Raw genomic sequence first — 53,817 nt, 5'->3', positions numbered from 1 at the left:
CCGATCTTCAGGTCGTGCATCACAACAAAAGCGCGGACGCGTTGCTGAACGTTGCGAGCGGAGGCCTGTTGTGGCGGCGGATCGGCGAGGGCGGCACGCTGCTGGCCTTGCCCGAGGTGATGGAATTCCTGTTTAAGGCCGTTTTGAGCGGCCGCGGCGAGCAGCTCGAGATCGAGAGCGAGGGACGCTACCTCAGGCTCAGCGCCACCGCCTTCGCCGACGTGGTTTCGCTGACGATCTCCGATGTCACCGCGCTGAAGCGGCGCGATGCCTCGTTCCGCCTGCTGTTCGACAATAACCCGATGCCGATGTGGGTGTTCGACGCGCAGACCAAGGCGTTCCTCAACGTCAACGACGCCGCTGTCCAGCATTACGGCTACAGCCGCGCCACCTTCCTGCGCATGAAGCTGCACGAGATCTGGCCGGAGGACGAGTGGGACAGCCACGCCGAGGCGCTGGAGCGCGTCGGCGACGCCTATCACTCCTCGCGCAACTGGCGGCATCTGCGCGCCGACGGCAGCGAGATCGAGGTACTCACCTTCGGCCGCCGCGTCGCCTTCGACGATCGCGACGGCTACCTGGTGGCGGTGGTCGACATCACCGAGCGGCGCAAGGCCGAGGCCCGCATCGCCCATATGGCGCACCATGACGGGCTGACCGACCTGCCGAACCGCGAACACTTCCAGGAGCGCCTGAAGCAGGCGCTGGCGCAGGCCGATGGAAAACGGGTCGGCGTGCTCTATATGGATCTCGACCTGTTCAAGAACATCAACGATTCCTTCGGTCATCCGGTGGGCGACCGCCTGCTGAAGCAGGTCGCCGAGCGCCTGACCACCGCCGTCCGCGGCGCCAATCTCGCGGCGCGGCTCGGCGGTGACGAGTTCGCCGTCATTCTGGCCGCCGACGTCTCGCCGAACGAGGCCAGCGCCTGCGCGTCCCTGCTGATCGACATGGTGAAGGCTCCTTATGATCTCGACGGACAGGAGATGGTGATCGGCGCCAGCATCGGCATCGCGCTGTCGCCGGGCGACGGCACGACGCCGGAAGAGTTGATGCGCAATGCCGACATGGCGCTGTACCGGGCGAAATCCGAAGGCGGTGGCGTGCACCACTTCTTCGAGCGTGAGATGGACCTCCAGGCGCAGAGGCGCCGCGACATGGAGCTCGACCTTCGTCGAGCGTTCGCCAATGGCGAGTTCGAGCTGCACTATCAGCCGCTGGTGTCGATCGCCTCCGACCGCATCTCCGGCTTCGAGTCGCTGCTGCGGTGGCGCCACCCGGACAAAGGCATGATCTCTCCGACGGAGTTCATCCCCGTTGCCGAGGATATCGGCCTCATCATCCAGCTCGGCGAGTGGGTGCTGCGCGAAGCCTGTGCCGAGGCCGTCAAATGGCCCGCCGAGGTCAAGGTCGCGGTCAATCTGTCGCCGGCGCAGTTCCGCAGCCGCAACCTGGTTCAGATCGTGATCTCGGCCTTGGCGCAGTCCGGCCTATCGCCGACGCGGCTCGAGCTCGAGATCACGGAGTCGATCTTTCTGGCCGAGACCGATGCCAATCTCGCGATCCTGCATCAGTTGCGCGAGCTCGGCGTCGGCATTTCCATGGACGATTTCGGCACCGGCTATTCCAGCCTGAGCTATCTCCGCAGCTTTCCATTCGACAAGATCAAGATCGACCGCTCCTTCGTCAAGGATCTGGCGCAGCGGCCCGACTGCGGCGCGATCGTGCGCGCGATCTCCGGGCTCGGCCGCAGCCTCAACATCACCACGACCGCGGAGGGCGTGGAGACCGAAGATCAGCTCGACTGGCTGCGCGCCGAAGGCTGCAACGAGGTGCAGGGATTTCTGTTCAGCGCCGCGCGGCCCGCGGCCGAGATCGGAAAGCTCCTCGCCGATTTCGGCGAGCGCACCTCACGGGCGGCGTAGTGCGGGCGGGTAGCAGTCGTAGACAAGCGCCTTGAACGCGGGCGTGATGCGGCTGCGTTCGTTCTGGGTCTGTTGCATCATGAGGTAGACCATGTCGAGCTTGGGATCGACGCCGAAATAGGTGCCGCTGCCGGAGTCCCATTTCAATTCGCCGAGCGAGCCCGGCGGCGGCGGCTTCGCGTTGCCGGGATCGGTCCGCACCGCAAGGCCGTAGCCATAGCCGAAGCCGTCGCCCGGGAAATAGAAATAGTCGCGTGCGACGCCGGAGCCCGGCCCGATGTGATCGGTCGTCATGGCCTTGAACGCGGCCGGGCTGAGGTAGCGCCTGCCCGCGAGCTCGCCGCCGTTGAGCAGCATTTGCGAGAAGCGTTGATAGTCGGTGATGGTCGAGAGCAGGCCTCCGCCGCCGGATTGCCATTCGGGATGGTCGAGGCGCTCGCGTTCGCCGGCAAGCAGGATGAAATCGTTCGGCAGCGGCCGCGCCATCCGCGCAAGCTCGTCCTCGGTCGCGAGCACGAATTTGGTGCTGTTCATGCCGAGCGGGTCGAAGATGCGCTGCTTCAGGAATTGATACAGCGTCTGGCCCGAGACGATCTCGATGACGCTGCCGAGCACGTCGGTGGAATGGCCGTAGCGCCACAGCGTTCCAGGCTGTCGTGCCAGCGGCAGCCTGGCAATCCGGTCGGCGAATTCCCTGTTGTTGAAGTGACCTTCGAAGATGTCGGCCTTCTTGTAGGCCTGCTCGACCCATTCGGCTCCGATATAGTCGTAGCTGATGCCGGAGGTTTGCCGCAGCAGATCCTCGATGTTGACGGGACGGACCGACGGCACGAGGTCAAGTTCCAGCTTGCCGTCTGGCTCGGTGACCTGAAGGCCCACCTTGGTCTTGGCAAAGAGGGGGACGTATTTGGATACGGGGTCGGTGAGCGCAAGCTTGCCCTCGTCGATCAGCATCATCGCGCCAAGGCACGTGATCGGCTTGGTCATGGAGTGGATGGCGAAGATCGTGTCCGGCGTCATGGCGAGGCCGGTCCTGGTGTCCCGCACGCCGAAGGTCTTCAGATAGACCGGCTTGCCGTGCTGCTGGATGAGGATCACCGCGCCCGGCAGTCGGCCGCTCGTCACCTCGTTGTCGAAATACGCCGTGATGCGGTCGAGCCCCTCGGACGAGGGAGCGGGAATATCGCCGGCCCGGCTTCGCACCATCGAGCCGGCGAGCATTGCGGCCCCGACAAGAAATTCACGCCGTCGCATCCGGGCTTCCTCCCTCGCCGGGATCAAAGCCGCACTACGTTTGGGGCGTCAACAAGCCTTCGATTAGAAGCGCGTCACAATTTCCGAAAGGCACGGTCGCGGACGGTCCTCGCTCGGCTTGGTCGGCATGCCGATATGGACGAGGCCGGCGAGCTTCTCGTCTGGCTTGAGGCCGAGCCCATCAAGCACGTCGCGATCGAAGGCGAACCAGCCGGTCAGCCAGCAGGCGCCGTAGCCGAGCGCGGTGGCGGCCGTGACGATGTTCATGGCGCTGGCACCTGCCGACAATTCCTGCTCGAACGCCGGCACCTTCGGATGCGGCTTGGTGAAGCTGACGATGCCGATCACCAATGGCGCATCGGTGAGGCGGTTGCGCTCGATCTCGACGTCGGCCGCTGGCGCGCCCGGATTCTTCCGGGCGAAGACCTTCGCGATCACCTCGCCGGCGCGCTGGCGGGCATCGCCCTCGAAGATGATGAAGCGCCAGGGGGCGAGCTTGCCGTGATCGGGCACGCGCGCGCCGATGGTGAGGATCGTCTCGAGCTCGGCCGGCGAAGGGCCGGGCCCGGTCATTTCGCGCGGCTTGACAGAGCGGCGGGTCTTCAGAAGTTCGATGGCGTCGGGCACTGCGATATCCTCTTCGGCTGGTCGTCGGGCGTGCCATGCCGAGATAGGCATGCACGCCCGCAACCGGAAGCGAATTTAGATCGATTTCAGGGATCAGACGCCGCCGCGCGCCCTCCGGACATCCGGCGGGGTCGCCTCGTCGACCAGCGCGGCGATGGCCTCGGCCGTCGTCATCACCTTCTGGCCGTCGCTGCCGAGCCGGCGGACCGAGACCGAATGCGTCTCGGCTTCCTTCTTGCCGACGACGAGCAGCGCCGGGACCTTGGCCAGCGAGTGCTCGCGGACCTTGTAGTTGATCTTCTCGTTGCGCAGGTCGATCTCGACGCGAAGCCCTGCGCGGCGCGCCTGCTCCAGCACCTGCTTGGCGTACTCGTCGCCTTCCGAGGTGATGGTCGTGACCACCGCCTGCACCGGCGAGAGCCAGAGCGGGAAATTGCCGGCATAGTGCTCGATCAGGATGCCGATATAGCGCTCCATCGAGCCGCAGATCGCGCGGTGCACCATCACCGGCGGCTTCTTGCCGCCGTCATGGTCGATGTAGAACGCGCCGAACCGCTCCGGCAGGTTGAAGTCCACCTGCGTGGTGCCGCACTGCCAGTCGCGGCCGATGGCATCGCGCAGAACATATTCGAACTTCGGCCCGTAGAAGGCGCCTTCGCCGGGATTGATCTCGGTCTTGATGTGATTGTTCTGCGACTGGATCTCGCGCAGCACGGTGGCCATCACGCGCTCGGCGTGATCCCACATCTCATCGGTGCCGACACGTTTCTCCGGCCGGGTCGAGAGCTTCACCGTGAGATCGCCGGTGAAGCCGAAGTCCGCATAGGTCGACAGGATGAGATCGTTGATCTTCAGGCACTCGTCGGCGAGCTGGTCCTCGGTGCAGAAGACGTGCGCGTCGTCCTGGGTGAAGCCTCGCACGCGCATCAGGCCGTGCATGGCACCGGACGGTTCATAGCGATGCACCACGCCGAACTCGGCAAGCCGCAAGGGCAGGTCGCGGTAGCTCTTCAAGCCATGCTTGAAGATCTGCACGTGACCCGGGCAGTTCATCGGCTTCAGCGCAAACCAGCGCTTGTCCTCGGCCTCGTCGCCGGCCGACTGCGCCGCGAACATGTTCTCGCGATACCAGCCCCAATGGCCCGAGGTCTCCCACAGCACCTTGTCGAGGATCTGCGGCGCGTTGACCTCGTTGTAGTCGCCGGTCAGACGGCGGCGCATGTAGGCGATCAGCTGCTGGAAGATGGTCCAGCCCTTCGGGTGCCAGAACACGACGCCCGGCCCCTCCTCCTGGAAGTGGAAGAGGTCGAGCTCGCGCCCGAGCTTGCGATGGTCGCGCTTCTCGGCTTCCTCGATCTGCTTGAGGTAAGCGTCCAGATCCTCCTGCTTGGCGAACGCCGTGCCGTAGATGCGGGTCAGCATCGGGTTGTTGCTGTCGCCGCGCCAATAGGCGCCGGCGACCTTCATCAATTTGAAGGCATTGCCGACCTTGCCGGTCGAGGTCATGTGCGGGCCGCGGCAGAGATCGAACCAGTCGCCCTGGTAGTAGATCTTGATCGGCTCGTTGCCGGGAATGGCGTCGACCAGTTCGACCTTGAATGCCTCGCCCTTGTCGCGGAACACCTGCTTGGTCTTCTCGCGATCCCAAACCTCTTTCGTGAACGGTTTGTCGCGCGCGATGATCTCGCGCATCTTCTTCTCGATCGCGGCAAAGTCTTCCGGCGTGAACGGCTCGTTGCGGAAGAAGTCGTAGTAAAAGCCGTTCTCGATCACGGGACCGATGGTGACCTGGGTGCCCGGCCACAGCGTCTGCACGGCTTCGGCCAGCACGTGTGCGCAGTCGTGGCGGATCAATTCGAGCGCGCGCGGATCGTCGCGATTGACGAACTCGATCTTTGCGTCATCCTCGATCGGGTCGTTGAGATCGGCGACCACGCCATCGAGCGCCATCGCAACCGTGCGCTTGGCCAGCGACGGCGAGATGCCCTTGACGATCTCGAGGCCGGTGATGCTCTTCTCGAATTGGCGCTGGGCGCCGTCGGGGAAGGTGAGGGTGACTTTGGCGGCAGGGGTCACGGGCTTCAGATTGGACAGGCTGTACTGGAAGCCGGACTCGGATTTTGGCTGGTCGGTCATGCTTTTCTCCTGAGGCTCACTCCTGCGAACGAACGCAGGTAAGCGGGAACGAGCGATATATCAGGCGATTCGGCCTGCGCAATCCGGCAAATCCAAGAAAGTGACGCGCAAAAGCCGGGACATTGCACCAACTATTTCGAGCAACGCCCTTCAACTGGCCGCAAGCCTGCTCTACATGCACTTGCATGGAAAAAAGCCCCGCCGCCGGCCGTTTCGCGCCCACCGCCCTGATGCTCGGCAATCTCGTCACCGGCTGCTCGGTGCTCGCGCCGGCGGGCATGCTGCCGGAATTGGCGACGGGACTTGAGGTCAGCATCTATGCGGCCGGGCTCCTGATCACGTTCGGCGCGGTCACGCTGTGCATCGGCTCGCCGCTGACGGCCTGGCTCACCAGCCGCATCGAACGGAGGATGCTGCTCGCGACGACGCTTGCGGTGCTCGCCTTCGGCAATCTCGCGTCAGCCTTTGCGCCCGACTACGCGAGCCTCCTTGTCATTCGCCTCGTGATGCTCGCGGTCGGCGCGCTCTACACGCCGCAGGCAGCCGGCACGGCGGCGCTGATCGTGCCGGCGGAACGGCGCGGCAGCACCATTGCGTACATTTTCCTTGGCTGGTCGCTGGCAGCCGCCGTCGGCCTGCCGCTGATCACCATCATCGCCAGCCGCTATGGCTGGCGCGCGGCCTATGGCGGGATCGGCGTGCTCGGCTGCATCAGCTTGCTGCTGTTGCTGCTGCGTCTTCCGGCGGGCCTGAAGGGCGCACCGGTGGATCTGAAGACATGGGCCGCAGTCGGCCGGAGCAGGACGATCCTGCTGCTGCTTGCGATCACGATGTTGCAGATGTCGGGGCAGTTCGTCGTGTTCACCTACATGGGGCCGCTGCTCAACAAGCTCCCCGGCGCCGGTGCCGATGCGATCGGCATGGTGTTCGCGCTTTACGGCGTCTGCGGTTTGCTTGGCGTTGTCATCGCGACCCGCATCGTCGACACCTCGGGGCCCTATCGCACCTCGCTGCTGTTCACCTGCCTGCTGCTTGCCGGGATTACCGGCTGGGCGCTCGGCGCCGGCTCGCTCGTCTTGATGACGGGCGCGGTCGCGACCTGGGGCCTTGGTTTCGCCTCGACCAATTCGATGCAGCAGGTGCGGCTGGTCGCGGCTGCGCCGCCGCTGGCATCGGCGACCGTCGCGCTCAATACCTCGGTCCTCTATATCGGCCAGGCCGTCGGCTCCGCCATCGGTGGGCTGCTGTTTGCCCACGAGTTCTTGCATATGCTCGGCTTCGTCGCGGTCGGTTTCGTCGTATTGGCACTGATCCTGGTGGTCCTGACCCGGCCCCGGTCGACGGCTGCCGCCACCGCCTGAACGCCGCGTTTCATATACGCAAGGCGCTTGGCAAACGGCGCGCGGGGGCGCTAGAAGGCCGGGATGGGGACCAAAGAGAGTTGACTGAAATGAGGATGATTCTGGCGGTTGCCGCGGTGCTCTATTCAGCCTCCGCATTTGCGCAAACCGAGAAGCCACCGATGGTCGGGGACAAGCCGCTGGTGCAGGTCAAGCCCAAGGGGACCAACGAGGCCGCGGCCAAGCCCGCCGCGGCAGCGAAGGGCAAGCCGCAGTCGATTGCCGTCCGGCTCCAGGCCTGCCTCGAGATCGACGACGGCACCAAGGATCGCCTCAACTGCTATGACGCCGTGATCCCGCCGGCGCCGAAGCCGAAGCCGGCGAAGGCCAAGGGCTACGCTGATTGCCGATTCTTCAAGGAAGAGGACGAGCGGCTGGCCTGCTTCAACGGCTTTGCCGAGAGCATTCCGAAGCTGCCCAAGAACTGATATTCGCGGGGCGAAGGCTCGGCTGCCGATCGGGCTAAGCAATACAGGCTTAGCGGCTCGGTGATGGATTGGTCGAGGCGACGCGCGCGAGCGCGAGCGACGGCGTTGTCGACATCTTCACCAGTACGTCCTTGAGCGGATCCCGCGTCCAGGCGCGGGTCACGTAATCACGATGGGTGATGCCGTCGCCGGTCTCCACGAACACCACGCTGCCGGGACGGAGCGGCCCGTCCATGTCCTCGGCGACGCTGATGCCCTTCTGCCGCAGCATGCTCATCAGCTCGCGGTCGCGCCGCGCCGTGTAGCGGGTGTAGGAACTGACGAAGAAGCCGGAACGGTGGCTCTCGATCCAGGACGCGAACTTGTCCAGTTCGCCGTAGACGGCGTCGAGCAGCACCACGCCGCGGACGCGGTCGCTGATGCCGCCGACCTCCAGGCTCCAGGCCGCCGGCAGGAAGCCACCGCTGTAGCCGACGATCACGATCGGCATGTTGGCGAAGGCGCGCGCACTGTTGGGATCGCCGGTGAGGCGGGCGAGATGGTCGGCCGATTCCGCCATGAAGCGGTTGAACCCGCCCGGTTGCCAGAACTTGCCGGCGCTGGAATCGGCGGCATTGACCGCCATTTGCGGTGCAAGGAGCACGGCATTGGCGCCGGAATCGGTGATCTGCTTGGGCACCAGCTGGCGGTCGCGTACGTCGCGTTCGAGCGTTGCGCCATTGCCGTGGAAGAACACCACGATCACGCCCGGCTTGCGCACGTCGAAATGCTCGGGCACGTGCACCAGCACCCGGCTGTCATTGTAGGTCTCGTCCTGCCAGAACACGCGACCGGAAAAGCTGCGGTGGCCGCGGCGTTCGCCCTTGGAAATGTTGAGGAAGGGCGCGTCGGAGGCGGGGTTGTTGCCGAAGTAAGGGAAGGCCGACGACTTCATGCTGACGAGTGTCGTCAGGTCGTCGCGCGCCGGACGCTTGTAGGGGACCTGCGGCTCGAGCGAAGCGACCTTGTAGGACGCTTGCTCCGGCGGCTGTTGCTGAACAGCGCGCTTGGGCGAGAAGTCCGACACCTGCCGCTGCAGGAAGCTTTCGCTCGCCGAGGGAAAGCGCTCCTTGAACTGCGGGGCCGGGAAGCGGTCCTCGAACGTGTCGCCGCTTGCCACTCGCGGGTTGGAGGTTTGCGAATTGGTTTTGGCGACGACCTGGACATTCGCTTGCGAACTCATCGCCAGCGCCGCCGGATCGGGCGCCTGGCTGCATTGAATCAGCGACAGCGACAGCGGCACCAAGGCTGAGATCAGGCCGACGCGGAGCGCGCGACTGCGCGCGCCGGACGTCGTCCGATCGGCACGAAAGTCAGCTGTCAGTGTCGGAACGGCCCCGAACATCCACCCATGACCCCAAGCCACGACATCAAGTCCGTCGGCATACTTTGAGACAATTGAGCCGACTGGCGTTTAGGCGACGTTAAGTATCCGGAGCAACTTCCCCACATCCGGAACGCTCGAAAGGACCATGCAATCGTGTCCTGAATGTGGGGAGGGGGAGCGGGAAATCTCGGGCAAATCCAGGCGTCGTTGTCCAAAAGCGTGATTAGTCGGTGTTTTGGTACCCGCTATCGTTGCCTCATTTAACCCTTGTTAACCCTGCTTGAATTGACTGGGCCGAACTGCACGATGGCCTGCGAGGCGAGACGCCTGAGTTAAAGGACCGCGATGACGGCATCACATGCGGGAACCGCTGCCTGGATGGGCCGGCTGACCGGGGGCGGGGCCGGGATCTCCGTTCCGGTCGCAACCGCCATCGTCGTAGCCGACATGATCGGGGTCGGTGTCTTCACCAGCCTCGGTTTCCAGGTCAAGGACATCCCGTCCGGCTTCTCGATCCTGCTGCTCTGGACCGTCGGCGGTATCGTCGCGCTGTGCGGGGTGTTCGCGTACAGCGAGTTGGGCGCGATGTTTCCGCGCTCGAGCGGCGAGTACAATTTCCTCGGCCGCGCCTATCATCCGGCCTTCGGCTTTCTCGCCGGCTGGGTGTCGGCCACGGTCGGCTTCGCGGCGCCGGTTGCGCTCGCAGCGATGGCGTTCGGCGAATACGCCAAATCGGTTGTCCCCGATCTGCCGCCGATCCCGCTTGCCATCGGCGTGGTGTGGCTGGTCTCGCTCGTGCAACTCACCGGCGTCCGGCACTCCTCGACCTTCCAGCTGATCTCGACCATCCTCAAGGTCGTCCTGATCGTCGCCTTCCTGGTCGCCGGCTTCGTTATTGGCGTGCCGCAGCCGATCGCCTTCACGCCGCAGCCCGGCGATCTCGCCCACATCGTCAGCGCGCCATTCGCGATCGGCCTCGTCTTCGTGATGTATTCCTTCTCGGGCTGGAATGCCGCGACCTACATCATCGGCGAGATGAACACGCCGCAGCAGAGCCTGCCGCGCGCGCTGCTTGCGGGCACGCTGATCGTGCTCGTGCTGTACGTCGCGCTGAACGCGGTCTTTCTCTATTCCACGCCCGTGAGTGCGCTCGCCGGCCAGATCGACGTCGCCAGCGTCGCCGGCAGCGCCATCTTCGGCAGCCTCGGCGGCCGGATCGTCGGCGCCATGATTTGCGTCGGCCTGATCTCCTCGATCAGCGCGATGATGTGGATCGGGCCGCGCGTGATGATGACGATGGGGGAGGACATTCCGGCCCTGCGCGTGTTTTCGAAGCGATCGGTGAGCGGTGCGCCGGCCTATGCCGTCCTGTTCCAGCTCGCCGTCGCCAATCTGTTGTTGTTCACGCGCAGCTTCGAGGCGGTGCTCGACTTCATCCAGTTCGCGCTGCTGTTCTGCTCGTTCTTCACGGTCGCCGGCGTCATCAAGCTGCGCATCACCGATCCCGACTTGCCGCGGCCCTATCGCGCCTGGGGATACCCGTTCACGCCCCTCGTTTTCCTGCTCGTGACCGCGTTCATGATGTACTACCTGTTGACCGAACGGCCGGTGCAGTCGATCGCGGGGATGCTGGTCATGCTCGCGGGCCTGTTGATTTATGCTGTCTTCCGCAGGCGGCCGGTTGCCGCTGGCAATTCATCACACCGCGAATAGAGATGTTTCAGTTCATGAGAATTGCGGCCGTCGCCTTCGCCCTGCTGGCTGCGGTCGTCTCGTCCGCGCATGCTGCCGACGCCAGCTTCGATGACACCGCGCGCTTTCTTGCGGGCATGCAGCCCTCGGCAGACTCGCCACTGGTGCCGCTCACAAAGGATCCGGGCTGGCAGCGCCATGCAAAGTTCTTCGACAACGCCTTCGCTCAGCTCGAACAGCGACAGCTCTCGAAGATCCGCAGCTGGGCCGACGCCAATCTGGCCGCGCCCCGGCCGACCATGTTCTACATGTTCAGCGGCCCGGATTTCCTCTACGCCAATGCATTCTATTCCAAGGCCAGCACCTACGTGCTCGGCGCGCTGGAGCCGGTCGGCGCCGTGCCCGATCTGACGCGGCTGCCGCGAGGTTCTGTCGCCGCCGCGCTCTACAATGTCGAGCGTTCGCTCGGCTCGATCCTGAGCTTCTCCTTTTTCATCACCAAGCAGATGAAGGTCGACCTGCGCGCCAACCAGGTCAACGGCACCTTGCCGATCCTCTATGTCTTTCTCGCGCGCTCCGGCAAGACCATCCGCAATGTCGAGATGATCGCGCTCGACGACAGGGGCGGCATGCATCCGGCTGGCGACAATCCCGGACCGAACGCCACGCGCGGCATTCGCATCACCTTTGCGGGCAGCGATGGGGAAGGGCGTACGCTGTATTATTTCTCGACCGATCTCTCCAATTCCGGCGCTCGCGCCGCAGGTTTCCTGAAGTTCTGCGAGACACTCGGGCCCGGCAACAGCCTGCTCAAGAGCGCGTCCTATCTGCTGCACTCCGGCAACTTCACCGTCGTTCGCGACTGGTTGCTCGCCAACAGTGCCACCATCATCCAGGACGATTCCGGCATTCCGCTCGCGAACTACAATGCGCGGCAATGGCGGTTCTTCCCATTCGGCCGCTATCTCGGCCCCATCGACGAATTCCCCGGCCGCTACCAGGAGCGCTATGCGGCATTGTTCACGCGCGCCCAGCCGATCGATTTCGGCGTCGGCTATCGCTGGCGGATGCACGAATCGAATTTGCTGCTGTCGGTGAAGGTGCCGGGCAGCGAGACCGCGCCGGCCGCGGAAACCACTTCGGCTGCCGAGCCGCCGCCAAAGCCGCCGCGCCCGAAGCGGCTGCGGCCGCCGGAGTCGGTCCCACCGTCACAGGGACGGTTCTTCTGGTTCCGGTAGCTACCAATGCACGCTCTGGCTCGGCACGATGAACGTCGTCGTGCTTGGCTGTGTCGCGAAGCTCCTCGCCAGATACCAACCTGAGCCGAGGACGAGCGCGAGCAGCACGATGACGGCGAGCAGGTCGATGGTTCTGGGATCGTGTCCCCTGTGACCGAAATTCGGACCAGGCCTGAAGTGAAAATGAGGGCTGATTTTCCAGCGCATTGTTGTTTCCTCCCGCGGGAGCATCGAAACAACGCGAGAGGAAAGTGCCGGTTCCGGTCAGGGCGGCGATGCACCAGCGCCGCTGCCTTCATCAGGGTGCATTGACCCCGCGCCAGCGGCCGTAACGCCAGGGCAGATACCAGCGTGCGCCTTGCGGCGCGGCGAGGGGCACGTTGTCGATGCCGGACGTGCCGAAGGGATGGCAGCGGAGCAGGCGCGCGAGCGTCATCCAGCCGCCGGCCCAGAGCCCGAACCGTTCGATCGCCTCATCGCCGTAGACGGAGCATGTTGGCAAGTGCCGGCAGTTGTAACCGACCAGGGGCGACAATGTATGCCGATACAGCCAGATCAGCGCGCGGCCGAATCTGCGCGGCAGCCGGAGCACAGCGGAACTGGAACAGTGCTCGCATGCTGAATGCTTCATGTGCCTTTGCTGCGACGTTAAGCCAGGGGTTGCCCGGTTCCGGCGCAGGGAACCGTAAGCTGTTGTTTGCGCGCCCTATTTTGCGTGCTTTTTGGGAGCAGTGCAGCAAGTATCTCTGGACGATCTGTATTCCCCCGGATACCATTTTTGTGACGTTCATGTGTAGACTCATTGAACGCGCAAAACGGGGCTTGCCTGAATCGCCTTGGGGCTTGGGGAAGGGACCAGTTTGAAAAGTCTGACGTCGCTCAATCTTCGCGGCTGGTTGCTGGTGGGAACCGCCGTCTGTGGAGTCGCGCTGGCTGGCGCCGTTGCGACTTTCGGGTCGTCGGCCCGGGCGGGCAACGCCCTCGAAGAGCGCAAGCTGCCGATGAAGTTCAGCTGGGTCGCCTGCGAGCCGAACTGCCGCGGCTGGGTCAGCGCGGTCGGCATCATCACCGCCGATACGCCAAGGGAATTCGAAGAGTTTTCGCGCGGACGCCAGCTCGGGGGCGCGACCGTCGTGCTCGATTCGAGCGGCGGGTCCGTCAATGACGCGATCACGCTCGGCCGGCGCTTCCGCAATCTCGGGCTTTTGACCACGGTCGGCGTAAGCCTCCGCGGCGGGCCATCGACTCGCCCGGCGGTCGCGCCTGAGGCCTATTGCGAATCCATGTGTGTGTTCCTGCTGCTCGCCGGCAAGAAGCGCTACGTGCCGGAAGCCGCCCATGTCCGGGTCCACCAGATCTGGATGGGCGACCGGGCCGACGACGCCAAGGCGGCGAGCTACAGCGCGCAGGATCTGATGATCGTGGAGCGCGACATCGGCCGGCTCGCCAAATACACATTCGACATGGGGGGCGCCGGCGACTTGCTGTCGCTTGCGCTCAGTGTTCCGCCCTGGGAAGACCTGCACGAGCTCGACGCCGGCGAGCTCAAGCTCACCAATCTGGTCACGACCGAACTCGTGGCCGATGTGCTCCCGCATGTGGATATTTCAGCGCCAGCAATGGCGGAGCTGGCACCGAAGACGCAGGCCAGGTTCGGCGCGGAACCGGAGCAGGCGCAGCCTGCCAAATCGACCAAGACGGCGGAAGCCCTGGTGCCGACGGGTGGCGTGGCCGCGCCGGCTGCGGCGACGCAGAAGTAGGCTCTCCGCGCTGTCATTCCGGGGCGTCGCAACCCGACGAGCCCAGAAGCCAGATGTTCTGGCGCAAGAGTCCCGGCTCACCCTTCGGACGCCACGGAATGACGTCGATCGGGGATCAGCCCTGCGCTGCGGCCGGCTGCTTGGCCTTGGCTTCGATCTGGCCGATGGCGTCAACCACGGCATCGAAGGTGAGAAGCGTCGAGGCATGACGCGCCTTGTAGTCGCGGACCGGCTCGAGGAACTTGATCTCGTCCCATTTGCCTTCAGGAGGCGCACCGTTCTCCTTCAGCATTTTGCGAACGGTTTCGCGTAACTCACGGAGTTCGCTCGCAGTCGAGCCGACCACGTGACTTGCCATGATGGATGAAGAGGCCTGGCCCAAGGCACACGCCTTCACGTCATGCGCGAAGTCGGTGACGGTGTCCCCATTCATCTTCAGGTCGACCTTCACGGTCGATCCGCACAGTTTGGAGTGGGCGGTGGCAGAGGCATCGGGATCCGTCAGCCGCCCGAGGCGCGGAATATTCCCGGCCAGTTCGATGATCCGCTTGTTGTAGATGTCGTTCAGCATGTGATGGAGTCCAACACGTCCACAGCCACTTCCGGGCCGGATCGGCCTTGGCGGGCGCCGTCCACGGTCCTATATAAGGTCGGAACTGGTGGAAAAACAGTCCAGCGGTGCGGTGGCGGTGATCCAGATATGCGCTGCCGGCGTTACGACCTCAGGACTTTCCGCCGAAACTTGTTCTGTTCAGGCGTCCGGCGGCTTGGCCGCCCCGTCTGCCGGTGACACTCCGGCCGCGAGGCCGTCGAACGGAGTCGATATGGACGCTGCAATCAAATCAATCCGCCCCAACAAGCCCTCCGACCGGCAGCCCGAGAGCCGCCCGGCCGAGCTTGATCCTGCCGAATTCCTCGCGGCCGCCGTTCGCGCCGACCAGCCGCGCCCGGCTCGCGCCGAGGCGGAAGCCGCGGTGAAGACGCTGCTCGCCTATATCGGCGAGAACACCGAGCGCGAGGGCCTGCTCGACACGCCGCGCCGGGTCGTCGAGGCTTTCGACGAACTCTATCAGGGCTACCACCAGTGCCCGGCCGAGGTGCTCGACCGTACCTTTGGCGAGACCGCCGGCTATGACGACTTCGTCCTGGTGCGCGACATCGAATTCACCTCGCAGTGCGAGCATCACATGATGCCGTTCTACGGCAAGGCGCACATTGCCTATACGCCGGTGGAACGTGTCGTCGGCCTGTCCAAGCTTGCGCGCCTGACCGACATCTTCGCCCGCAGGCTCCAGACCCAGGAGCACCTGACGGCGCAGATCGCGGCGGCGATCGACGAGGTTCTCAAGCCTCGCGGCGTTGCGGTGCTGATCGAGGCCGAGCATACCTGCATGTCGGTGCGCGGCGTCGCCAAGCATGGCGCTTCCACGTTCACCAGCCGCTTCACCGGCATGTTCCGCGACAACCCCGCGGAGCAGGCCCGTTTCCTGTCCCTGGTGCGAGGCACGCGCTGACCTCGCAAGTAGACTCGCGAGGCTCCTGTGTCCGCTCACTCCCATGAGATCGAAGAAGGTCGCGCCTTCCTGCCCAGGTTCGATGCGAGCGGCCTCGTGACCTGCGTCGCGACCGACGTCGCCACCGGCGACGTGCTCATGGTCGCACACATGAACGAGGAGGCGCTGCGCAAGACGATCGCGACCGGGGATGCCTGGTACTTCAGCCGCTCGCGCAATGCCTTGTGGCGAAAAGGTGAGACCTCGGGTCAGACCCAGCGCGTGGTCGAGATGCGCACCGATTGCGACCAGGACGCGGTCTGGATCCGCGTCGAGCAAGTCGGCGCGGCCTGCCATACCGGGCGCCGGTCCTGCTTCTATCGCAAGGTCGAAGCGGAGGGCAGGGGAGCGAAGCTGGTGTTCGCCGACGCCGAGCAGCTGTTCGATCCGGACGCGGTCTACAAGAAATAACTCGCTGTCATTCCGGGGCGCACCGCAGGTGCGGGCCCGGAATCCATTCGGCCGCGCGCAATGCCTTGCGATGGATTCCGGGCCCGCGCTGCGCGCGCCCCGGAATGACAGTGAGGGCTGAATTAACCCCGCATTAACCATACCTGTCCCACGGTGAGACGGGTGCCGAATTGCCGGCGCCGCTCAATGCCGCGTGGGGCGGGCACTTCATCATGTCGGTCGACAATTCCAGTGCCACGCAGACGGTCGGGCTCGATCCGTCGCGGGCGCGCGTCGCCGGTGCGATCAAGCAGGCCTCGAACATCTCCGGCGTCAGCTTCCAGTACATGCTGACCACAGCCAAGATGGAATCGGATTTCGATCCGACGGCGGGCGCCACCACCTCTTCCGCGCACGGGCTCTACCAGTTCATCGACCAGACCTGGCTTGGCACCGTGAAGGAAGCCGGCATCCAGCTCGGTTACGGCAGCTATGCCGACGCCATCACCAGAACCTCGGCTGGCACCTACACCGTCGATGATCCCGTGATGAAGCGGTCGATCATGAAGCTGCGCGACGACCCCGAAGCCGCCTCCAGCATGGCGGCGGCGCTGACGCAGTCGAACAGCTTCAAGCTCACCGGCCTGCTCGGCCGCAGGCCATCCGACAGCGAGCTCTACATGGCGCATTTCATGGGGGTCGGCGGTGCGGCCAGGCTGATCGCCAATGCCGAGGACAATCCGCAGGCGGTCGGTGCGCGGCTGTTCCCTAACGCGGCGTCCGCCAATCGCTCGATCTTCTATGCCAAAGACGGCCGCGCCCGCAGTGTCTCCGAAGTCTATTCGGTGCTCGACGCACGCTACGCCAATGCAGCCAATTCGAAAGTGACGCGCAGCGCGATGGCGATGTATGGCGACACGCCGTCGACCACCGAGGTCGCGAGCGCGATCGGCGTGCAGCCGACGGCACCGGCAATCGACAACGCCGTCTATCTTCAGACCTTCCCGAACACACGGGCCGTGACGCCCGTCAGTGCGACGTCGCCGACGACACTCACGGACAATGCGCCGAGCACGCCGGCGTTTCGTTCGATCTATCAGCCCGGGGATGCCACGCAGCCGGTCTCGACCACAGTGCAGAAATTATGGGGCAACAACGCCTCGCTCACCTCGGTCGCGTCAGCGACGCCCGACGTGCGGCCGCCGCAGCCGCTCGATCTCTTCAGCGATCGTAGCGGCACGTTCTCGAGCTAGTCTCCGCTCCCATGTCCCGGACGCGCCGCAGCTGAAACACTGCAGTGTGGAGCCGCGCCCATGCCGCGTGCGCCTCTCTCGAAGGATGGGCCCGGCTCAGCAGTGCATCGCCAAAGGGCGCTGCGCTGGTACTCGCGGCACGTGTGGCCGGCGTCTTGTTCCATTAACAAAACGTCAATAAAACCAGTCGGTTATGGTGAACGCTTTGTTAAGCGTCGTGGTTTATTTTGTGTTGCAGGTGACGAGCCGTCACCATTTTCGTTTGTTGTGTAAGCCAGAAGCAGGATGATTGTTCGGCACTTCATTCATTGGATCAGGACGGCGCCCGCAGGCGAGCGGGCCGAGGCAACACGGGCGTTGGCCCGGGCCTGGCTGATCTCAGACCTTTCTGCAGACGACCGCATCGCCGCTGAAGGCGCGCTTCTGATGCTGCTCGACGATCCCTCGTCGCTGGTGCGGCAGGCGATGGCCGAGGCCTTTGCCCGCAGCGCCGAGGCGCCGGCCGCAATCGTGCGGGCGCTGTCGGCAGACCAGCCGACCGTCGCGCTGCCCTTGCTCGAACATTCCCCGCTGCTGATCGACGCCGACCTCGTCGACATCGTCGCGACCGGCAACGAGGAGGTGCAATGCGCGGTGGCCCGCCGCATCGCGCTGCCGGTGTCGGTCTGCGCCGCGATCGCCGAAGTCGGCTGCGCGGCTGCCGCACTGGAGCTGATCGAGAATCCCCACGCCGAGCTCGCTCCGTTCTCCTGGGACCGCATCGTCGAGCGCCACGGCCATCTCGCCGCGATCCGTGAGGCGATGCTGGTGCTGGAGGATCTACCGGCCGCAACGCGCGCGGCGCTGGTGGCAAAGCTCTCGGAGACGCTGGCGCAATTCGTCGTGGCGCGGAACTGGCTCACCGCCGACCGTGCGGACCGCATCACGATCGAGGCACGTGACCGCTCCACCATGAACATCGCGGCGCGATCGCGCGGCGAGGACATGCAAGGCCTGGTCAGGCATTTGCGCATCACCGGCCAGCTTACCGCGGGGTTGATCCTGCGTGCACTGCTCTCGGGCAATCTCGATCTGTTCGACGCGGCCCTCGCCGAACTCGCCGATCTGCCGCTGGCGCGCGTCTCCGCGCTGCTGCACGATCGCGGCGGCAATAGCCTGCACGCGCTGCTCCGTCGCGCCGGGCTTCCGGAGGCGACGTTTGCGGCGTTCCAGGTCGCGCTCGATGCCTGCCACGAGCAAGGCTTCGTCGATAGCGACGACGGCGCGGCGCGACTGCGCCGGCGCATGGTCGAGCGCGTGCTCACCCATTGCGAGACCGACCGGGGCGCCACCGAGCCGCTGATGGTCCTGCTGCGCCGCTTTGCCACCGAATCCGCGCGCGAAGAGGCACGACTATTCTGCGACGAGCTCGTCGCGGACGATGCGATCGATCCGGTGTACGACGATCTGATCGCGGCGTAGCCGGATCCCGCAGACTCCGTCATTGCGAGCGCAGCGAAGCAATCCAGAATCCCGCCGCGGAGGCAGTCTGGTTTGCTTCGCTGCGCTTGGAATGACGAGAGGAGAGAGCGGAGCGCCTACTCCACCGGCGCGATGCTCGGGGCCAGGATGATCTCGAGATGCTCGGGGCGGTCGCGGTTCACGTTGGCGAGATAATCGTCGGCGACCTTGCGCAGGCGGCGGCTGAGCTCGGCGGAGACGCTGATACTGTCGAGCCTGGTGTTCTCGTGCACGATGGCGAGAATGGCATTGATGTGGTGCGTGAACAGCTCGGCCGGCACCTTTTCCAGATCAGGCGCGTGCTCGATGACGCGGCACAGGCTCTCGGCGATAACCGCTGCCGAAGGAAAGCCGAACGTCGCCGCATCGCCCTTGATGTCGTGCGCGGCGTGGAAAAGCTCGTCGCGCAGCTTCTTCGTGAAGCCATCCTTCTGCAGGGCAGTCCAGGCGGTGGACAGTCTCTGGACCTCGATCGCCATCCAGTCCTTGAACTCGCCGGAGAGGCCCGCGAGCGCCTGTTCTGCGCGGCCGACCGGATCGTCCATGTCTTTTTCGTCGACGCGGCGCAGGACCTTGCGCAGCGGGTTGGGCTGCGTGATGACGTGGTGCGTGGCGAAGGCCTTGACCTCGATGTCCTTTGCGCTGTTCTTCGCCATGATACCTGCCTCGTCTGAAGACGTTGCGCTAGATGGAGGAGCGGGCCTTGTCGAGCAGCGAGGGCTGCTGCAGCACCTCGTGCTTTTCGCCGACGCGGCGCTCGGGGCCCATATAGGCGGAATTGGTGTTGCGGCGCCGGTCCGGCCCGAAATAGGTCTTGGTCTTGATGAAGGGGCGGGGATTGGCGACCACGTTGAGGATGCGCTGGTAGAGGCCCTTGGCCGAGATCGGCTTGGCCAGGAATTCGGTGACGCCGGCATCGCGCGCGACCGTGACGCGGCGCTTCTCGGAATGGCCGGTCAGTATGATGATCGGTGCGTAAGGATTACCCTTCGATTCGGGTTGCCGGATCATCTGCGCAAGCTCGAGCCCGTCGAAGATCGGCATGGCCCAGTCGGTGATGACGATGTCGGGCACGTAATGGCTGTACATTTCGAGCGCCGTGGCGCCGTCCTCGGCTTCATAGACCTCGCGCGCGCCGAAGGAATGCAGCAGCGTCCGGAGGATGCGACGCATGTGCGGATTGTCGTCGCAGACGAGGAAGCGCAGCTTGTTGAAGTCGATGCGAAACATGACGTCCGGGCCAGAGCGGTCAACCTTCGTTAACCATATCGTGCCGGGAGTTAACGAAGGGTTGCGACCGGGCCCGCGGAGGCGTGGCGGGCCAGGCGGTTCAGTAGCCGAACTGCTCGCGCAGGATACGTTCTTCGAGGCTGTGGCCGGGGTCGAACAGCATCCGCATCGAGATGGTCTTGTCGGAGAGCACCTCGACGCGGCGGACGTCGCGGACCTCGTCGTGGTCGGCGACCGCCGCTACGGGACGCTTGTCGCCCTCCAGCACCTCGATCACGACATAGGCCGTGTTGGGCAGCAGTGCGCCGCGCCAGCGGCGGGGGCGGAAGGCGCTGATCGGCGTCAGTGCCAGCAGCGCGGCGTTGATCGGCAGGATCGGTCCCTGCGCGGACAGGTTGTAGGCGGTGGAGCCCGCCGGCGTCGCCACCATGATGCCGTCGGCGATCAGCTCGGACATGCGCTCGCGCTCGTCGATCAGGATCCTCAAGCGCGCCGCCTGGTAGGTCTGCCGGAACAGGGCGACCTCGTTGATGGCGTGGTGCAGATGCACCCGGTCATGCATGTCGGTCGCGCGCATCAGGAGCGGGTTGATCTCGGATTCATGCGCGGCCTCGAGCCGCGCCCGCAGATCGTGCGTCGAGTACTCGTTCATCAGGAAGCCGACCGTGCCGCGGTGCATGCCGTAGATCGGCTTTCCCGTGTGCATGTTCTGGTGCAGCGTCTGGAGCATCAACCCGTCGCCGCCGAGCGCGACGACGACGTCGGCGTCCTTCGGGTCGTAATTGCCGTAGTCCCTGGTGAGCTGGCCGAAGGCGGCCTGCGCCTCGCTGCTCGGGCTGGCGACGAAGGCGATCCGGTCGTATCGCGAGGGCTTGGTCATGGCTTCCCAGGCAGGTGCCGCTGGCTCGAGTAAGTTCCGCCGGGCTCGTCTATACGAGGTGGGCCTGTATTGTCGAGGAGGGACCGCCCTCCAAAGCTAACGGAGACGGTCGCTCCGGATTTGAGGGCAGAACCGGGTGATCTGAGCCTGGGCGGCCTGTTCAGGCCCTCGCCAGACCAGGATTCCCCAAAGCGTCGCAATTCCGGGCTAATCCTTTTGTCCTCACCGGCTGCCACAGCCGGGCAGGGAGAACGATCATGATCACGAATTTGCCGGCGCTCCGTCGAACGGTCCTGGTGCTGGCGGTCTCGGCTTTCGCGCTTGCTGGATTTGCGCGCGCCGACGATCCGCCGAAGCCGCGCCCGGAGACCGCTGCTCCGGCCGGGCAGAAGGGCGGTCGCGGCGGCGGTACGCAGAGCGCATCGCAGGCGTCTCCATCGGCGGCCGAGTTGCACCGTCTCCCGCCGGATTCGACCACGAAGCAGACGCTCGATCTGCCCGGTCGAACCCTCAATTTCGCCGCGACCGCCGGCTCGATCCGCGTGTTCGACGGCAAGAGCGAGCCGCTGGCCGACATCGCCTACACGTCCTACGAACTCGCAGGTGCCGACCGCGCCACGCGCCCCGTGACGTTCCTGTTCAATGGCGGCCCCGGCGCGTCCTCGGCGTGGCTTCAGTTTGGCGCGGCCGGGCCATGGCGGCTGCCGCTCGATGGCGAAGCATTGTCGCCCTCGGCCTCGCCCGAGGTGAAGCCGAACGCGGAAACCTGGCTCGACTTCACCGATCTCGTCTTCATCGATCCCGTCAGCACCGGCTACAGCCGATTTGTCGCCAGCGGCGAGGACGCGCGAAAATCCTTCTATTCCGTCGACGGTGACGCCAATTCGATCGCACTCGTGATCCGTCGCTGGCTGGAGAAACATGATCGGCTGACCTCGCCGAAATACGTCGCCGGCGAAAGCTATGGCGGCATCCGCGGGCCCAAGGTGGTGCGCCAGTTGCAGCTTCAGCACGGCGTCGGCGTCAGGGGACTGATCATGGTGTCGCCGTTGCTGGATTTCCGCGAGTTCACCGGCACCAGCCTCCTGCAATATGTCGCGACGCTGCCGAGCTATGTGGCGGTGGCGCGCGAGACCAAGGGACCGGTCAAGCGCGCCGACCTCGCCGACGTCGAGGCTTACGCGCGCGGCGAATTTTTGGCCGACCTCGTCAAGGGCGAGGCGGACAAGGAAGCCACCAATCGCCTGGCCGACAAGGTCGCCGAACTCACCGGCATCGACCAGGCGGTGAGCCGCAGGCTCGCCGGCCGCTTCGACGTCGGTGAATTCCGCCGCGAATTCGACCGCAAGAACGGCAAGGTGACGGGACGCTACGACGCCTCCGTGCGTGGCTTCGATCCCTATCCGGATTCCAGCAGCTCACGCTTCGGCGATCCTTCCGGCGATTCGCTCCAGGCGCCGCTGACGAGCGCAGCGGTCGACGTGCTGACGCGCAAGCTCAACTGGCGGCCCGACGGCTCCTATGAAGTCCTGAACGGCGCCGTGGAAGGCCACTGGGACTTCGGCCGCGGCATCAACCCGCCGCAGTCGGTCTCCGAGCTGCGCCAGATCCTCGCCACAGATGCGAAGCTGAACGTCCTGGTCGGACACGGGCTGTTCGACCTCGCCACGCCCTATTTCGGAACGAGGCGGGTGCTCGATCAGCTGCCGGCTTTCGTGACGCAACGCGTGAAGTTCGTCGTCTATCCCGGCGGCCACATGTTCTATTCGCGCGACGGATCTCGGCAGGCGTTCCGGAGCGAGGTCGAAACATTGATCAGGGAGTAGGCCGGCGTTTGCGCGGCTTGTATCTCCGCGCGATCTCGCGCGCGACGACTTTGGCCGGCTTCACGTTCGCGCCGGCGATCCAGATGTCGCTGATCTTGCCGCGCTTGTCACGGATCCGGCGCACCGGCTCGCCATGGCTGGAATAGCCGGCCGCCCAGGCGAGCCTGCCGGTGTCGCGGCCGGTGACTTCGATCTCGGCGGCATCCATGAAGGGGGTGTTGAACTGCGGATTGGCGACGAGCACGCGGTTGCCTGCGGGGACGAGATCGGTCGCGCCCCAGATCGTCCACCATCGGCCGGTCCAGTCGCGTACGCGGCGGTCGGGTGCGCCGCGGGTCTTGAAGGTGCGCAGGATCTGCATCGCGCCGTCCATCCAGAACGGGGCCGCGCCGTCGATGGAGTTGCTGAGGATGCTGATCGCGAGCTCGCAAGCGGGAATGGAGCAGGTCCGCGAGATGTAGCCCTGGAACCCGCCGCCATGGCCGAACCAGTCCCAGCCGTCTGTCTTGCCGGCATTGACGCCCAAGCCATAGTAGGTCTCGAAGCTCTGCGGGATGCGCCAATGGTGTCGCGTCATCTCGCGACGGCTCGCGACCGACAGCACGCTCTTCCTCGCGTTGGGTGCAAGCTGCCCGAAGAAGCGGGCGGTGTCGGCGGCGGTGGCGACGAAGCCTGCGGCGGATGCCATCGCATGTGCGGGATTGTCGCCGGGGATCACGCAGCGCTCGCCCAGCGGGACTTTGCGCGTATGACCGCACGCGAACGGCGTGCCCCTGGCAAGCGGCGCATTCGGCTCGGTTTCGCGCAAGCCCGCAGGTTCGATGATCTCGCGCTTGATCCAGACCGGGTAGGGATCCCTGGTCACGGCCTCGATCACGAGGCCGATCAGCCCAAAGCCGTGATTGGAATATTTGAAGCGCGTGCCGGGCTCGATTGCGGTCGGTAGCTTCAATTCCGCGAGCAGCTGTTTCGTGTCGAGATAGGGGCGGCTGTCGATGAACTGGCCGGAATCGGCGCCGTCACGCGTCAGACCCGCGCTGTGCGACAGCACTTGCGCGATCGTCGTCTCGGCGACGCGCGGATGCAGGCCGCCGACATAATCGCCCACGGGATCGTCGAGCCGGATCTTGCGCTGCTCGCGCAGCTTCATGATGCCGGCCGTGGTGAAGCTCTTGGAGTGCGAGGCGATGCGGAAGCGGTGGCGTGGGGTGAGCTTCTCGCCGGTATCGAGATTGGCGAGGCCGAACGCATGCTCGGCGACGACCTCGCCGCGGTGGGCGAATGCGACGATGACGCCGGGCTGCTGGATCGTCGTCAGTTGGAATTCGATCCAGGAGCCGATGTAGTCGATCGCGGATCGCAGCCACGTGTCCATTGCGCACCAATTTGCAGAGAAGATCGGTGGCGGAGGCTAGCCGAGAAAGCGGAACGGGCACAACCGAAAGGTTGCGCCCGTTGACTTCGTTTTAGGATGCGATGTCTCAGTAGACCAGCGTCGCGCCGGTCGGCTTGTCGAGCGCTGCGGCAAGCGAGCGATACTCCGAGCTGTCGGTGCCGGCAAGCGAGGCGATCTTGTTCAGATGATACTGCGCTTGTTCGCGGTTGCCCTGTTCGAGCTGCCAGAGGCCGTAATACTGCCAGGTGCGGACGTGGTTCGGATCGTCCTTCAGCGCCAGCTCGTAATAGGCCTTCGACGACTGGTAGTCGCCGAGCTTGCGATAGGAGTAGCCGATCAGATTGGCGACGTCGGCGACGTCGTCGCGCTTGAGCGACTTCAACTGGTCGATCGCGCCCGTGTAATCGTGATTGTCGTAGATCGTGGCGTAGGCTGTGCGATAGGCCGCGAGGAATTTGGGATCGCTGACGGAGGAGCTCTTCTTCTTGCCCTTTTTGGACGAGCTATCCGACTTCGGCGGCGAGGACGGCTCGTCGCTGCCCGCGGCGTAGGCGCTCGACAGCACCGGCGCCGCCGCCAGCGACATGGCGACGAGGCCCGGCACAACTAGCATTGAGAGTTTGCGCATCGAAATTCTCCCGTATGGAACGTGGCGATCCTACACGATTGCCCGAAGACCGGAACACCCATCGCGCGAAAACATTCCCGCTTCGCACGATCTATTCGCCCGGTCGCTGATGACAAACTTGTCATCGAGATGAACGGAAGCCTGCAAGGGGCTTCAGACTGGGTTCAATGTGCCCCGCCTAGGCTCCCACCTACAATCGAAGGGCAGGTGAGAGGGGGCCGCCTCGAGATCCTTCCAAGAGGAGACCACCATGTTGAAGACCATCTCCGCAGCCTTGCTCGCATCCGTGATCGCAGCCCCGGCCTTCGCTGCCGAGGCCGGCAAGACCACCACGACTGCCCCGGTGATCAAGGCGGACCAGAGCCAGACCAAGGCGGCGACCACCGCCGCGAAACCGGACGCCGGCGTCAAGGCCGACGCCAAGGCCGATCTCAAGCCTGCTGACGCCAAGGCCACCGACGCCAAGGTGGATGCCAAGTCGAAGGCGATGAACGCGAATGCCGCAGTCACCACCGACGAGCACAAGACCGTGCGCAAAGATCGCCATCATTCCAAAGAGTCGCAGAAGGTGCAGTCGGACGTGACCAAGCCGGCGGCATCAGACAAGCGCAACTGACGGCTGATCCCGCGCGGCGGCATCCCTGGCATTGCCCTGCCGCCGCGCGTGGACTTTAGGCCCGGCCCGTTCGCGGCGTCTCATGCGAAAGCCCGAGGCGCCGGCGGCGGGCCGGTGCGCTGTTTGCGCCGCCGCAAGCGAATTCCCTTCGTGCAGGCTTGGGGCTAGAACGTCTCCTCATCGGATCGAGCGGAGAGCGGGGCCTGTGGGGCGATTGGCGAGATGTGCGGTGATATTGGCATTGCCGTTGGCGCTTGCGGCATGTTTCGGCAGCGACGGTGACCGTCCAACGCTGATGGGTGGGACCCAGGCCGGTGGGCCGCAGCCGTTTCCCGACAATTTCCGGAGCGACACGCTGGCTCTGATGCGGACCTATCTCAACAATCCGGTCGGCGTGCGCGATGCTAGCATGGCTGAACCGGTGCAGCGCGAGGTCGGCGGCCGGCAGTTCTATGTGAGCTGCCTGCACTTCACTCCGCGCGAGACTGATGGCAGCTACAAGGCCATGCGGGAGCGGGCCGTGATCTTCGTCAACGGCCGAGCGGACCGCGTGGTCGACCGGACCAGCGATCTCTGCGCCGGTGCGGTTTACGCACCCTTTCCGGAACTGGAAAAGATGGCGCGGTAGCGCAAAGCCCGCCTTCATCGCCTGATGTTAGGCAGACGCAGCCGGAGCCGCTGGATCACATTTCGGCGAGCTTTGAACGGGGTGGTTTCGCCTTGCGACGAATCGTTGCGCCAGGCCTTGCGCACGCGACAAAAAAAGTTAGCTCAGGGCAATGTGACGGAACAAAAGCGCGTTGTTGCCACCCCATCACAGTTGCAAACGATCAACGTTCCGGCATCGCCGCGAAGCAACCCAATTCACGCCACGTTGTTTCCTGAGTGTCGTATTGAGAGAACGGGGATGATCATGAAGTCGATTTTGCTGGGTGTAGCCGCTGTGCTTGCGCTGGCCGCGCCGGCCGCCGCCGCGGACATGCAGCCGCGCACCTACACCAAGGCTCCGGCCTATACGCCGCCGCAGGTCATTTATAACTGGACCGGTTTCTACATCGGCGGCCATGTCGGTGGAGCGTTTGCCGGCGACAGCAGCTTCCAATCCAGCGACGCCCGCTTCATGGGCGGCGTGCAGGGCGGCTTCGACTACCAGTTCGCGCCCAACTGGGTGGTGGGTATCGAGGCCCAGTATTCCTGGCTGCCGACCAACAACAACGGTGTGACCTTCCCGCTGGGCACGCAGGTGACCTCCAACACCGACCAGATCGGGTCGGTGACCGGTCGCATCGGCTACACTTGGGGACCGACGCTGCTTTACGCCAAGGGTGGTTATGCCTGGCGCAATAACGGCCTTGGCGTGAACATCGCCGGGGTGCCGCAGGCCTTCACCACCACCGGCAACAACAAGGACGGCTATACCGTCGGTGCCGGCCTCGAATACATGTTCGCACCGAGCTGGTCGGCCAAGGCCGAGTATCAGTACTACAATTTCGGCAGCACCACCTTTACCTCCGGCCCGGCCGACATCGTCGGGGTTCGTGGCCGGGAGGACGAGCATACCGTCAAGGTCGGGGTGAACTACCGCTTCGGCTGGGGCGGTCCGGCAGGCTCCCGCTACTGACTGCCAGCGGCGATTGAAGACCCGACAAAGGCCGGCTCCGCCGGCCTTTGATTTGCCGGTTTGTCAGCCCGTTATTTGCTTTGCGTGAACCATCTGGCGCGTCATTTGCTTGCAAACGGTGGCTGGCGCGCCTTCTCACGCGCGTCATGGGGCCGGGGTAAAGCAAAAATAATTTTTGCGATTTACGGAACTCGCGCTCCGGAACGCGTTATATGACAATTACCGGGCTGGTGGGACGACGGACATGCGTATCTTGGTGTCGGCAGTGGTGCTCTCGTGCTTCTCCTGCCTGCCGTGCTCTGCACAGACAATCCTCAAATCCGAGCCTCTGATGCTGGCACCGTATGAGGTGGCCTTCGTCAAGGACGCTTCCTGTCCGTCGGGCAAGGTCATGAAGGTCACCGGCGCCATCCGTGGGCTGCATCGCCGCAAGGCCTGCGTGGCTATGCCGGGCGAACAGGCCTCGCTGGCGGCCGCAACGCCCTAAAGCCGCGCTCCGGTTTCGCGCCGGAACTCAGGAATTCAGCTCAAGCTCCATCCTCGCCTGCTGGTCGGCCTCAGCCTTGTTCTTGGCGGGGTCCTCGCCCTGAGCTGCCTGGCATGGCGCGATCTCGTAGTCATTGTCGAGCACCCGGCGCGGTCCCGGCCGCTCGTCGTCCGCCATCACGTCCACGACGAGACCGCTCCGTTGAGCGAGCTTCCAGACATCGGACTCACTCGGATAGGCCTTGCTGATCTGGGCCTCTTTGCAGAACAGGGCGTAGGGCATTCTTCCCGCTCCAAGAAACCCAATTAACGAGTTTCCCCGGTAACGGGTTCCGGCTTGCGGCCCGATCACGGCGCCGTGATCGGTCGTCGCGGACTCTGAGTCCTTAACGAGTCCTGAATCCCGGAAAAAAGAATCCCTGGGACTCTTCAGCCGGAATCAGCGGATGTTTTCCGCCATGACGAGCGACCTGAAGACATCCTGCGGGCACATGCTCCTGCCGCTGGCGCTGGGGCTGTTCGGGGCCTGCGCGGCCAATCTCTTGCTGGTGTGGTCCTGGCTGTAGGCCCTTGACCGGGTGGCCTTATTTTTGGGCGGGCGGGCCGGAAACGTCGCGGATGGCGGCACGCAATCTGGTCAGGGTCGTCGCATAATATTCCTCACGCTCGCGCTCGAAGCGCTCCTGATGCTTACGGAAATCGGCAATGCGGGCCTGCATCTCGGTGCGGAAATCGCCGCCTGCCCGCAGCGCCGGAAGAGATGCGGGCCGGGGCGGAAGCGGGTCCTGCGGCGGCTCGATCTCGACGGCGACTGTCGAGCCAGCCACGGGCGCATCCGGCTGAGGGACGTCATCCTTCCCACCGGTCACCGATTGGACGAAGGCCAGTGTCTGCGCGATCAGTGCGTCGCGCTCCCTGATCCATTTCATGATCCACCTCAGCCGCGCCCATTCCAGCAAAGCGGCTGCGTCGAATCAAGGGAGGTTTGAAAGGGATTGCATAATTTTCCCGATCGCCCGACATTAAGCGAATGGTTGCAGGAGAAGAACGGTCGGACGAAGTGGAGGGGCTGAGGCTCATCCGCGCGTTCCTGTCTCTGCCGCCCGACAAGCGGGCGGAGGTGATCGCGTTTGCGGAAGAATTGGCGCGTGCCCACGGCCGGCCGGCTGAGCGCCCTGTGGCCTCGCCGCGGTGAGCACTACCGCTCGCGCGGATTGACGTTGGGTTCGAAAGGCGCGCCGACCACGCGGACTGGGGCCTGGATCGATGTCCGGGTGACGTCGATCACGGCTCTCTCGGCGACGCGTTCTTCAGGGGCTGGCCCCAGCGCCGGCTCGAGCTGCGTCAACGTGCCGGCCACGGCGCCACAGCACAGCATCACTGTCGCCAGCAGAACTATATTTCGGTTTTCTTCGCTGATCCGCATGGGTCAAGAACGAGTGACGCACGTCTTTGGTTCCGATCCGGCATTCATCGACCTATCGTGCCAGCAAAAGCCCCATTGCGATTGCGAACAGCATGGCCGTCGTCACGACGGCTGAAACCGCACCGGCGGCGATCCCGGCTTTCTCTTTGAACGAGATGGAGCGCATTCTATGCGCATGCTACCTCATGTTGAACTCCAATCCGATCTGTGGTCAGTAGCCGCGCCCCGCGATGCGCGCGGCCAATATCCATTCCTGAAGGTCTGCCTTTGAACGAGGATATCAGCGACGGCTGGGCCGCGTCCGCGGCTGCATGGATCATCGAGCAGGGACAGGATGGCGACTATGGTCGCCGCTTCGTGCTCGACGCGCCGATGCAGGGGCGCATCGAAGGCCGCGGCTTTCGCAATGCGCTCGATGTCGGCTGCGGGGAAGGACGCTTCTGCCGCATCATGCAGCGCGCCGGCATCCGCACCACCGGTATCGATCCGACCGAGGCGTTGCTCGTGCGGGCCCGTGAGCTGGACCCGGACGGCGATTATCGCCTCGGCCGCGCCGAGACGATGGAGATTGATGCGCGCTTCGATCTGGTCGTCAGTTATCTCAGCCTGATCGACATGCCCGATCTCGATGCGGCGATCGCCAGGATGGTGGCGGCGCTGCGCCCCGGCGGTACGTTGTTGATCGCCAACCTGACGAGCTTCAACACCGCAGGCCAGCCGGACGGCTGGACGCGTGACGGAGAGGGCACCTGGCGCTTCGCGATCGACCACTACATGGACGAGCGTCCGATCTGGGCCGCCTGGCACGGCATCCGGATCCAGAACTGGCACCGTCCGCTCAGCACCTACATGACGCTGTTGCTCGATCACGGTCTCCAGTTGCGTCTGTTCGTCGAGCCGCAGCCGACAGGCGGCAGTCCCGAGCAGGTCGCCCGTCATCGCCGCGTGCCCTTCTTCCACGTCATGGAGTGGCAGAAGCCGGCCTGAGGGAAAGGCAGGCGATTTCGGCGGCGACGCACTGCCCGTACACTGGCTCGCGACTTGGCTCGAGGCTCGTCCGATGATCTCCAATCGTCCACCCGTGCTCGCCCACCAACGTTTCCTCGCCGACCGTGAGAATTTCGCGGGCCTCGATCTCGCCGCACGGTTCGAGCGCATCGAGCGCGCCAACCTTTGGGGCGCGGCCACTTCGGTATCCGGCCTCGGCTCGGAGGATCCCGCGACCAGCGCGGTCCGCGAGGCGCTTCCTGCGCTGCTGCAACGGCTCTGCGTGCGCTCGCTGCTGGATGCGCCCTGCGGCGATGCCGGATGGATTGGCCGGCTCAAGCTCGATGTCGATTACATCGGCATCGACATCGTGCCGTCGCTGATCGAAGCCAACCGCCGGCGTGTCGCAGGCGGCGGCTCGCCGGGCCGGTTTCTCGTCGCCGACATCACGCGCGATGCGCTGCCGTGTGCGGACATCATTCTCTGCCGGGACTGCCTGGTGCATCTGAGCTTTGCGAACGTCGATCGCGCCCTCGCGCAATTTCGGATGAGCGGCACGCGCTTCCTACTGGTCACCACCTTTCCCGGATGGGACGGCAATCAGGATTGCGAGGACGGCGACTGGCGGGCGCTCAACATGGAGAAGGCGCCGTTCAACTGGCCCGCGCCGCACGCGCTGATCAACGAGCGTTGCGAGGAGGGCGGTGGTGGCTGGCGCGACAAGAGCCTCGGGCTCTGGCGGCTGGACCAATTGCCGAATGCGGAGCCCGATGGCGGCTCGGAATAGCAGCGCCCTGAAGACTTCGAACTGAAACTGCGGTCAAGACGTGGTGCCGGCTGAGGGGATTGAACCCCCGACCTTCGGTTTACAAAACCGCTGCTCTACCGCTGAGCTAAGCCGGCGACGCTTGAAAGCGGAGCGGGGCACGGCATATGCGCCGGTTGTCCGCCCGCGCGTCGCAATATCAGACTTGGTTGGAAAGTGCCAGAACCCGCGATGATTGTTGCAGGCACGAAACAGGCGGCCCGAAGGCCGCCTGATTCATCGCGCTCACTCTCGTTGACCTACTGGCAGATGTGCCGGCGGCCGTCTTCGCCCTTGAACCAGGTGCCTGGCGTGCAGACGAAGCCGTTACGCTGGGCGTAGGTGCGGGTGTCCCATCCACGATTGTTCCAGCCACGGTCCCACGAATTGTCATAGGCGTAGGAATTGTCCCAGGCGCGGAATGGGGCGGTGGCAATCGCGCCGGCGGTGCCGATCGCGGCGCCGGCGACGCCCGCCGCAACGTCGGTCGGCCAGAACCCGGTGCGGCTCCTGTTCCAGTCGTTATTCCAGTCGCTGTTGGTCTGACGATAGGACACGCGGCGATGCCGATAGCCGCTATCGGTGTAGGGGTTTCCGGGGCCGAGGTTCTGGCAGTTGGCGTTGGGGAATTGCGCCGCGCAGCGGCCGGGATTGGTGACGACCGCCTGCGCCATGGCGGAGCCTGCCAGCATGGTCGCTGCAATCGCCGTCGCCCCGAGAAGCTTGATGTTCATGGCTGTTCACTCCCATTTCGTTGACGGGGGCTAAACGTCGACGGCGCAGGACGTTCCGATGCAACCGTGGATTTTCGCAGCTGAACAGTCAAACGGATGTGAGCACGGCGGCGCTGTTCCGGCGGCGGAGCCCTGCGCGTTAACACTTCGCTAGCTTGCTTTGCAGCATTTGAGCGGCGCGCAGCCCTTACACATTAGGCTTACCGGAAATTGGTGAGCAGGCCTTAACCCTCTCTGCGTGGCGATCAGATAGCGTGGCGCCGGACAACCGGGATCCTCTCATGCGCGCTGTGACGCTCGCCGCCTTTCTGATCGGACTGCCTGCGACGGCGTTTGCCGATTCCGAAATCGTCGTTCCGGGCCGTCCCGGCGTGCCGATCATCATCAACAACATCGATGCGTCCTACACCGTGGTCGAGGGCGTCTGGGGCCTGGGCAAGAACCAGCAGGTGCAGCCCACGATCTATGGCGGACGCTATATCGCAGAGCGGCAGCCCGATAACGTCGGTCATTATTATCCGACGCTGGGCCTGCGGCCCGGCTATGGCCGGCTCGAGGTCGAGCCGCCCGCGAACCGCAAACTGCCGAAACCGGCAGAGAGCTACCACGAGAGTTTGGGCGCCTCGTCCGCGCCGCTGCCGGCGCAGATGGACCCGCCGGTCGATCCGCCGCCGGTGATCTACGCGCCCGAGATCAACGACCGTCCTCGGCCCCCTCGGCCGCGGCCGCGTACAGAGCTACCCGGCAGGCCGCCGGGTTGAGAAACGTGACAATCCAAAAAAACGGAAATCAACAGGAGAGAGTAATGCGTCAGATGATTTCGGGACTGGTCGCGGCAGCAGCCGTGACGTTCGCCGCCACCGCGCCCGCCGCGGCCTGCGGCTTCACCGCGTGCGCGCCGGTTGCGCCGGTCTATTCCGGCTGCAACACCGGCTGCGGCGGCTACGGCTACGGCTACGGCTACGGTTATGGCGCCTATGAGCGTCTCGTCGAGCCGACCACGCAGTATTACTACGTGAACCAGGGCCCGACCTATACCGGTCCGGGCGCGTTCGCGCCGTATCCGACCTACCGTGAGGACGCGGTCGTTGCGCCCGCCAATTACGGCTACGGCTACGGCTATCGTGCCGCTGCGGTCGCGCCGCCGGCCGCTTACCCCTATCGCCGCCCCTACTACCGTCCGTATCGCTATGGCTACGGCCCCCGCTACGGCTATCTGCCGCGCGTGCACTATGGCCACGGTCCGCGCTATGGCTACGCCCATCGCCGCGCGCCGCATTATCATGGCGGTCACCGCGCGCTGCGCCGCCATTATTGATCTCTGATCGGCTGGAGCCAACGAGACGCCCGTCCGCGAGATGCGGACGGGCGTTTTGTTGTGCTAGCGCTTCATGAGGCCGAGCCGGCTCGCGCCGATATAGAGCGCGAGCACGGCGGCGTTCGAGACGTTGAGGCTCTTGATCTCGCCGGGCATGTCGAGCCGCGCCACGACGCTGCAGGTCTCGCGGGTCAATTGCCTGAGGCCCTTGCCTTCGGCGCCGAGCACGAGTGCAAGCGGCTCGCGCAGCGCGACGTCGCTGATCTCCTCGCTGCCTTCGCTGTCGAGGCCGACTGTCTGGAAGCCGCGCTCGTTCAGCGCCGTCAGCGCACGGGCGAGGTTTTGCACCGTGATCATCGGGACCAGTTCGAGCGCGCCGGAGGCGGCCTTGGCCAGCACGCCGGTCGCTTCCGGACTGTGCCGCGCTGTGGTCACGATCGCCTTCACCGCGAACGCTGCGGCCGAGCGCAGGATGGCGCCGACATTGTGGGGATCGGTGATCTGGTCGAGCACCAGCACCATGCCTTCCTGCGTCAGGGTCTCGATATCGGGCGAGGGCAGGGGATCGGCCTCGGCCAGGAGGCCCTGGTGCACGGCATCGGGCGACAGCAGCCGGTCGATCTCCTGGGGCCGCACGATCTCCGGCGCCACGCGGGTCTCGATGTTTTCTTCCGCAAGGCGCCTTGCGGCGTTCTCGGTCAGCGTCAGTTTGCGGATCCGGCGCTGGGGGTTGGCCAGCGCCATGGTGACGGTGTGCCAGCCATAGAGAACGACGGGACCGTCGAGTTGCGAATCACGGTCGCGCCACGCCGACCGGCCGGCCGATTTCCCGGGCCGGTTGAAGGGCTTAGCCCCGCCGCGAGCCCCCTTGGGGCCGAATTTTCGATCCTTCATGGGCTCGCTTCTGTCACGGGTTCCGGAATATGGCAATTTCGGTGCCGGCGAGGGCGATTTTAGCTGATCGCCTCGGTTGACTTTGCCCCACCGCATCGCCCATAAACGCGCCCGGTCGCGCCCCGATCCGGGTTGTCGCGGCCTTCACGTTCCATGGCCGACTTCGGTCGCCGGCAAGGTCCGGCCCGATTGTGCTGCCGTTGAGCGGGGGAGTGTCCCGAGTGGCAAAGGGAGCTGACTGTAAATCAGCCGCCTCATGGCTTCGCAGGTTCGAGTCCTGCCTCCCCCACCAGCCTTCGCTCGCTTCGCGAGCTACGGCTAGGCAAGCCACCATAAATGCTCGTGGCGCGAAGTGAGCGAAGGCTGTCACGCCGTAGCCCGCAGGGCGTAGGCGGACCGGCTCCAGACGCAGGCTACCCCATCATCTCCCGCACCATCGGCACCACCTTCCGACCATAGAGCTCGATGCTCCGCATCAGATTCTCGTGCGACAAAGTTCCCGCCGAGTACTTCAACTGAAACCGCGAAATGCCGAGCGCCTTCGCGGTCTTCGCGATCTTCCGCGCCACCGTTTCCGGCGAGCCGACATAGAGCGAGCCATGTTCGGCCTCGCTGACGAACTCGTCGCGTCCCATCGGCGGCCAGCCGCGTTCCTTGCCGATGCGGTCGCGCATGGCCTTGTAGTCGGGCCATAGCTCCTCGCGCGCCTCCGCATCTGTCTCGGCGACGTAGCCCGGCGAATGCACGCCAATCGGCTTGGACGGGCGGCCGAACTCCCTGAAGGCGCGGTGATAGAGATCGACGTAAGGCGCAAAGCGCGCAGGATCGCCACCGATGATGGCGAGCATCAAGGGCAGATCGTAATGCGCGGCACGCACCACCGATTGCGGGCTACCACCGACGCCGATCCAGGTTTTCAGCGTGCCGTTCTCGACCGGGGGATAGACCAGCTGATCCCACAGCGGCGGACGCAGCTTGCCTTCCCAGGTCACCGGCTGTTGCGACAAGAGCGCGGCGAACAAATCGAGCTTCTCCTCGAACAGCTCTTCATATTTGCGCAGGTCGAAACCGAACAACGGGAAGGATTCGGTGAACGAGCCGCGGCCGAGGATTACCTCGGCGCGCCCGTTGGAAAGCGCATCCAGCGTGGCAAAGCGCTGGAATACGCGGATCGGGTCGTCCGAGCTCAGCACGGTCACGGCCGAACCGAGATGAATGCGCCTGGTGCGCGATGCGATCGCCGCGAGCACGGTCTCGGGCGAGGAGATCGCGAAGTCAGCGCGGTGGTGTTCGCCGAGCCCGATGAAGTCAAGGTCGAGCTCGTCGGCCAGCACCGCCTCGTCCACCACGTTGCGGATCACCTGCGCATGCGTGATCATGGCGCCGGACGCATCTCTCGTGACGTCGCCAAAGGTATCCAGTCCGAATTCAAGCGGTGCGGTCATCGATCAGGTCTCTGTGGGATGATCGACCAGATCTAAGGGGCGGGGTCCCCGTCACAAGCGCACATGTGGAAATGCTCGGTTTCCGTGGCCGGCCTACCGCCACATCCCGCGCATCTTCGCGCCGATGTCGATCTTCGGCCCCTGCGCCGCGGTGCGGGCTGCACCTGCGGCGGCCTTCGGCCAGGCGGTGCGCTCGAACAGATAGACCAGGGATTCCGGGATGAAGCGGGTGCGCGAGGCGTAGACGTGGCGGTCGCCCTTGGCGGCCTGGCCGTGGGTGAAGAAGCGCTGCGGAACGACGAGATGGAGGTCGTCCTTGGCGCGCGTCATCGCGACATAGAGCAGGCGGCGTTCCTCCTCGATTTCGGCGCTGGTGCCGGCGCCGAGATCGGACGGCATGCAGCCATCGACGACGTTGAGCACGAACACCGATTTCCACTCCTGGCCCTTGGCGGAGTGGATGGTGGAGAGGATCAGGTAGTCTTCGTCGCGCAGGGGCGGTCCGGATTTGTCGCTGGTGGCATCCGGCGGATCGAGCGTGAGTTCGGTCAGGAATTTCTCGCGCGAGGCATAGCCGCTTGCGATCTGCTCGAGCTGCATCAGGTCGGCGCGGCGCGTCTCGGAATCCTCGTGGATGCGATCGAGATGCGGCTCGTACCAGAGCCGCACGCGCTCGAGGTCGACCGGCCATTCCGAATAGCGCAGATTTTCGACCGTGCGGACGAAGTCTGTCCAGTCGTCGCCGGTGCGCGCCGGCACCGGGAGCCGCCCGAGCCCGGCAAGCGGATCGGTGCTCTCCGCGATCTGGTCGAGCACGCGCTGCGCGGTCGCGGGGCCGATGCCCGGCAACAGATGCAGGATGCGAAAGCCGGCGACGCGGTCGCGCGGATTTTCGGCAAAGCGCAACAGGGCCAGCACGTCCTTGACATGCGCGGCGTCGAGGAATTTCAGCCCGCCGAACTTGACGAAGGGAATGTTGCGGCGCGTGAGCTCGATCTCCAGCGGACCCGAATGCGAGGAGGTGCGGAACAGCACCGCCTGGTGCTTGAGCAACGCGCCTTGCTCGCGGTTCGCCAGCACCGCCTCGACGATGTAGCGCGCCTGGTCGGCCTCGTCGTGCACGGTGACGAGCTGCGGCTTCTGCCCGGAGGTGCGGTCGGTCCAGAGATTTTTCGTGAAGCGCTCGCGCGCGAGGCCGATGACGCCGTTCGCCGCCGCCAGCACCGCCTGCGTCGAGCGGTAGTTGCGGTCGAGCGTGATCATCTCGGCACGCGGCGAAAAACTCTGCGGAAAGTCCAGGATGTTGCGCACGGTGGCGGCGCGGAACGAATAGATCGACTGCGCGTCGTCGCCGACCACGGTGAGGCCGCGCCCGTCGGGCTTGAGCGCCAGCAGGATCGAGGATTGCAGACGGTTGGTGTCCTGATATTCGTCGACCAGCACGTGATCGAAGCGGCCGCCGATCTCTTCCGCGATCAGCGCATCGCTCATCATCTGGGACCAATAGAGCAGGAGATCGTCGTAATCGAGCACGTGCTGGGCCTGCTTGGCCTCGACGTAAGCGGCAAACAGGCCCTTCAGCTCAGCGGCCCAGCCGCTGCACCAGGGATAGTGCACTCCCAGCACCTTCTCGATCTCCATCTCGGCATTGACGCAGCGGGAATAGATCGACAGGCAGGTGCCCTTGGCGGGAAAGCGGCTCGCGGTCTTCGACAGTCCGCGCTCGTGCCGGACCAGGTTCATCAGGTCGGCGGAATCCTCGCGGTCGTGGATGGTGAAGGCGGGATCGAGGCCGATCCGCTCGGCATATTCGCGCAAGAGCCGCGCGCCGATGCCATGGAAGGTGCCGGCCCAGGTGAGGGCATCGCGCATGATCGCGGCGTTGTTCTCGCCGAGCACCTTTCGGGCGATGCGCTCGACGCGGCCGGCCATCTCCGCCGCCGCGCGGCGCGAAAACGTCATCAGCAGGATGCGGCGGGGGTCGCTGCCTGCGACGATCAGATGCGCGACGCGGTGGGCCAGCGTGTTGGTCTTGCCGGAGCCCGCGCCGGCGATGACGAGCAGGGGGGCGCCCCCGGTCGAGCCCTCGACCACGCCATGCTCGACGGCGCGGCGCTGCTCCGCATTGAGCGTGTCCAGATATGTCGCCACGAATCGCCCCGGTGAAAGGATGAGAGTCGGCGATCCCGGCGCGAATCGCAATGCAGCTGGACGGAACCGGAATTAGGATTTAGGGGGAAGACGCCCCCCAGTTCCAGCGCACCCCGTGCCCGACATGACCGAGCTCAAGCCCGACCAGTTCGAGATGCGACGGCTGGAATCGCTCAGCAACACCATTTTCGGTGTCGGCATGACGCTCCTCGCCTATGATCTGCCCAAGGCCGCTGTGTTCACCAGCGCGCCGGACTGGAACGATCTTGCCCGGGTCTATTCGGGCAAGCTGATAGGTTTTGCGCTCAGCTTCATCATCGCCGGCGTGTTCTGGATCAGCCATCACCGGCGGCTGGCGCGCCAGCCGGTCGGCAGCCGCGGCGACGTGATCCTCAACCTGTTCTTTCTGCTCTCGATCGTGCTGCTGCCGGTCACCAACGGCCTCTACACCAATTACGGCATGAGCAGCGCCGTCGCCGTGCTCTACGGCTTGCATTTGACCGCGATCGCGGGCCTCAACGCCTGGCTGTGGTGGACGATCCTGGGCGGCTGGCGCCAGGAAACCATGGCCTCGCTGTTTCCGCTGCTGGTGTTCATCCCGGGCACGATCGTTGCGGCGTTCGCGCCGCGCGTCGCGCCCTTCTTGTGGTTCATCGCCTTCGGCGGAATCGTGATCCAGCGTTTCTACAATGCGCGGACCGGGCCGGACGCCTAACGCGCGATGCGATCAGGATGAATCGCCGTCGCGCTTTAGGCTGGTGTTTCAGCATGATCTCCGCGCGAACGCGTTCCGCGTTTGTCGCGAGGGAAAACCGCTGCGCACTTTTCCGGATCACGCTTTAGCTCACCCCTCTGTCGCGCCGAACCCATCGGCCGGAACGTAAAGCTTGACCGGGCGGATTTCGTAGACCGCCGTCGGATTGACCGCACGCAGCTTCCGCGCCGCCGCGATCGCCTCCTCCTCGCTGGCGCATTGCATCAGGTGGAAGCCCAGAAGCTGTTCCTTGGTCTCGGCAAACGGCCCGTCCAGCACCATTCCAGTGCCGGGGCCACGCAAGGTGCGGGCCTTTCGGGTCTCGTCCAGGCGGGCCGCGGGTCCAAACTGCCCACTTGCCCGGAGGGGTGCCTGAACCTCGATGACTTTGGCTACGACGGCGGCGTCCTGCTCCGGCGTCCAGGACAAGATCTCGTCTTCCACGTGGTAGGCCAGGATCGCGTAGAGCATCGTCACCTCTTTTTTGCGCAAGGTTTTACGAAAGTCCCAAGGACGTAGCACGGCAGCCCGTCCCGACAATCCCGATACGAAATATTGCGTGGCCGGCAAGCGGCGAAACGGTCCTGAAACCCGATTGCGGCCCCGCCATGTGAACGCCGCCGGAGCGGGTCGCGACTGATGGACCATAAACAACAGGCTTCTGCTGGAGGCGGCAATGTCGGGTCACACCATCAAGATCATCTGCGACGCGCGGCGGGCTGGACAGTCGGCGCCGGCCGATCTGCATGACCAGGCCGGTCATCACCGCTATTATGGCAGCTCGGCCGAGAACGGCGGCGAGCGGATCGCGGAGAGCCGGCGCGGCAAACGGCCGCGCGCGCTCAACATCTGCGGCTTCTGAAGCCTTTCGACGGGCCGGTCGTTCAAAATGAACGTCCTGCAAATATCGATCGCGGCGATGCCGTTCCTGCTCGCACTGATGAGCCGGACCGGAAAGGCCATCGCGCCGTGCCTTCTGATGAGCCTCTTCACGGTGCTGCTTGGCGGGGAGCCGCACCGCGCCGTCGTGGCCTGGTGCGTCGGCCTGCTGATCGCCGCCGTCGCGCTGCGCGAGCGGCTTCGCGCCGGCTGACCCGGCGTTCCGGCTTCAAGGACATCGCAAGGAAAAGGCGCGGCGGGGAGGCCCCGTCGCGCCCGATTTCTTGCTCGCTGGTCCAGGGCTGAGAGCGCCCCGAAGCCAAGCTTTGGTCAAAGCTCAGCGGGCGATCCCAGCGAGGTGACAGCGCTTGAGATAAGACACTGGATCACCTCCTTTCGTTGGTTTCGGGAAACATCAATATAGGCGGCCTTGCCGCCGCTGTTAAGGGGAGGCGGATCCGGAGGAACCCGGGCCGGTCCGCAAAGCCTGTGAGAGCCGGGAAAGCGACCTCCTCGGCAGTTGAGACCGCCGCCCGGCCGTGTTAGGGAGCCCGTGATGCGGGTGTAGCTCAATGGTAGAGCAGCAGCCTTCCAAGCTGAATACGAGGGTTCGATTCCCTTCACCCGCTCCAATCTGCCCCTTCGCCTGGCGACGCTACGCGATGACCGGATGGGCCCCTTGGCGCTGAACTCGCCGGCCGGAGATAATGTCCGGAGAGGCCATGAACGAGCCGCGGCGAGGCCTTCTCATGCGTTGACTTAGCTCAACGCGCACCATCGGTTAATCGAGACAAATACATCGCTTCTGGACTCTTCGAGGAGAGCAAGATGCGAAAGTTTGCCATGCTCGCCGCCGCCGCTGCGATCGTTGCGGCCGGTGCGCTAGCTCCCACGAGCGCGGTGGCCGGCTGCTACCGGTTGGGCGAGACCGGCTATCACTGGTATCGTTCCTGCTGGGGTCCGCGCTGGATCTATCCCCACCATCGCGTCTGCCGGCGCGGTCATTGCTGGTACCGCTGAAGCATCGCTCCCGCGGCCTGAGTTGGTCCGGCAGTCGGCATTGCGCGACTACCTCATCTTTGACTTCGTCTTGATCGTGGCGCCGTCGACGGCGAAGGAGCCGTATCCACGGTGGTGAAGCGTCCTGGGATTCTTCTGGGCGGGATCGATCCATGCGCAGAGGACCTCGAGAACGAACAGATTGTAGCGCGAGACCATGCTGGTATCCGTCACGCGACATTCGAGATTGCAGAAGCATTCCTTGATCAGGGGGGCGTCGACCAGGGTCGCCGGGAGAGGAGTTAGCCCGAAGCGCTTGAACTTGTCGCTGTTGCGGCCTGAGCAATTGCCGACCCTAGCGACCGTATCGGCAAGGCGGCGTGTCGGAATTGCAATCACGGCTTCTCCAGCCGAGCGGAGCGCGGCGAAGCTGAAATTGGCTTCGCTGACGATGCACGCGATCAGCGGCGGCTCAAACTCCACCATCATGTGCCACGACATGGTCATGACATTGGGACGCCCGCGGCCGGCCGTCGTCAGCAGAACGACAGGGCCGGGCTCGATCAGCTGGTAGACCTTCGAAAGTGCGCGTTGTCGAAAAACCATCCCAGCTGCCACCTTCCGACTGGCCTCAGAGCCTTGACGCGGCTTGCGGCCGATCCGGCTCCAAAGCGCGATGCAATGAGGATGAATCGTCATCGCGCTTTAGGTTGTTGTTTAAGCATGATCCTTTCGGAAGACCGCTTCGCATTTTTCCGGATCATGCTTTAGGGAACGACGACCACTGCGCAAGGAGCGAGGCTGACGAGCTTCTGGGAGACGCTGCCGAGCAGCAAGCCTGCCAGCTGGCCGCGTCCGCGCCGTCCCACGACAATCATCTTGGTCGACGTCTGGGTCGCGAGATCGATCAGGGATTGGGTGATGTCACCCCAACATGTCCGAACTTCAATGCGGATGGGACCTGCTTCGCGCGCATGGGCTTGCGCGGCCTTGAGGGTCTGTCCCGTCAAGGCTTCCAGCAGGTCACCGGCGGTGGCTCCGGTATGCGGAAGTTGGCGAACCTCTTCCCCCAGAAGTCGATCGGCAACCGTGACGATCAGGAGATCGCATGCCAACGCTCTGGCAAGCTCTGCTGCCACGTCGATCGCGCGGCAAGCACCGCTCGATCCGTCGGTTGCCACCATGATGTTCGTCATGAGAAAGTCCCCTGGGCCTTTTGAGCATTCTGCCGGGGTTGATCGGCACCGTACTGATCCAGCTCAAGCCGTGCCGGGCGCCGCGGAATAGCCGATCGGTCGGCAAAAGCGCTGGGCAGGAGCTGCATGGTCTCTCCCCTAGCTTACGGCGCGGACTGACGCAGGCGGTTGCAGATACCGCTCAAACCATCGGCCGGCATGCTCGATGACGGCGTCCATGGCGCCCGGCTCGGGAAACAGGTGCGTTGCATTGGGAATGATTTCCAGTGCCGACGGTCCGCCAAGCCAGGAGAGCGCCTCCTCGTTGAGCTCGATCACGCCGAAATCGGCGCCGCCGACGATCAACAGGGTCGGCGCGCGGACTTGGGGCAGGGCTTCGCCGGCAAGATCCGGACGTCCGCCACGTGAGACCACGGCGGCAATTCGGTGAGGCAACTGAGCGGCCGCGATGAGGGCGGCCGCCGCGCCGGTACTGGCGCCGAACAATCCGACAGGGAGGCAGGCAACCGCAGGTTCAAGGCCTTGAAGCCAGTCGACAGTTGCGACCAGTCGTTGTCCAAGCATTGCAACATTGAAGACGTTCGAGCGGTCCTGCTCCTCTTGCGGCGTGAGAAGATCAAACAGCAATGTCGCGAAGCCGCGTGCGTTCAGTCCCTGCGCGACCGCGATATTCCGGGTGCTGAACCGACTCGAGCCGCTGCCGTGCGCAAACGCGACCAGGCCACGAGCCTTTTCCGGCAGCGTCAGCGTTCCTGCCAGCCCCAGCGGCGGAATGAGAACGTCGAGCGATTGATCGCGTTTCATGAATCGTCCACGGTCCGGTCAGCCCTGCAGATTTTTGAGCGGCGCCGGAAGATGGGCCATCAACTTCTCGAATTCGCCGGGATCCAGCTTCTCCCACAGCACTTCGTAAACGCCGCGGGCTGCGCCGAGCGCAGTGATGGGGAATTGCGGCGGAAGTTCCCTGGCGACATGTGCCGCAAACTCCTCGATATGCCGTTCCTTGGTCGGCGTTGCCGCCATATGCCAGCCTTCGTAGTAGATGCCGCGCACCATGATCGGCAGCTGAGCCCCGAGCTTGACGGCGACCTCCGGCGGCAGGCGATCGCGCAACGCATGCAGGACGGCTCGCAAGGCATTGTAGGCTTGATGACGGTTCTCCAGGGCCAGCTGCTCGTCGATGGCCTTGAGCCAAACATTTGTTTCCTGGACCGAATGGTCCAACGCAGTCACACCCGTGGACGTGCTCATAATGTTTCTCCCGGATCAGAGACAGGTTGGCAATTATCTGCAGGCTCGGGCCAGCCTGCTTTGATGTGCCGCAAGGTTCCCCACCCTGGATTGCCAATCGGATCGGGTTGATCTCGCGCAAAGCTCCGGACGCATTGTGTGCTCAGATCAATCGCCTGACAGGAGGAGCGTAACCATGCAAACCCCGGCTCAAATCGAATTCGAACACGTGATGCCGTCCCCGAAGCTGCAAGCTGCGATCGACGGGCACATCGCTGAGCTGGAAAAGCGCTACGGTCGAGCGACAGCGGGCCGCATTATCGTGAGAGGCCCCGGTGATCGTCACAAGACGGGCGGTCAATACCAGGTGAGCATCCAACTGTCCCTTCCCGAGGGGCGCGAGGTCAATGTCGGACGGACACCCAAGGAGGACGAGCGGTACGCCGATCTGACCTTTGCGGTGGACGATGCATTCAAGCGCGCGCGGCGGCAGCTGCAGGACCAGGTGCGTGTGATGCATGGCCAGACCAAGCTCCACGAAGGAGAGCCGGTTGGAACCGTCGTGCGCATCGATCCCAGCGGCGAGTTCGGCTTTCTGGAAGGGACCGATGGCCAAGAGATCTATTTCAATTGTAACAGCGTTGTGGAGGGGCGCGCGAACATTGCCGTCGGCTCGCGTGTGACCTTCGCTGAGGAGCTCGGAGAGAAGGGGCCGCAGGCCAGTACGGTCAAGGTTCTGAACAAGCACAGCTTGCGGACCTAGGTGCTCCATCACCGAACTCCGGAGTGCCCATGATGGATAGTAGATGGATGCCTCGGACCGCATTGACGCGCAGCGATCGGCTGCGCCTGTTCGCCCTGGACGGCAGCACCGAATTGGGCGAGCACATCGCGACAGCGTTGGGCTGCAAGCTGGCTGCCCACGAAGAGCGCAGCTTTGGTGACGGCGAGCACAAAGTCCGTCCGCTCGATACGGTGGCCGGTTGCGACGTCTATGTCGTTCACAGTCTTCACGGTGGTCCCGTCGAGAGCCCGAATGACAAGCTTTGTCGCCTGCTGTTCTTGATCGGCGCGCTGAAGGACGCGGGCGCCGCGAGCGTGACCGCGGTCACGCCATATCTTTGCTATGCGCGAAAGGATCGCCGAACCAAGGACAATGATCCCGTGACCATCCGCTATCTGGCGTCCCTGTTCGAGGCGGTCGGTACGAGCAGGATCGTGGCGCTGGACGTGCATAACGAAGCTGCCTTCGAGAACGCCTTTCGCTGTCCTTCCGTTGCACTCACGACGGCGCCGCTGCTGATCGAAAAGATCAGGTCGATCGCGGGCGACAGGCCAATCAGCGTCGTGTCCCCGGATCTGGGTGGTGGAAAGCGAGCCGATCTGTTGCGCGAGGCTCTTGAGAAGGCGTTGCAGAGGCCGATAGGAAAGGCCTTCGTCGAGAAGCATCGGAGCTCGGGCCGGGTGTCCGGCGACCTGTTTGCCGGTGATGTGACTGATGCATTCTGTGTCGTGGTCGACGACCTCATCAGCAGTGGGGGAACCCTGGTCCGTGCGGCAAAGGCGGCGCGGGCGCATGGCGCAACAACCGTCGTTGCGTGTGTTGCCCACGGCTTGTTCATGCCGGGGGCCGAGACGACGCTTGCGGACGCCTCGATCGATCGCATCATCGCCACAGACACCGTTCCGCCATTCAGGCTTCCTCCCGGGCCTGTGCGTGCCAAGCTCGAGGTGATCTCGGCGGCCCCGCTGCTCGCCGAAGCCATCAGACGGCTACATCAGAACGAATCTCTGGCTGACCTGTTGATGTACCAAGCCTGACGGAGCCTTGCTTCATTCATCGGACGAGCAGCCGTTCGAGCTGCCTTGCGTCGGCTTCGGCGAGGGCGAGATAGGCACGCGCGAGGCGAGGCCATTTTTCGGGTGTGCGCGGGTGCGCATCGAACAAATGCGCGATGGACAAGCGTGCCCTCAGCATCGCGCGACCAATCCGATAAAACAGGAATACGCCGCTCGCGGGATCGTCGTGCAGCGTGCGTGCCAGCCGTCGGCGGATCGCGTCACCGAACCATCGGCCGCCGAGCCTCTCGCATTCCAGGTGCAGAAACGCGATCTCGTCCATTGAATCGCTGGCTCGCAAACGGGAGTTGAACTCGAGACAGTCGATGATGGGATAAGGAGGCGTCAGCCAGATGTGCTCCGGTCTCAGGTCGCCGTGACCATCGACGACGAGCCTTCGCGAGACCCGTTCGATAAGTGTTCGAGCATTTTGTTCGAGAAATCGCCGTTGAGCGGACGCGACACGCAGGATCGTACCATGTGGCAGGCCGAAACTTCGATTCAGGAGAACTCGCCAATCAAGGATGGCGGCTTCGTGCAGCGAGGCGAGGTAAGTCTCTGGCTCGATCAGGACCCGCGCGGCATGCGAATAGAAGCGGGCGAGAACGGCGGCCAGCTGCTCGGCGTCGGCGCTGCGAGCTTTGCCGCTGCGAAGCATGGCTTCGAGCGTTTCATCCTCGTTCAGCCGGCGCATCACGACAAGCCAGTCAGCGACCGGATCGTGGCCGCCGATCGCGTAGCCCGAGGCACTTTCGGTCAGCGGCACGACGCCGAGATAGACGTCAGGCGCAAGCCGGCGGTTGAGGCTGGCTTCCGCCAGGCACGCGGTCCTTCGGCGAGCCGACGTCGAGAAATCGAGATAGGGAAAGCGTACCGGCTTCTTGAGCTTGTAGACCCGCGCGCCGTTCATGAAGACCCAGGACATGTGGGTCTCGCGCGCCTGAAGGCGATCGGGAACGGGGCTGTAGCTCTCGGGTCGGCTCAGGAAAGCGACCTTGCGGATCAAGGCAGAGATGCTGTCGTTCGCGGCATCCTCGATCGAAACTTCGTCCTGGCGCTCCAACATGACAACTTATTGCCAAATGAACAGCGATGCGGTTTGACGCTGATCAACGATCCTGGCAGCTGGCGCAATAGTCTGAGCCAAATTCAAGCGGATCTGCCGATATGCTGTTTCGAGACAGAAACGATGCCGGCCGCCAGTTGGCCGAAGCCTTGGTGAAGTACAAGAACCGCCATCCCGTCGTTCTGGCCTTGCCGCGCGGCGGCGTTCCCGTGGCGGCCGAAGTGGCGGAACGGTTGGAGGCGCCCCTCGATCTGGTTTTGGTGCGCAAGATTGGCGCGCCCATGCAGCCGGAACTTGCGATGGGCGCGGTCGTGGACGGGGAGCAGCCTGTCATCGTTCGCAACCGGGACATCGTCGATTTGACCGGCGTGAGCGAGGAGACGTTCGACGCCATCTGCAAGGAGGAGCTTGAGGAGATCGACCGGCGCCGCGAACGCTATCTGGGCAATCGCGCCCGGACTGACGTCAAGGGACAGGTCGCGATCATCGTCGACGACGGTATCGCGACGGGCGCGACGACCCTCGCAGCGATCCGGGCGCTGCGAAATCGGGGGCCAAAGGAATTGATCCTCGCAGTACCGGTGGCGCCTCTCGAGACGCTGCAGCGGCTGCACGGAGAGGTCGACGCAATCGTTTGCCTGGATACGCCGCGGGACTTCGGCGCGATCGGCTACTACTACCGTGATTTCAGCCAGGTCAGCGATGACGAAGTCGTCGCAATCCTGAAGCGGTTCCCGGCCAAGAAGACGACGGCACCAACCTCATGAGCTTTCAGGCTGCCGGGGAGGCGAGAATTTCCGGGATTGGCATGGACACGTCATCAGGCGCACTCCTGACCGATCTGTACCAGTTGAACATGGTGCAGGCCTACCTGGAGGCGGGCCAGACCGGGATCGCGGTCTTCGAGTTCTTCGTCCGCAAGCTTCCGCCGCAGCGCAATTTCCTGATGGCGGCAGGGCTCGAGCAGGCGCTGGAGTTCCTCCAAGGTCTGCGCTTTTCCGATGACGAATTGAGCTGGCTCATCCGCAGCGGCAGGTTCAGCGCGCGCCTGATCGACTATCTCTCCGATTTCCAATTCAGCGGCGACGTTCATGCCATGCCCGAGGGCACGGTGTTCTTCGCCAACGAACCGATCCTCCGCGTCACGGCGCCGCTCCCCGAAGCCCAGCTTCTCGAAACCCGGCTGATCAACGTGTTGCATTTCCAGTCGCTGATCGCGTCCAAGGCCGCCCGCATGGCGCTGCTCGCACCGGACAAGCTGCTGGTTGACTTCGGGCTGCGCCGGGCCCATGGCGCCGAAGCCGGTCTTCTGGCTGCGCGGGCCAGCTATATCGGAGGCTTTGCCGGCACCGCGACAATTCTCGCGGAAAAATGCTTCGGGATTCCTGCCTATGGCACGATGGCGCATTCATTCATCCAGTCGTTCGACGACGAGACGGCCGCCTTCGAAGCGTTTGCGCGCGCGCGGCCGAAGGACCTCGTGCTGTTGATTGACACATACGACACCGAGGCGGCGGCCAGGAAGGTCGTGACCTTGGCCCCGCGGCTGCGGGCGCTCGGAATTGCGATCCGCGGGGTGCGGATCGACAGCGGCGATCTGGTGGCGCTATCGAGAAGTGTGAGGCGGATCCTTGATGAGGGTGGCCTCAAGGACGTGACCATCTTCGTCAGCGGCGGCATCGAGGAAGAAACGTTGTTGTCCTTTGTCCGCGAGGCCGCTCCCATCGACGGCATCGGGATCGGCACCAGCCTGGCGACGTCGTCCGACGTACCGGCGCTCGATTGCGCCTATAAGCTGCAGGAATATGCCGGCCAGCCGCGGCGGAAGCGTTCGACCGGCAAAGCAACCTGGCCCGGCCGCAAGCAGGTGTGGCGCCGCTACGATGCCGACGGCCATATGGCGTCGGACGTTCTGTCGACGGAAGACGACGTTCAAGAAGGAGAGGCCCTGATCGTCCCTGTGCTGCAACAGGGCCGTCCGATCGCGCGTCAACCGTCGCTCCAGGACATCCGCGCCTACGCCCGGACGCAGTTGGAGCGATTGCCGAGGGGCTTCGAAGGCCTTCAAGGCCGCTCGTCCTATCCCGTCCATGTGGCGGCCCGGCTCCAACAATTGGCAGCCGCTGTCGACCTGAAAATAAGATAGGCCCCTGCCGCAAGTCCCTTCTGATCTGGATCAAAGCGAACGACAGGTGTGCGCCTAGCGTATCATGGCATGGAGAGCGCCTGTGCCGGTTCAGAACGCTGAAATCGCCGAGATGTTCGACCAGACCGCCGAGCTCCTGGAGATCAAGGGCGACAATCCTTTCCGCTCCCGCGCCTATCGAAATGCGGCCCGTCTGATCGAGCGCCTGCCGAAGAGCATTACGAGCTTGCTGAAAGCAGGCGAGGATCTTTCCGAGCTACCGGGGATCGGCAAGGATCTCGCGGGCAAGATCGAAACCATCGTCGCGACGCACAAATTCGATGTGCTCGATCGGCTCAAGCGTGAGCTGCCGGGTGATCTCGGTGAGATTGCGGCGCTTCCCGGGCTAGGTCCCAAGCGAGTGAAGCTGCTGTACGACAAGCTGGGTGTCCGTTCGCTCGAGGATTTGCGGCGGGCGATCAGGTCGGGACGATTGCGGGAGGTGAAAGGCTTCGGGGCCAAGAGCGAGGAGAAGCTCGCGGCTGCGCTGGCCAAGCCGCAGGCGGAAAGGCGCTTCAAGCTCTCAGAGGCCGAGGCTGAAGCGGAGGCGCTGCTGAACTATCTGCGCAGTACCAAGCCGGATCAGATCGCGGTTGCGGGAAGCTATCGCCGCAGGCGCGATACCGTGGGTGATCTCGACATTGTCGTGGCCGCGCATAGCGGCGCGGCGATCGGCGACAAGCTCACCAGGTACGAGAATATCGCCAAGGTCCTCGCGCACGGCCCGACCAGAACGACGGTAGTCCTCCGCTCTCGCCTTCAAGTCGATCTGCGGGTCGTCCCAAAGGCGAGTTATGGGGCGGCGCTGATGTATTTCACGGGATCGAAGGCCCACAACATCGTCCTGCGCGGCCTTGCCAACGACCATGGCTGGAAGCTCAATGAATACGGCCTGTTCGACGGCGAGCGGCGCATTGCAGGCGCAAGCGAGGAGGAAATCTACCGCAAGCTCAGCCTTGCGGCGATTCCGCCGGAAATGCGCGAGGATCGCGGCGAGATCGCACTTGCAAAGGCCGGCAAGCTTCCCAGGCTGATTGCGCTCGACGATATCAGGGGCGACCTGCATGTCCATTCCAACTGGAGCGATGGTACGGTGCCGGTTGCGGACATGGCTGCCGCGGCGAAAGCTCGAGGCTACGACTACATCGCCATCACCGACCACAGCCGGCATGTCACGGTGGCCCATGGTCTGGATGCCGCAAGGCTGGGTCGGCAGATCGATGAAATCGACCGATTGAACGAGCAACTGGGCGGCTTTGTCGTCCTCAAGGGAGCGGAGGTCGACATCCTTGCCGATGGGCACCTCGATCTGCCGGACAAGATCCTGTCGCGGCTCGATATCGCCGTCGCGGCCGTGCACTACAAGTTCGATATGTCACGCAAGCTGCAGACCGAGCGCATCATCCGTGCGATGGACAACAGGCATGTGTCCATCATTGCCCATCCGACGGGACGGCTCATCGGTGAGCGGGAACCCTACGAGGTGGACGTCGAGGCGATGGTCGCGGCCGCCGCCGCTCGCGGTTGTTGTCTCGAGCTGAACGCTGATCCCGACAGGCTGGACCTCACGGACATTCACGCCCATGCGGCCAAATCGGCGGGCGTCAAGCTCGCCATCTCGACCGACGCGCATGCGGTGGCTGGTTTCGACAACATGCGATTTGGTGTCGATCAGGCACGCCGCGGCTGGCTGGGGCCCTCCGACGTGATCAATACGCTGCCGCTGTCCAGTCTGCGAAGACTGCTGAGGCGCTGATTTGGCTCTTTGATCCCAGTCAACGTGACGTCGGGCCGCCGTGGAAATCTCATCGACGACTGAAACACGTGAGGTTTGCGATGCGGTGCGTTGTAACTTTGAAGGACGGGAGCGCAATGGAACGGGCCATGGGCGCGCTGGCGAAATACCGGTACACAGCGGGCGGCGAACTCGCTGCCCCGGAGGGACATCCGCGGGAGTGGAGAAAGTGGCTGCTTGAGATCAACGCGGCAGAGCTCGAAGCGATCCGGGACCACGTGGATGACGGAGATGTTATCGACGTCAAGCCGATCAGCGGATGAGGCTGCGTCGCGGGTTCGCTATGGACTGTGAAGGATTTGGTCCGGCCGATGTTCCCGGCGGATATAGGGACGCGGGCGAGGCATGACCTCGCTTCACGATGGCTAAGGCGCGCATAGGCGGCCGGTCAGGTCGGCGCACGGGTTGCTGCACAACGGTTGGAACCTTCATCGCAAGCATGAGTTGGCCGCACGGGCAGGGCCAAGAGTCACACGAGGCCAATCGTGCAAGAAGACGTGCGCGTGCGCACCACCGCGCAGATCGCGGGTCATCCGATTCATCCGATGCTGGTGCCGATCCCGATCGCGTGTTTTGTCGGGGCGCTGCTGACCGACATCGCCTATGTCGCCAGCGCCGAGATCATGTGGGCGGATTTTTCGGCCTGGCTTCTGCTCGCCGGCGTCATCTTCGGCGTGCTGGCGGCCATCGCGGGCCTGACCGATTTCCTCGGTAACCGGCTGGTGCGTGCGCAGACGCCGGCCTGGCCGCACCTGATCGGCAATACGGTGGCGCTGATCCTGGCGACCTTCAACACGATGATCCACACGCGCGATGCCTGGACCTCGGTATGGCCGAGCGGGCTCATTCTGTCCGCGATCACCGTGCTGATCCTGGCGATCACGGGCTGGCTCGGCTGGGCCATGGTCTATCGCCACGGCGTGGGAGTTGCGCGATGAAGCTCTTGTTTTCTCATGCGCTGTTGTGCTCGGCGCTGCTGTTTCTGGCCGGCTGCAATGACGGCAGCGGCGATCCCAGGGCGCAAACCGGCGCGAATCCCACACTCCCCGGCATCCAGCAATATTTGCTGCCGCCGATCCATATCGCCCGCATCGTCGGCTGGAAGAAGGACGAGACGCCGACGGTTGCGCAGGGCTTGCAGGCCAAGGCCTTTGCCACGGGCTTGCAGCACCCGCGCTCGCTCTACGTGTTGCCCAATGGCGACGTGCTGGTGGTGGAATCCAAGGCGCCGAAGGGAGCGCCGATCAAGCGACCCAAAGAGATTGTGATGGGCTTCGTCGAGTCCTGGGCGACCTCCGGCGGCGATACCGGCGAGAGCAATCGCATCACGCTGCTGCGCGACAGCAATGGCGACGGCGTGCCGGAGACGCAAAGCGTCTTCCTCGACCATCTCAATTCGCCGTTCGGCGTGGCGCTGGTCGGCAATGACCTCTACGTTGCCAACACCGACGCCATCGTCAGGTATCCCTACACGGAAGGGGATACGAAGATCACCGCGCCCGGCACGGTGCTGACGCCGCTGCCGGGCGGTCCGATCAACCATCACTGGACCAAAAGCCTGGTCGCCAGCCCCGACGGCTCGAAGCTCTATGTCGGCGTCGGCTCCAACAGCAACATCACCGAGAACGGCATGGAGGCCGAGCACAATCGCGCTGCGATCCTCGAGGTCGATCGCGCCAGCGGCCGCTGGCGCGTGTTCGCAAGCGGCCTGCGCAATCCCAACGGGCTCAGCTTCGAGCCGCAGACCGGCGCGCTGTGGACGGTTGTGAACGAGCGCGACGAGCTCGGCCCCGATCTCGTCCCTGACTACATGACCTCGGTGAAGGACGGCGGCTTCTACGGCTGGCCCTACAGCTATTTCGGCCAGCACGTCGATCCCCGCGTCAAGCCGGAGCGGCCGCATATCGTCGCCAAGGCGATCGTGCCGGACTATGCCCTGAGCTCGCATGTCGCACCGCTCGGGCTCGCCTTCAACACCGGCACCAGTCTGCCGGCCGCCTATCGCGGCGGCGCGTTTGTCGGCGAGCACGGCAGTTGGAACAGGCACGTGCTCAACGGCTACAAGGTCGTGTTCGTGCCGTTCACGGACGGCAAGCCGAGCGGCCCTCCGCAAGACGTCGTCACGGGCTTTCTCAACAGCGACAACCAGGCGCGTGGCCGTCCGGTCGGTGTCGCCATCGACAAGACCGGCGCGCTGCTGGTTGCAGACGACAGCGGCAACACGGTCTGGCGGGTGAGCGCGGCGCATCCGCAACTGACGCAACATTAGACATCGAGAACGGGAGGAGTTCGACAATGGGCCTTGCTCAATATGCCATCGTGCCGGTGCAGGAAGAATGGGGCGTGCGCATGACGGCGACGTCAAGAGCAGATACGCCACCAAGGAAGCCGCCTTCGAGTCCGCGGTGGCCGCGGCATCCCTGGCCCTTCGAGAGGGACATGAAGTCCATGTCAGCGTGCCTGGCCGCGAAGCCGGCGACAACGCGCTCGGTGTGTAGAGCGTCCGAGAGAAGGAGGCCGAGGTGACCAAACTCCGTGAGCAGAACGGCGTCGAGCCGCCCCGGTCCGAGGACGACATCCAGCGCGAGCAGCTCGGTCCGCGCGGCGTGCCCGGTGCGCCTGACCCGGCCAAGATGACGCCCCAGCGCGACAAGAAGACCCCGAAGCACATCGATCCCGGCCACACCTCCTGACAATCGCTCTGCGGCTGGCGCCGCGGTGCCATTCGGAACCGACATTCCCGCTCGGCCCGTATACCGGGTATGACGTGCCGCCGGGCGCGATCTGCGCCTCGTGGGCAGGCGACGTTTGGAATGCGGTTGTTGAAATCTGACGGCAGGCTCATCGGCGTCCTGCTGGTGCTCGCGATCACGCAATTGGTCGGATGGGGCACGATAGGCCTTCCCGCCATCGTCGGGCGCGATCTCGCCGCAGATCTCGGCATGAGCCTGCCGGCGGTGTTCGCCGGGACATCCGTTCTCTACGTCTCAATGGGGCTGTGCGGCCCGTTGCTCGCCAAATCGTTTGCGCGGCATGGGGCGCGGACGGTCATGATGGTCGGCACGATCGTCACTGCGCCCGGCTTCGTGCTGCTGTCGCTCGCGCGCGAGCCGATACTCTATTTCGCCGCGTGGATCGTGCTCGGCATCGCCGGCAGCGCCACGCTGTCGACCGGCGCCTATATCATGCTGAACGAGATCGCGGGGCGGAAGGCCAAGAACGCGATCGGCGCGCTCATGCTGGTGACGGGCCTGTCCAGCAGCATCTTCTGGCCGACGACCTCGTTCCTGAGCGGTCACCTCGGCTGGCGGGGGACGTGTCTCGTCTACGCGGCGATGATGCTCGTCGTGAGCCTCCCGCTCTATGCGTTTCTCGCGCCGCGCCGGACCGTCGCGAAGGACGATGGCGCCGCGCCGGCCAAGCGGTCGCGGCCGCCTGCGATTCCAAGGAGCACGTTCGGCCTCGTCGTCGCCGCAATTACGCTGAACGCCTTCGTCACTTTCGGCATCAGCGCCACCCTGATCGAGCTCTTGCGGGCGGAGGGGCTGGCGCCGGCTCAGGCGCTGGCGTTCGGCTCGATGCTCGGCGTGATCCAGGTCAGCGCCCGCGGGCTGGACTTTCTCGGTGGAGGCCGGTGGGACGGGATCACGACCGGGCTCGTTGCGGGCACCGCATTGCCGATCTCCATGCTGCTCCTGATGATAAGCGAGGGCGCCACCTGGGCGGTCGCGGTCTTCATCCTGCTCTATGGCGCCGGCAGCGGCGCGATGGCGGTGGCGCGGGCGACCATCCCGCTCGTGTTCTACGACCAGGCCGAGTTCGCCAAGGCCATGTCGATGATCGCGCTGCCGCTCAATCTGGCATCTGCGGTCTCGCCGCCGCTCCTCGTCGGCCTGCTGACCCAGTTCGGCAGCCGCGGTGCGCTCGGTCTCACCTTTGCCTTCTCCTGTGCCGCGGTGCTGATCCTGGTCCTGCTCGGCCGCCGCCGGCCGAGGGTGGTCGCGGCGGGCGCAACCTGAGCCCTTGAAACGATATTCGCGGCGCGGAAAGTTGCGGGCAGGAATTGGCGCCGCCGCCCGGCAGGAGATGGCCGTATGCCGTCAGTGCAGTGCTCAGGGCGCGAAAATAGTGTATCCGCAGGGAGCGTGGCCTTTCGATCTCGCCGCCGCGCCAAGATCAGTTCCCCGGAGGAAATCGACATGTCGGCCTTGCCGCTCTCAGGCATCAAGATCCTTGACCTCACCCGCGTGCTTGCCGGGCCCCTGTCGGCCCAGATGCTGGGCGATCTCGGCGCGGAGGTGATCAAGATCGAGCGGCCGGGCACCGGCGACGACGCGCGTGCCTTCGGACCGCCCTACCTCAACGACCCCGAGGGCAAGGCCAACAACAACAATTCGTTCTACCTCTGCGCCAATCGCAACAAGAAGTCCGTCACCGTCAACATCGCCAAGCCGGAAGGGCAGGCGATCGTCCGGGAGCTCGCCAAGGACGCCGACGTCTTCATGGAGAACTACAAGGTCGGCGATCTCAAACGCTACGGCCTCGACTACGAGACCATCAAGGCGATCAATCCCGGCATCATCTATTGCTCGGTGACCGGCTTCGGCCAGACCGGGCCGTATGCGCCGCGTGCCGGTTATGACGCCATCCTGCAGGCGATGGGCGGATTGATGAGCGTCACCGGCCATATCGACGGCGAGCCGGGCGAGGGCCCGATGAAGGTCGGCCCGTCGATCGTCGACTACATGACCGGCATGAACTCGTCGATCGGGATTCTCTCGGCGCTCTATCATCGCGACGCCAATGGCGGACAGGGACAGCACATCGACGTCTGCCTGTTCGATACCGTCATCGCATCCCTGTCGCACTGGCTGCAGATTTATCTTGTCAACGGCAAGACGCCGCCGCG

The 53,817-nt window shown here is 64.5% G+C and carries 59 protein-coding genes, 3 tRNA genes and 1 pseudogene (2 of these 63 cut by a window edge); 37 read left to right on the top strand and 26 right to left on the bottom strand.

Features of this window, described 5'->3' with window-relative positions; genetic code table 11:
* Positions 1-1,925, top strand: the 3' portion of a protein-coding gene (locus ACSHT2_RS08200; protein ID WP_440641124.1) for a putative bifunctional diguanylate cyclase/phosphodiesterase. Its footprint begins 538 nt before the window's first position; 1,925 of the gene's 2,463 nt are visible here — the last part of the coding sequence; its start codon lies beyond the left edge, outside the window; it ends in the stop codon at positions 1,923-1,925.
* Here ACSHT2_RS08200 and ACSHT2_RS08195 read toward each other — a convergent pair.
* The 3 genes from ACSHT2_RS08195 to thrS all read right to left on the bottom strand — a co-directional run bounded on the left by ACSHT2_RS08195 (position 1,911) and on the right by thrS (position 5,942).
* Positions 1,911-3,179 carry a serine hydrolase domain-containing protein gene (locus ACSHT2_RS08195; protein WP_440641123.1) on the bottom strand — a complete coding sequence of 423 codons (1,269 nt, stop codon included), beginning with the start codon at positions 3,177-3,179 and terminating at the stop codon, positions 1,911-1,913. The genes ACSHT2_RS08200 and ACSHT2_RS08195 overlap by 15 nt on opposite strands.
* Positions 3,180-3,242: 63 nt before the next feature.
* Positions 3,243-3,806, bottom strand: coding sequence for a nitroreductase family protein (locus tag ACSHT2_RS08190; protein WP_440641122.1), 564 nt, complete (start codon positions 3,804-3,806; stop codon positions 3,243-3,245).
* Positions 3,807-3,899: 93 nt separating this feature from the next.
* Positions 3,900-5,942: a threonine--tRNA ligase gene (gene thrS, locus ACSHT2_RS08185; protein ID WP_440641121.1), complete on the bottom strand. Its 2,043-nt coding sequence runs from the start codon at positions 5,940-5,942 to the stop codon at positions 3,900-3,902.
* A 185-nt stretch (positions 5,943-6,127) separates the two neighbouring features.
* Here thrS and ACSHT2_RS08180 point away from each other — a divergent pair, with 185 nt between their 5' ends.
* Positions 6,128-7,303 carry an MFS transporter gene (locus ACSHT2_RS08180; RefSeq protein WP_440641120.1) on the top strand — a complete coding sequence of 392 codons (1,176 nt, stop codon included), beginning with the start codon at positions 6,128-6,130 and terminating at the stop codon, positions 7,301-7,303.
* Between the two features lie 89 nt (positions 7,304-7,392).
* Complete coding sequence (locus ACSHT2_RS08175; protein ID WP_440641119.1) at positions 7,393-7,770, top strand: hypothetical protein; 378 nt, start codon at positions 7,393-7,395, stop codon at positions 7,768-7,770.
* Positions 7,771-7,819: 49 nt separating this feature from the next.
* Here ACSHT2_RS08175 and ACSHT2_RS08170 read toward each other — a convergent pair whose 3' ends face one another.
* Complete coding sequence (locus ACSHT2_RS08170; RefSeq protein ID WP_440641118.1) at positions 7,820-9,154, bottom strand: alpha/beta hydrolase; 1,335 nt, start codon at positions 9,152-9,154, stop codon at positions 7,820-7,822.
* A 327-nt stretch (positions 9,155-9,481) separates the two neighbouring features.
* Between ACSHT2_RS08170 and ACSHT2_RS08165 the strand changes: the two genes are divergently transcribed.
* Both ACSHT2_RS08165 and ACSHT2_RS08160 read left to right on the top strand, forming a co-directional pair.
* The gene (locus ACSHT2_RS08165; protein WP_440641117.1) at positions 9,482-10,849 is read left to right on the top strand and encodes an APC family permease; all 1,368 of its coding nucleotides are present in this window, start codon (positions 9,482-9,484) and stop codon (positions 10,847-10,849) included.
* A 2-nt stretch (positions 10,850-10,851) separates the two neighbouring features.
* Entirely contained in the window at positions 10,852-12,066 is a 1,215-nt protein-coding gene (locus ACSHT2_RS08160) for a hypothetical protein (RefSeq protein WP_440641116.1), read from the top strand.
* Here ACSHT2_RS08160 and ACSHT2_RS08155 read toward each other — a convergent pair whose 3' ends face one another.
* Positions 12,067-12,273 (bottom strand): hypothetical protein, encoded by a 207-nt coding sequence (locus ACSHT2_RS08155; protein ID WP_440641115.1) that lies wholly within the window; start codon positions 12,271-12,273, stop codon positions 12,067-12,069.
* Between the two features lie 91 nt (positions 12,274-12,364).
* On the bottom strand, positions 12,365-12,697 hold the full coding sequence (gene yidD / locus ACSHT2_RS08150; protein WP_319330561.1) for a membrane protein insertion efficiency factor YidD: 333 nt from the start codon (positions 12,695-12,697) through the stop codon (positions 12,365-12,367).
* A 229-nt stretch (positions 12,698-12,926) separates the two neighbouring features.
* Between yidD and ACSHT2_RS08145 the strand changes: the two genes are divergently transcribed.
* Positions 12,927-13,826 (top strand): hypothetical protein, encoded by a 900-nt coding sequence (locus tag ACSHT2_RS08145; protein ID WP_440641114.1) that lies wholly within the window; start codon positions 12,927-12,929, stop codon positions 13,824-13,826.
* A 115-nt stretch (positions 13,827-13,941) separates the two neighbouring features.
* Here ACSHT2_RS08145 and ACSHT2_RS08140 read toward each other — a convergent pair whose 3' ends face one another.
* Entirely contained in the window at positions 13,942-14,397 is a 456-nt protein-coding gene (locus ACSHT2_RS08140; RefSeq protein ID WP_440641113.1) for an iron-sulfur cluster assembly scaffold protein, read from the bottom strand.
* Between the two features lie 253 nt (positions 14,398-14,650).
* Here ACSHT2_RS08140 and folE point away from each other — a divergent pair, with 253 nt between their 5' ends.
* The 4 genes from folE to ACSHT2_RS08120 all read left to right on the top strand — a co-directional run bounded on the left by folE (position 14,651) and on the right by ACSHT2_RS08120 (position 18,483).
* On the top strand, positions 14,651-15,340 hold the full coding sequence (gene folE, locus ACSHT2_RS08135) for a GTP cyclohydrolase I FolE (RefSeq protein ID WP_024340717.1): 690 nt from the start codon (positions 14,651-14,653) through the stop codon (positions 15,338-15,340).
* 27 nt (positions 15,341-15,367) lie between these two features.
* Positions 15,368-15,790 (top strand): phosphoribosyl-AMP cyclohydrolase, encoded by a 423-nt coding sequence (hisI, locus tag ACSHT2_RS08130; protein ID WP_440641112.1) that lies wholly within the window; start codon positions 15,368-15,370, stop codon positions 15,788-15,790.
* 170 nt (positions 15,791-15,960) lie between these two features.
* Positions 15,961-17,022: a lytic transglycosylase domain-containing protein gene (locus ACSHT2_RS08125; protein ID WP_440641111.1), complete on the top strand. Its 1,062-nt coding sequence runs from the start codon at positions 15,961-15,963 to the stop codon at positions 17,020-17,022.
* 285 nt (positions 17,023-17,307) lie between these two features.
* Positions 17,308-18,483 (top strand): DUF2336 domain-containing protein, encoded by a 1,176-nt coding sequence (locus tag ACSHT2_RS08120; protein ID WP_440641110.1) that lies wholly within the window; start codon positions 17,308-17,310, stop codon positions 18,481-18,483.
* Positions 18,484-18,599: 116 nt separating this feature from the next.
* On the opposite strand, the gene ACSHT2_RS08115 is transcribed toward ACSHT2_RS08120, so the two are convergent.
* The 3 genes from ACSHT2_RS08115 to ACSHT2_RS08105 form a co-directional block, all read right to left on the bottom strand.
* Entirely contained in the window at positions 18,600-19,178 is a 579-nt protein-coding gene (locus ACSHT2_RS08115; RefSeq protein WP_440641109.1) for an Hpt domain-containing protein, read from the bottom strand.
* Between the two features lie 28 nt (positions 19,179-19,206).
* Positions 19,207-19,752: a response regulator gene (locus tag ACSHT2_RS08110; RefSeq protein ID WP_440641108.1), complete on the bottom strand. Its 546-nt coding sequence runs from the start codon at positions 19,750-19,752 to the stop codon at positions 19,207-19,209.
* A gap of 100 nt (positions 19,753-19,852) precedes the next feature.
* Complete coding sequence (locus tag ACSHT2_RS08105) at positions 19,853-20,632, bottom strand: NAD kinase (RefSeq protein ID WP_440641107.1); 780 nt, start codon at positions 20,630-20,632, stop codon at positions 19,853-19,855.
* Positions 20,633-20,889: 257 nt separating this feature from the next.
* On the opposite strand from ACSHT2_RS08105, the gene ACSHT2_RS08100 reads away from it, so the two are divergent.
* The gene (locus tag ACSHT2_RS08100) at positions 20,890-22,458 is read left to right on the top strand and encodes a S10 family peptidase (protein WP_440641106.1); all 1,569 of its coding nucleotides are present in this window, start codon (positions 20,890-20,892) and stop codon (positions 22,456-22,458) included.
* Here the strand turns inward: ACSHT2_RS08100 and ACSHT2_RS08095 are convergent.
* Both ACSHT2_RS08095 and ACSHT2_RS08090 read right to left on the bottom strand, forming a co-directional pair.
* Positions 22,448-23,833, bottom strand: coding sequence for a serine hydrolase domain-containing protein (locus tag ACSHT2_RS08095; protein WP_440641105.1), 1,386 nt, complete (start codon positions 23,831-23,833; stop codon positions 22,448-22,450). The two genes, ACSHT2_RS08100 and ACSHT2_RS08095, sit on opposite strands and share 11 nt — an antisense overlap.
* A gap of 106 nt (positions 23,834-23,939) precedes the next feature.
* Positions 23,940-24,482: a tetratricopeptide repeat protein gene (locus tag ACSHT2_RS08090; protein WP_440641104.1), complete on the bottom strand. Its 543-nt coding sequence runs from the start codon at positions 24,480-24,482 to the stop codon at positions 23,940-23,942.
* A 250-nt stretch (positions 24,483-24,732) separates the two neighbouring features.
* Between ACSHT2_RS08090 and ACSHT2_RS08085 the strand changes: the two genes are divergently transcribed.
* The 4 genes from ACSHT2_RS08085 (at position 24,733) to ACSHT2_RS08070 (ending at position 27,206) form a co-directional block, all read left to right on the top strand.
* Positions 24,733-25,098 carry a His-rich protein BRANT gene (locus ACSHT2_RS08085; protein WP_440641103.1) on the top strand — a complete coding sequence of 122 codons (366 nt, stop codon included), beginning with the start codon at positions 24,733-24,735 and terminating at the stop codon, positions 25,096-25,098.
* 232 nt (positions 25,099-25,330) lie between these two features.
* Complete coding sequence (locus ACSHT2_RS08080) at positions 25,331-25,726, top strand: hypothetical protein (protein WP_440642796.1); 396 nt, start codon at positions 25,331-25,333, stop codon at positions 25,724-25,726.
* A 285-nt stretch (positions 25,727-26,011) separates the two neighbouring features.
* Positions 26,012-26,719 (top strand): outer membrane protein, encoded by a 708-nt coding sequence (locus tag ACSHT2_RS08075; RefSeq protein WP_440641102.1) that lies wholly within the window; start codon positions 26,012-26,014, stop codon positions 26,717-26,719.
* A 244-nt stretch (positions 26,720-26,963) separates the two neighbouring features.
* Positions 26,964-27,206: a DUF6719 family protein gene (locus ACSHT2_RS08070; protein WP_124157539.1), complete on the top strand. Its 243-nt coding sequence runs from the start codon at positions 26,964-26,966 to the stop codon at positions 27,204-27,206.
* 27 nt (positions 27,207-27,233) lie between these two features.
* On the opposite strand, the gene ACSHT2_RS08065 is transcribed toward ACSHT2_RS08070, so the two are convergent.
* The 3 genes from ACSHT2_RS08065 to ACSHT2_RS08055 form a co-directional block, all read right to left on the bottom strand.
* Positions 27,234-27,488 (bottom strand): hypothetical protein, encoded by a 255-nt coding sequence (locus ACSHT2_RS08065; protein WP_124157540.1) that lies wholly within the window; start codon positions 27,486-27,488, stop codon positions 27,234-27,236.
* A 301-nt stretch (positions 27,489-27,789) separates the two neighbouring features.
* Positions 27,790-28,134: a hypothetical protein gene (locus ACSHT2_RS08060; RefSeq protein ID WP_440642795.1), complete on the bottom strand. Its 345-nt coding sequence runs from the start codon at positions 28,132-28,134 to the stop codon at positions 27,790-27,792.
* Positions 28,135-28,403: 269 nt separating this feature from the next.
* Positions 28,404-28,631: a hypothetical protein gene (locus ACSHT2_RS08055; protein ID WP_440641101.1), complete on the bottom strand. Its 228-nt coding sequence runs from the start codon at positions 28,629-28,631 to the stop codon at positions 28,404-28,406.
* 267 nt (positions 28,632-28,898) lie between these two features.
* On the opposite strand from ACSHT2_RS08055, the gene ACSHT2_RS08050 reads away from it, so the two are divergent.
* On the top strand, positions 28,899-29,618 hold the full coding sequence (locus ACSHT2_RS08050) for a class I SAM-dependent methyltransferase (protein ID WP_440641100.1): 720 nt from the start codon (positions 28,899-28,901) through the stop codon (positions 29,616-29,618).
* Positions 29,619-29,691: 73 nt separating this feature from the next.
* Positions 29,692-30,405, top strand: coding sequence for a class I SAM-dependent methyltransferase (locus ACSHT2_RS08045; RefSeq protein ID WP_440641099.1), 714 nt, complete (start codon positions 29,692-29,694; stop codon positions 30,403-30,405).
* A 41-nt stretch (positions 30,406-30,446) separates the two neighbouring features.
* Here the strand turns inward: ACSHT2_RS08045 and ACSHT2_RS08040 are convergent.
* Positions 30,447-30,521: transfer RNA gene (locus ACSHT2_RS08040), tRNA-Thr, on the bottom strand.
* A 162-nt stretch (positions 30,522-30,683) separates the two neighbouring features.
* On the bottom strand, positions 30,684-31,157 hold the full coding sequence (locus ACSHT2_RS08035; protein WP_440641098.1) for a hypothetical protein: 474 nt from the start codon (positions 31,155-31,157) through the stop codon (positions 30,684-30,686).
* Positions 31,158-31,438: 281 nt separating this feature from the next.
* Between ACSHT2_RS08035 and ACSHT2_RS08030 the strand changes: the two genes are divergently transcribed.
* Both ACSHT2_RS08030 and ACSHT2_RS08025 read left to right on the top strand, forming a co-directional pair.
* Entirely contained in the window at positions 31,439-31,918 is a 480-nt protein-coding gene (locus ACSHT2_RS08030) for a hypothetical protein (protein WP_440641097.1), read from the top strand.
* A gap of 44 nt (positions 31,919-31,962) precedes the next feature.
* The gene (locus ACSHT2_RS08025) at positions 31,963-32,475 is read left to right on the top strand and encodes a hypothetical protein (RefSeq protein WP_440641096.1); all 513 of its coding nucleotides are present in this window, start codon (positions 31,963-31,965) and stop codon (positions 32,473-32,475) included.
* A 63-nt stretch (positions 32,476-32,538) separates the two neighbouring features.
* On the opposite strand, the gene rlmB is transcribed toward ACSHT2_RS08025, so the two are convergent.
* Entirely contained in the window at positions 32,539-33,369 is an 831-nt protein-coding gene (rlmB, locus tag ACSHT2_RS08020; RefSeq protein ID WP_440641095.1) for a 23S rRNA (guanosine(2251)-2'-O)-methyltransferase RlmB, read from the bottom strand.
* A 206-nt stretch (positions 33,370-33,575) separates the two neighbouring features.
* On the opposite strand from rlmB, the gene ACSHT2_RS08015 reads away from it, so the two are divergent.
* Positions 33,576-33,661, top strand: a tRNA-Tyr gene (locus ACSHT2_RS08015).
* Between the two features lie 121 nt (positions 33,662-33,782).
* On the opposite strand, the gene ACSHT2_RS08010 is transcribed toward ACSHT2_RS08015, so the two are convergent.
* The gene (locus ACSHT2_RS08010) at positions 33,783-34,814 is read right to left on the bottom strand and encodes an LLM class flavin-dependent oxidoreductase (protein WP_440641094.1); all 1,032 of its coding nucleotides are present in this window, start codon (positions 34,812-34,814) and stop codon (positions 33,783-33,785) included.
* A gap of 93 nt (positions 34,815-34,907) precedes the next feature.
* Entirely contained in the window at positions 34,908-36,965 is a 2,058-nt protein-coding gene (locus ACSHT2_RS08005; protein ID WP_440641093.1) for an ATP-dependent helicase, read from the bottom strand.
* Positions 36,966-37,089: 124 nt separating this feature from the next.
* Between ACSHT2_RS08005 and ACSHT2_RS08000 the strand changes: the two genes are divergently transcribed.
* On the top strand, positions 37,090-37,680 hold the full coding sequence (locus tag ACSHT2_RS08000; protein WP_440641092.1) for a TMEM175 family protein: 591 nt from the start codon (positions 37,090-37,092) through the stop codon (positions 37,678-37,680).
* Positions 37,681-37,809: 129 nt separating this feature from the next.
* Here the strand turns inward: ACSHT2_RS08000 and ACSHT2_RS07995 are convergent, their stop codons facing one another.
* A complete protein-coding gene (locus ACSHT2_RS07995) occupies positions 37,810-38,190 on the bottom strand; it encodes a YciI family protein (protein ID WP_440641091.1) in 381 nt (126 codons plus the stop codon).
* 205 nt (positions 38,191-38,395) lie between these two features.
* On the opposite strand from ACSHT2_RS07995, the gene ACSHT2_RS07990 reads away from it, so the two are divergent.
* From ACSHT2_RS07990 to ACSHT2_RS07975, 4 genes are all read left to right on the top strand, one after another.
* Complete coding sequence (locus ACSHT2_RS07990) at positions 38,396-38,581, top strand: hypothetical protein (RefSeq protein ID WP_440641090.1); 186 nt, start codon at positions 38,396-38,398, stop codon at positions 38,579-38,581.
* A gap of 27 nt (positions 38,582-38,608) precedes the next feature.
* A complete protein-coding gene (locus ACSHT2_RS07985; protein ID WP_319330609.1) occupies positions 38,609-38,812 on the top strand; it encodes a hypothetical protein in 204 nt (67 codons plus the stop codon).
* Positions 38,813-39,156: 344 nt separating this feature from the next.
* Positions 39,157-39,230: transfer RNA gene (locus tag ACSHT2_RS07980), tRNA-Gly, on the top strand.
* 196 nt (positions 39,231-39,426) lie between these two features.
* On the top strand, positions 39,427-39,618 hold the full coding sequence (locus ACSHT2_RS07975) for a hypothetical protein (protein WP_319330611.1): 192 nt from the start codon (positions 39,427-39,429) through the stop codon (positions 39,616-39,618).
* Between the two features lie 48 nt (positions 39,619-39,666).
* Here ACSHT2_RS07975 and ACSHT2_RS07970 read toward each other — a convergent pair whose 3' ends face one another.
* The 4 genes from ACSHT2_RS07970 to ACSHT2_RS07955 all read right to left on the bottom strand — a co-directional run bounded on the left by ACSHT2_RS07970 (position 39,667) and on the right by ACSHT2_RS07955 (position 42,044).
* The gene (locus tag ACSHT2_RS07970) at positions 39,667-40,203 is read right to left on the bottom strand and encodes a flavin reductase family protein (RefSeq protein ID WP_440641089.1); all 537 of its coding nucleotides are present in this window, start codon (positions 40,201-40,203) and stop codon (positions 39,667-39,669) included.
* 161 nt (positions 40,204-40,364) lie between these two features.
* Entirely contained in the window at positions 40,365-40,793 is a 429-nt protein-coding gene (locus ACSHT2_RS07965) for a universal stress protein (RefSeq protein ID WP_440641088.1), read from the bottom strand.
* A gap of 138 nt (positions 40,794-40,931) precedes the next feature.
* Positions 40,932-41,597, bottom strand: coding sequence for a dienelactone hydrolase family protein (locus ACSHT2_RS07960; protein ID WP_440641087.1), 666 nt, complete (start codon positions 41,595-41,597; stop codon positions 40,932-40,934).
* A gap of 18 nt (positions 41,598-41,615) precedes the next feature.
* Positions 41,616-42,044 (bottom strand): DUF2267 domain-containing protein, encoded by a 429-nt coding sequence (locus tag ACSHT2_RS07955; protein ID WP_194393317.1) that lies wholly within the window; start codon positions 42,042-42,044, stop codon positions 41,616-41,618.
* 175 nt (positions 42,045-42,219) lie between these two features.
* Between ACSHT2_RS07955 and ACSHT2_RS07950 the strand changes: the two genes are divergently transcribed.
* Positions 42,220-42,786, top strand: coding sequence for an HPF/RaiA family ribosome-associated protein (locus ACSHT2_RS07950; protein ID WP_440641086.1), 567 nt, complete (start codon positions 42,220-42,222; stop codon positions 42,784-42,786).
* A 62-nt stretch (positions 42,787-42,848) separates the two neighbouring features.
* Positions 42,849-43,844 (top strand): ribose-phosphate diphosphokinase, encoded by a 996-nt coding sequence (locus tag ACSHT2_RS07945; protein ID WP_440641085.1) that lies wholly within the window; start codon positions 42,849-42,851, stop codon positions 43,842-43,844.
* Positions 43,845-43,860: 16 nt separating this feature from the next.
* On the opposite strand, the gene ACSHT2_RS07940 is transcribed toward ACSHT2_RS07945, so the two are convergent.
* A complete protein-coding gene (locus ACSHT2_RS07940) occupies positions 43,861-44,772 on the bottom strand; it encodes a hypothetical protein (protein ID WP_440641084.1) in 912 nt (303 codons plus the stop codon).
* 257 nt (positions 44,773-45,029) lie between these two features.
* On the opposite strand from ACSHT2_RS07940, the gene ACSHT2_RS07935 reads away from it, so the two are divergent.
* The 10 genes and pseudogenes from ACSHT2_RS07935 to ACSHT2_RS07890 all read left to right on the top strand — a co-directional run.
* Positions 45,030-45,695, top strand: coding sequence for a phosphoribosyltransferase (locus tag ACSHT2_RS07935; protein ID WP_440641083.1), 666 nt, complete (start codon positions 45,030-45,032; stop codon positions 45,693-45,695).
* Between the two features lie 41 nt (positions 45,696-45,736).
* Positions 45,737-47,074 (top strand): nicotinate phosphoribosyltransferase, encoded by a 1,338-nt coding sequence (locus ACSHT2_RS07930; protein ID WP_440641082.1) that lies wholly within the window; start codon positions 45,737-45,739, stop codon positions 47,072-47,074.
* Between the two features lie 82 nt (positions 47,075-47,156).
* Complete coding sequence (gene polX / locus ACSHT2_RS07925) at positions 47,157-48,869, top strand: DNA polymerase/3'-5' exonuclease PolX (protein ID WP_440641081.1); 1,713 nt, start codon at positions 47,157-47,159, stop codon at positions 48,867-48,869.
* Between the two features lie 116 nt (positions 48,870-48,985).
* The gene (locus ACSHT2_RS07920; RefSeq protein WP_245454363.1) at positions 48,986-49,171 is read left to right on the top strand and encodes a hypothetical protein; all 186 of its coding nucleotides are present in this window, start codon (positions 48,986-48,988) and stop codon (positions 49,169-49,171) included.
* A 222-nt stretch (positions 49,172-49,393) separates the two neighbouring features.
* On the top strand, positions 49,394-49,846 hold the full coding sequence (locus ACSHT2_RS07915) for a DUF2231 domain-containing protein (protein WP_440641080.1): 453 nt from the start codon (positions 49,394-49,396) through the stop codon (positions 49,844-49,846).
* Positions 49,843-51,177 (top strand): PQQ-dependent sugar dehydrogenase, encoded by a 1,335-nt coding sequence (locus tag ACSHT2_RS07910; RefSeq protein WP_440641079.1) that lies wholly within the window; start codon positions 49,843-49,845, stop codon positions 51,175-51,177. The genes ACSHT2_RS07915 and ACSHT2_RS07910 overlap by 4 nt, the downstream gene beginning before the upstream one ends.
* Before the next feature lie 26 nt (positions 51,178-51,203).
* Positions 51,204-51,406: pseudogene (locus ACSHT2_RS07905) on the top strand (hypothetical protein).
* 24 nt (positions 51,407-51,430) lie between these two features.
* Entirely contained in the window at positions 51,431-51,601 is a 171-nt protein-coding gene (locus ACSHT2_RS07900; protein WP_239624512.1) for a hypothetical protein, read from the top strand.
* A gap of 120 nt (positions 51,602-51,721) precedes the next feature.
* Positions 51,722-52,927: an MFS transporter gene (locus ACSHT2_RS07895; RefSeq protein WP_440641078.1), complete on the top strand. Its 1,206-nt coding sequence runs from the start codon at positions 51,722-51,724 to the stop codon at positions 52,925-52,927.
* 180 nt (positions 52,928-53,107) lie between these two features.
* Positions 53,108-53,817 carry the 5' portion of a CaiB/BaiF CoA transferase family protein gene (locus tag ACSHT2_RS07890; RefSeq protein WP_440641077.1) on the top strand. 520 nt of this gene lie beyond the right edge of the window, so the window shows 710 of its 1,230 coding nt (coding positions 1-710); it begins with the start codon at positions 53,108-53,110; its stop codon lies beyond the right edge, outside the window.

The sequence above is a fragment of the Bradyrhizobium sp. PUT101 genome (assembly GCF_052043945.1).
Taxonomy (GTDB): domain Bacteria; phylum Pseudomonadota; class Alphaproteobacteria; order Rhizobiales; family Xanthobacteraceae; genus Bradyrhizobium.
The sequence above is the reverse complement of the archived record's forward strand: the minus strand, read 5'-3'. Positions and strand labels throughout refer to the sequence as shown.

Bases quoted from the DNA above. Each gene is read 5' to 3' on its own strand.
- ACSHT2_RS08010 (WP_440641094.1), bottom strand. From the start codon at position 34,814: ATGACCGCACCGCTTGAATTCGGACTGGATACCTTTGGCGACGTCACG.
- ACSHT2_RS08095 (WP_440641105.1), bottom strand. From the start codon at position 23,833: ATGGACACGTGGCTGCGATCCGCGATCGACTACATCGGCTCCTGGATC.
- ACSHT2_RS08000 (WP_440641092.1), top strand. From the start codon at position 37,090: ATGACCGAGCTCAAGCCCGACCAGTTCGAGATGCGACGGCTGGAATCG.
- ACSHT2_RS08120 (WP_440641110.1), top strand. From the start codon at position 17,308: ATGATTGTTCGGCACTTCATTCATTGGATCAGGACGGCGCCCGCAGGC.
- ACSHT2_RS08180 (WP_440641120.1), top strand. From the start codon at position 6,128: ATGGAAAAAAGCCCCGCCGCCGGCCGTTTCGCGCCCACCGCCCTGATG.
- ACSHT2_RS07990 (WP_440641090.1), top strand. From the start codon at position 38,396: ATGTCGGGTCACACCATCAAGATCATCTGCGACGCGCGGCGGGCTGGA.
- ACSHT2_RS07940 (WP_440641084.1), bottom strand. From the start codon at position 44,772: ATGAACGGCGCGCGGGTCTACAAGCTCAAGAAGCCGGTACGCTTTCCC.
- ACSHT2_RS08055 (WP_440641101.1), bottom strand. From the start codon at position 28,631: ATGCGGATCAGCGAAGAAAACCGAAATATAGTTCTGCTGGCGACAGTG.
- ACSHT2_RS07950 (WP_440641086.1), top strand. From the start codon at position 42,220: ATGCAAACCCCGGCTCAAATCGAATTCGAACACGTGATGCCGTCCCCG.
- ACSHT2_RS07995 (WP_440641091.1), bottom strand. From the start codon at position 38,190: ATGCTCTACGCGATCCTGGCCTACCACGTGGAAGACGAGATCTTGTCC.
- ACSHT2_RS07910 (WP_440641079.1), top strand. From the start codon at position 49,843: ATGAAGCTCTTGTTTTCTCATGCGCTGTTGTGCTCGGCGCTGCTGTTT.
- ACSHT2_RS08100 (WP_440641106.1), top strand. From the start codon at position 20,890: ATGATCACGAATTTGCCGGCGCTCCGTCGAACGGTCCTGGTGCTGGCG.
- ACSHT2_RS08035 (WP_440641098.1), bottom strand. From the start codon at position 31,157: ATGAACATCAAGCTTCTCGGGGCGACGGCGATTGCAGCGACCATGCTG.
- ACSHT2_RS08160 (WP_440641116.1), top strand. From the start codon at position 10,852: ATGTTTCAGTTCATGAGAATTGCGGCCGTCGCCTTCGCCCTGCTGGCT.
- ACSHT2_RS07960 (WP_440641087.1), bottom strand. From the start codon at position 41,597: ATGAAACGCGATCAATCGCTCGACGTTCTCATTCCGCCGCTGGGGCTG.
- ACSHT2_RS08195 (WP_440641123.1), bottom strand. From the start codon at position 3,179: ATGCGACGGCGTGAATTTCTTGTCGGGGCCGCAATGCTCGCCGGCTCG.
- folE (WP_024340717.1), top strand. From the start codon at position 14,651: ATGGACGCTGCAATCAAATCAATCCGCCCCAACAAGCCCTCCGACCGG.
- ACSHT2_RS07955 (WP_194393317.1), bottom strand. From the start codon at position 42,044: ATGAGCACGTCCACGGGTGTGACTGCGTTGGACCATTCGGTCCAGGAA.
- ACSHT2_RS08045 (WP_440641099.1), top strand. From the start codon at position 29,692: ATGATCTCCAATCGTCCACCCGTGCTCGCCCACCAACGTTTCCTCGCC.
- rlmB (WP_440641095.1), bottom strand. From the start codon at position 33,369: ATGAAGGATCGAAAATTCGGCCCCAAGGGGGCTCGCGGCGGGGCTAAG.
- ACSHT2_RS08060 (WP_440642795.1), bottom strand. From the start codon at position 28,134: ATGAAATGGATCAGGGAGCGCGACGCACTGATCGCGCAGACACTGGCC.
- ACSHT2_RS07930 (WP_440641082.1), top strand. From the start codon at position 45,737: ATGGACACGTCATCAGGCGCACTCCTGACCGATCTGTACCAGTTGAAC.
- thrS (WP_440641121.1), bottom strand. From the start codon at position 5,942: ATGACCGACCAGCCAAAATCCGAGTCCGGCTTCCAGTACAGCCTGTCC.
- ACSHT2_RS07935 (WP_440641083.1), top strand. From the start codon at position 45,030: ATGCTGTTTCGAGACAGAAACGATGCCGGCCGCCAGTTGGCCGAAGCC.
- ACSHT2_RS07920 (WP_245454363.1), top strand. From the start codon at position 48,986: ATGGAACGGGCCATGGGCGCGCTGGCGAAATACCGGTACACAGCGGGC.
- yidD (WP_319330561.1), bottom strand. From the start codon at position 12,697: ATGAAGCATTCAGCATGCGAGCACTGTTCCAGTTCCGCTGTGCTCCGG.
- ACSHT2_RS07895 (WP_440641078.1), top strand. From the start codon at position 51,722: ATGCGGTTGTTGAAATCTGACGGCAGGCTCATCGGCGTCCTGCTGGTG.
- ACSHT2_RS08065 (WP_124157540.1), bottom strand. From the start codon at position 27,488: ATGCCCTACGCCCTGTTCTGCAAAGAGGCCCAGATCAGCAAGGCCTAT.
- ACSHT2_RS08105 (WP_440641107.1), bottom strand. From the start codon at position 20,632: ATGACCAAGCCCTCGCGATACGACCGGATCGCCTTCGTCGCCAGCCCG.
- ACSHT2_RS08090 (WP_440641104.1), bottom strand. From the start codon at position 24,482: ATGCGCAAACTCTCAATGCTAGTTGTGCCGGGCCTCGTCGCCATGTCG.
- ACSHT2_RS08115 (WP_440641109.1), bottom strand. From the start codon at position 19,178: ATGGCGAAGAACAGCGCAAAGGACATCGAGGTCAAGGCCTTCGCCACG.
- ACSHT2_RS08025 (WP_440641096.1), top strand. From the start codon at position 31,963: ATGCGTCAGATGATTTCGGGACTGGTCGCGGCAGCAGCCGTGACGTTC.
- ACSHT2_RS07985 (WP_319330609.1), top strand. From the start codon at position 38,609: ATGAACGTCCTGCAAATATCGATCGCGGCGATGCCGTTCCTGCTCGCA.
- ACSHT2_RS08070 (WP_124157539.1), top strand. From the start codon at position 26,964: ATGCGTATCTTGGTGTCGGCAGTGGTGCTCTCGTGCTTCTCCTGCCTG.
- ACSHT2_RS07965 (WP_440641088.1), bottom strand. From the start codon at position 40,793: ATGACGAACATCATGGTGGCAACCGACGGATCGAGCGGTGCTTGCCGC.
- ACSHT2_RS08110 (WP_440641108.1), bottom strand. From the start codon at position 19,752: ATGTTTCGCATCGACTTCAACAAGCTGCGCTTCCTCGTCTGCGACGAC.
- ACSHT2_RS08140 (WP_440641113.1), bottom strand. From the start codon at position 14,397: ATGCTGAACGACATCTACAACAAGCGGATCATCGAACTGGCCGGGAAT.
- ACSHT2_RS08075 (WP_440641102.1), top strand. From the start codon at position 26,012: ATGAAGTCGATTTTGCTGGGTGTAGCCGCTGTGCTTGCGCTGGCCGCG.
- ACSHT2_RS08030 (WP_440641097.1), top strand. From the start codon at position 31,439: ATGCGCGCTGTGACGCTCGCCGCCTTTCTGATCGGACTGCCTGCGACG.
- ACSHT2_RS08085 (WP_440641103.1), top strand. From the start codon at position 24,733: ATGTTGAAGACCATCTCCGCAGCCTTGCTCGCATCCGTGATCGCAGCC.
- ACSHT2_RS08165 (WP_440641117.1), top strand. From the start codon at position 9,482: ATGACGGCATCACATGCGGGAACCGCTGCCTGGATGGGCCGGCTGACC.
- ACSHT2_RS08175 (WP_440641119.1), top strand. From the start codon at position 7,393: ATGAGGATGATTCTGGCGGTTGCCGCGGTGCTCTATTCAGCCTCCGCA.
- ACSHT2_RS07970 (WP_440641089.1), bottom strand. From the start codon at position 40,203: ATGGTTTTTCGACAACGCGCACTTTCGAAGGTCTACCAGCTGATCGAG.
- ACSHT2_RS08170 (WP_440641118.1), bottom strand. From the start codon at position 9,154: ATGTTCGGGGCCGTTCCGACACTGACAGCTGACTTTCGTGCCGATCGG.
- ACSHT2_RS08155 (WP_440641115.1), bottom strand. From the start codon at position 12,273: ATGCGCTGGAAAATCAGCCCTCATTTTCACTTCAGGCCTGGTCCGAAT.
- ACSHT2_RS07975 (WP_319330611.1), top strand. From the start codon at position 39,427: ATGCGAAAGTTTGCCATGCTCGCCGCCGCCGCTGCGATCGTTGCGGCC.